Below are 55,354 nucleotides of genomic sequence, written 5' to 3' on the forward strand. Positions count from 1 at the left end.
GGGCCTCGTCGAGATCTTCGGCCGCGAGACCCCGGTCGAGCTTTCGTTCGACCAGATTCAGAAGAACTGAGTCGGTCGTTCGTCGCCCGCGGGCCGGTGGGGCTGTTCGCGCAGTTCCCCGCGCCCCTGAGCAGGTCAGGTCAGGTCGGTCCCGAGCGGGCCTCCTGACCTGGTCGTTTTTTGGCCGCGCATCCATACCCGTTATCGTTGTGCGGTATGCCTGTGTCCGGGGGTGTCCCCGAGCGCGGGCAGGACCCGAACCGAAAGGACCCGGAGAGTAATGCCTCCCAAGAAGAAGAAGGTCACGGGGCTTATCAAGCTCCAGATCAACGCCGGTGCGGCGAACCCGGCCCCGCCGGTCGGCCCCGCGCTCGGTCAGCACGGCGTCAACATCATGGAGTTCTGCAAGGCCTACAACGCCGCGACCGAGTCGCAGCGTGGCTGGGTGATCCCGGTGGAGATCACGGTCTACGAGGACCGCTCCTTCACCTTCGTCACCAAGACCCCGCCGGCCGCGAAGATGATCCTCAAGGCCGCTGGTGTCGAGAAGGGCTCCGGCGAGCCGCACAAGACCAAGGTCGCCAAGATCACCGAGGCGCAGGTCCGCGAGATCGCCCAGACCAAGCTCCCCGACCTCAACGCCAACGACCTGGACGCCGCCGCGAAGATCATCGCCGGTACCGCGCGTTCCATGGGCGTCACGGTCGAGGGCTGACCCCCAGCCCCGTAGCACCTTCGTAGAAAACGCGGCTCCGGCCGCACGTGGCAGGGCCCGCTCGGCCCGGACCACGACTCCTCTTCAGCACACAGGAGCAGTAGTGAGCAAGCGCAGCAAGTCTCTCCGCGCTGCAGACGCCAAGGTCGACCGGGACAAGCTCTACGCCCCGCTCGAGGCCGTCCGTCTCGCCAAGGAGACCTCCACGACCAAGTTCGACGGCACCGTCGAGGTCGCCTTCCGTCTGGGTGTCGACCCGCGCAAGGCCGACCAGATGGTCCGTGGCACCGTGAACCTGCCGCACGGCACCGGCAAGACCGCCCGGGTCCTGGTCTTCGCGACCGGTGACCGTGCTGCGGCCGCGGAGGCCGCGGGCGCCGACATCGTCGGCTCCGACGAACTGATCGACGAGGTCGCCAAGGGCCGCCTGGACTTCGACGCCGTCGTCGCCACCCCGGACCTCATGGGCAAGGTCGGCCGCCTCGGCCGCGTGCTCGGTCCCCGTGGCCTGATGCCGAACCCGAAGACCGGCACCGTCACCCCGGACACGGCCAAGGCCGTGACCGAGATCAAGGGTGGCAAGATCGAGTTCCGCGTCGACAAGCACTCGAACCTGCACTTCATCATCGGCAAGGTGTCGTTCGACGACAGCAAGCTGGTGGAGAACTACGGCGCGGCGCTGGAGGAGATCCTCCGTCTGAAGCCGTCCGCCGCCAAGGGTCGCTACATCAAGAAGGCCGCGATCAGCACCACGATCGGCCCCGGCATCCCGGTCGACCCGAACCGCACCCGCAACCTCCTCACCGAGGAGGACCCGGCCGCGGTCTGAGCCGAGCGCTCACCGAAGTCGGTCACGGGCCCCGCACCTGTCCAGGTGCGGGGCCCGTTCCCGTTCCCCTGCCGGGGTGGCGCGCCCTGGGTTAGCGTGCGGACACGGCGGACGCACAGGGGGGACCGATGAAGTGGACGGCGGGCCGCGGGGGGCTCTCACTGGCGGTGGTGGCCGCACTGGCCGCCGTGACGGCCTGCACCTCCTCCCCACAGCCCCAGGAGGACGCGGACCGGACGGCGGCACCCGCCTCCCGCCCGGCCCTGCTCGCCGCCGAGCGGGCCACCGAACGCGCCGGGTCGGCCGCGGTGCGCTCCTCGGCCGTCATGGGCACCACGCTCTCCCTCGACGCCACCGGCGCCCTCGGCTGGGGCGACGGGCTCACCGGCACCCTCACCATCACGTACACGGGCGGCACGACGGCCGAGACGATGCGTGAGCTCGGCATCACCACCATGGAGGCCCGCTACCTCTCCGACGCCTACTACGCGCGGACCGGCGAGGCCTTCGCCGCCCGGACCGGCGGCAAGCACTGGATCCGGTACGCCTACGCCGACCTCCAGGGACTCGGCGCCGGCGCGAACTTCGCCGACCAGATGCGCAACATCACCCCGGACCGGTCGGTGCGGCTGCTGCTGGACTCCGACGACGTGCACACGGTCGGCGAGGAGACCGTGGACGGGCGGCCCGCCACCCACTACTCGGGCACCGTCGAGATCGCGGACGTGTCCGACAGCGCCCTCAAGGAGCAACTGGAGCAGGCCGGCGTCACCGGCGAGACCGTCGACATCTGGGTCGACGACCGGGACCTGCTGGTCAAGAAGGTCGAGAAGGGCCGCACGACGGCCGGCGAGTACCGCCAGACCGCGCACTACAGCGACTACGGCACCGAGGTCGCCGTCGAGCCCCCTGCGGCGGCCGACACCGCCGACTTCACCGTGCTCCTGGAGGAGCAGGGCGGCGGGTCCACCCCCTGAGGGGCGCCCCGGCGGGGAGCCCCGTACGGGCGGATTTGCTTGACAGCGCCCCGTTCCCGTACGCTCCTGACGAAGCCAAAGACCGCTGGTCGTTGCCGTGCTCTCGGAAGAGGACGCGGTGGCCGAAGGATCCGCTGACATGCGGGCGACCCGCGCAGGTGACTGTGGAAGTGCTCCCGGACGGACTCCGCGCCATGGATTTCGTTTGGTCGAGCTACGCCCCGTGCGCCTGCGCCGGGGCGTTTCGTCTGTCCCGGCCCCTTCCGAGCGGTCGTCATCACCCGGAAGGAGGCCGACGCTCATGGCAAGGCCCGACAAGGCTGCCGCGGTAGCCGAGCTCGCGGAGCAGTTCCGCAGCTCGAACGCCGCCGTGCTGACCGAGTACCGGGGTCTCACCGTGGCGCAGCTCAAGACGCTGCGCCGTTCGCTCGGTGAGAACGCCCAGTACGCCGTGGTGAAGAACACGCTGACCAAGATTGCGGCCAACGAGGCCGGGATCTCGACGCTCGACGACCTGTTCAACGGTCCGACGGCGGTCGCCTTCGTCACCGGTGACCCGGTGGAGTCGGCGAAGGGTCTTCGTGACTTCGCCAAGGACAACCCGAACCTCGTCATCAAGGGCGGTGTCCTTGACGGCAAGGCGCTGTCCGCCGACGAGATCAAGAAGCTCGCGGACCTCGAGTCCCGCGAGGTTCTGCTCGCCAAGCTGGCGGGCGCCTTCAAGGGCAAGCAGACTCAGGCTGCTCAGGTCTTCCAGGCGCTCCCGTCGAAGCTCGTCCGCACCGTGGACGCGCTCCGTGCCAAGCAGGCCGAGCAGGGCGGTGCCGAGTAACTCGGCTCGCGAAATGACCGCGGCCTGAGGCAGCCCGCCCCAGGAAGTGGTCGTAGCGGGCCGCACGTCTACGCAGTCGCCGTAAGGCGCACGCCCGCCAGACATGTACATCCGGCACCAGCCGAATTGATTTGGAAGGAAGCCACCATGGCTCTCACCCAGGACGAACTGCTCGCCGAGTTCGAGGGCATGACCCTCATCCAGCTCTCCGAGTTCGTGAAGGCGTTCGAGGAGAAGTTCGACGTCACCGCCGCCGCCGCGGTCGCCGTCGCCGGTCCGGCCGGTCCGGCCGCCGCCGCCGAGGCCGAGGAGGAGAAGGACGAGTTCGACGTCATCCTCACCGGTGCGGGCGACAAGAAGATCCAGGTCATCAAGGTCGTGCGTGAGCTGACCTCCCTGGGTCTGAAGGAGGCCAAGGACCTCGTGGACGGCGCTCCGAAGCCCGTTCTCGAGAAGGTCGCCAAGGACGCCGCCGAGAAGGCCGCCGAGTCCCTCAAGGGCGCCGGCGCCTCCGTCGAGGTCAAGTAACACCCCGCGGCCGGTGACGGCCGCAGCGACGGCGACAACGGCCCCCGAGGGGCTGTAACGCCCACGCACCGAAGAGCGATCATCCATCCGGGTGGTCGCTCTTCGGCGTTCCCGGAAGCGCGGCCACGGTTGCCTTGCACCCGCGCGCACGGGGGGTATGGTGATCTTCGTCGTGTCTCCGGGAACCCCCGTTCGGGCAAGGGGGCCTTGACGAACCGCACGCAGCGCGCAATTCTCAGGACGCGTCGTCACAAGGATCCGAATCCGAGGCATGGATCGACGACGAAGAGGGCAGTATCAACGTGCGTTGAGGGCAACCGGACCGAGGGCGTTGAGAGCAACGAGGGTCTTGCGAAACCCGCACTGGACATCAGTGTGCCAAGTGGCTACACTGACCCTTTGCGCTGCCTGTTAGCTGTCCCCTGCCCGTCACCAGGGGCATGCCCTCACCCCAGCATCGATGATGGAACATCCCTGACCTGGGATCTCTGTCTCCTTGGGAGGGAGAGGGGCCGGTACGCGCGTAGTGAGTCCGAGCCCTCGGAAGGACCCCCTCTTGGCCGCCTCGCGCAACGCCTCGACCGCGAATACGAACAACGCTGCCAGCACCGCCCCGCTGCGCATCTCCTTTGCAAAGATCAAGGAGCCCCTCGAGGTTCCGAACCTCCTCGCGCTGCAAACCGAGAGCTTCGACTGGCTGCTCGGCAACACCGCGTGGCAGGCTCGCGTCGAGGAGGCTCTGGAGAACGGTCAGGACGTCCCCACCAAGTCCGGCCTCGAGGAGATCTTCGAGGAGATCTCCCCGATCGAGGACTTCTCCGGGTCGATGTCGCTGACCTTCCGCGACCACCGTTTCGAGCCGCCGAAGAACAGCATCGACGAGTGCAAGGACCGTGACTTCACGTACGCGGCCCCGCTCTTCGTGACGGCCGAGTTCACCAACAACGAGACCGGCGAGATCAAGTCCCAGACGGTCTTCATGGGCGACTTCCCGCTCATGACCAACAAGGGCACCTTCGTCATCAACGGCACCGAGCGTGTCGTCGTGTCGCAGCTGGTTCGTTCGCCGGGTGTCTACTTCGACTCCTCCATCGACAAGACGTCCGACAAGGACATCTTCTCCGCCAAGATCATCCCGTCCCGGGGTGCCTGGCTGGAGATGGAGATCGACAAGCGTGACATGGTCGGCGTCCGTATCGACCGCAAGCGCAAGCAGTCGGTGACCGTCCTGCTCAAGGCGCTCGGCTGGACCACCGAGCAGATCCTCGAGGAGTTCGGCGAGTACGAGTCCATGCGCGCCACCCTGGAGAAGGACCACACCCAGGGCCAGGACGACGCGCTGCTCGACATCTACCGCAAGCTGCGTCCGGGCGAGCCCCCCACGCGTGAGGCCGCGCAGACGCTGCTCGAGAACCTCTACTTCAACCCCAAGCGCTACGACCTGGCCAAGGTCGGCCGCTACAAGGTCAACAAGAAGCTGGGTGCGGACGCCCCGCTCGACGCGGGCATCCTGACCGTCGAGGACATCATCTCGACGATCAAGTACCTGGTGAAGCTGCACGCCGGGGAGACCGAGACGGTCGGCGACAGCGGCGACGCGATCGTCGTCGAGACCGACGACATCGACCACTTCGGCAACCGTCGTCTGCGCAGCGTCGGCGAGCTCATCCAGAACCAGGTCCGTACGGGTCTGGCGCGTATGGAGCGCGTCGTGCGCGAGCGCATGACGACCCAGGACGTCGAGGCGATCACGCCGCAGACGCTGATCAACATCCGGCCGGTCGTCGCCTCCATCAAGGAGTTCTTCGGCACCAGCCAGCTGTCGCAGTTCATGGACCAGAACAACCCGCTGTCGGGTCTCACCCACAAGCGCCGCCTGTCGGCCCTCGGCCCGGGTGGTCTCTCCCGTGAGCGGGCCGGCTTCGAGGTCCGCGACGTGCACCCCTCGCACTACGGCCGTATGTGTCCGATCGAGACGCCCGAAGGCCCGAACATCGGTCTGATCGGCTCGCTCGCCTCCTACGGCCGGGTCAACGCGTTCGGTTTCGTCGAGACCCCGTACCGCAAGGTCGTCGAAGGCCAGGTCACCGACGAGGTGGACTACCTGACCGCCGACGAGGAGGACCGCTTCGTCATCGCGCAGGCCAACGCCGGCCTGAACGAGGACATGCGGTTCGCCGAGAACCGCGTCCTGGTCCGCCGCCGTGGCGGCGAGGTCGACTACGTCGCCGGTGACGACGTGGACTACATGGACGTCTCGCCGCGCCAGATGGTGTCGGTCGCGACCGCCATGATCCCGTTCCTCGAGCACGACGACGCCAACCGTGCCCTCATGGGCGCGAACATGATGCGACAGGCCGTCCCGCTCATCAAGAGCGAGTCGCCGCTCGTCGGCACCGGCATGGAGTACCGCTCCGCCGTCGACGCCGGCGACGTGGTCAAGGCCGAGAAGGCGGGTGTGGTCCAGGAGGTCTCCGCGGACTACATCACCACCGCCAACGACGACGGCACGTACATCACGTACCGCCTGGCCAAGTTCGCCCGCTCCAACCAGGGCACCTCGGTCAACCAGAAGGTCATCGTCAACGAGGGCGACCGGATCATCGAGGGCCAGGTCCTGGCCGACGGTCCGGCCACCGAGAACGGCGAGATGGCGCTGGGCAAGAACCTGCTCGTGGCGTTCATGCCGTGGGAGGGTCACAACTACGAGGACGCGATCATCCTGTCGCAGCGCCTCGTGCAGGACGACGTCCTCTCCTCGATCCACATCGAGGAGCACGAGGTCGACGCCCGTGACACCAAGCTCGGCCCCGAGGAGATCACCCGGGACATCCCGAACGTCTCCGAGGAGGTCCTCGCCGACCTCGACGAGCGCGGCATCATCCGCATCGGTGCCGAGGTCGTCGCCGGCGACATCCTGGTCGGCAAGGTCACGCCCAAGGGCGAGACCGAGCTGACCCCGGAGGAGCGCCTGCTGCGCGCCATCTTCGGTGAGAAGGCCCGTGAGGTCCGTGACACCTCGCTGAAGGTGCCGCACGGCGAGATCGGCAAGGTCATCGGCGTCCGCGTCTTCGACCGCGAGGAGGGCGACGAGCTGCCGCCGGGCGTGAACCAGCTGGTCCGCGTCTACGTCGCGCAGAAGCGCAAGATCACCGACGGTGACAAGCTCGCCGGCCGCCACGGCAACAAGGGTGTCATCTCCAAGATCCTGCCCATCGAGGACATGCCGTTCCTCGAGGACGGGACCCCGGTCGACATCATCCTCAACCCGCTCGGCGTCCCGTCCCGAATGAACCCGGGACAGGTCCTGGAGATCCACCTCGGCTGGCTCGCCAGCCGCGGCTGGGACGTCTCCGGTCTCGCCGACGACTGGGCGCAGCGCCTCCAGGTCATCGGCGCCGACCAGGTCGCCCCGGGCACCAACGTCGCCACCCCGGTGTTCGACGGCGCCCGTGAGGACGAGCTCGCGGGTCTGCTCCAGCACACCATCCCGAACCGCGACGGCGAGCGCATGGTGCAGCCGACCGGTAAGGCGAGGCTGTTCGACGGCCGCTCCGGCGAGCCGTTCCCGGACCCGATCTCCATCGGGTACATGTACATCCTCAAGCTGCACCACCTGGTCGACGACAAGCTGCACGCCCGCTCGACCGGTCCGTACTCGATGATCACCCAGCAGCCGCTGGGTGGTAAGGCTCAGTTCGGTGGCCAGCGCTTCGGCGAGATGGAGGTGTGGGCCCTCGAGGCCTACGGCGCCGCGTACGCCCTCCAGGAGCTGCTGACCATCAAGTCCGACGACGTCACCGGCCGCGTGAAGGTCTACGAGGCCATCGTCAAGGGCGAGAACATCCCCGAGCCCGGCATCCCCGAGTCCTTCAAGGTGCTCATCAAGGAGATGCAGTCCCTTTGCCTGAACGTGGAGGTGCTGTCCAGCGACGGTATGTCCATCGAGATGCGTGACACCGACGAGGACGTCTTCCGCGCTGCGGAGGAGCTCGGCATCGACCTGTCCCGGCGCGAGCCGAGCAGCGTCGAAGAGGTCTGACGGGAGTTCGGTGGGGCCTCCGCGGAGGCCCCACCGATCCCGCGACCCCCGTTTCAGACCACAGACTTACAACCCTGAGAGGGATTGACGCATAGTGCTCGACGTCAACTTCTTCGACGAGCTCCGGATCGGCCTGGCCACCGCTGACGACATCCGTCAGTGGAGCCACGGTGAGGTCAAGAAGCCCGAGACCATCAACTACCGCACCCTCAAGCCGGAAAAGGACGGACTCTTCTGCGAGAAGATCTTCGGTCCGACCCGGGACTGGGAGTGCTACTGCGGCAAGTACAAGCGCGTCCGCTTCAAGGGCATCATCTGTGAGCGCTGCGGCGTCGAGGTGACCCGCGCCAAGGTGCGCCGTGAGCGGATGGGTCACATCGAGCTGGCCGCTCCCGTCACGCACATCTGGTACTTCAAGGGCGTTCCGTCGCGGCTGGGCTACCTGCTCGACCTCGCCCCGAAGGACCTGGAGAAGGTCATCTACTTCGCGGCGTACATGATCACGTACGTCGACGAGGAGCGCCGTACGCGTGACCTGCCCTCCCTGGAGGCGCATGTCTCCGTCGAGCGGCAGCAGATCGAGAACCGCCGGGACGCCGACCTGGAGGCCCGCGCCAAGAAGCTCGAGACCGACCTGGCCGAGCTCGAGGCCGAGGGCGCCAAGGCCGATGTGCGCCGCAAGGTGCGCGAAGGCGCCGAGCGCGAGATGAAGCAGCTGCGCGACCGCGCCCAGCGCGAGATCGACCGTCTCGACGAGGTGTGGACCCGCTTCAAGAACCTCAAGGTCCAGGACCTGGAGGGCGACGAGCTGCTCTACCGCGAGCTGCGCGACCGCTTCGGCACGTACTTCGACGGCTCGATGGGTGCCGCGGCGCTCCAGAAGCGCCTGGAGTCCTTCGACCTCGACGAGGAGGCCGAGCGCCTCCGCGAGATCATCCGCACCGGCAAGGGCCAGAAGAAGACCCGTGCGCTCAAGCGCCTCAAGGTCGTCTCCGCGTTCCTCCAGACCAGCAACAGCCCCAAGGGCATGGTGCTCGACTGCGTGCCGGTCATCCCGCCGGACCTGCGTCCGATGGTGCAGCTGGACGGTGGCCGCTTCGCGACCTCCGACCTGAACGACCTGTACCGCCGTGTCATCAACCGGAACAACCGCCTGAAGCGGCTTCTCGACCTCGGCGCGCCCGAGATCATCGTGAACAACGAGAAGCGCATGCTCCAGGAGGCCGTCGACGCGCTGTTCGACAACGGCCGTCGTGGCCGTCCGGTCACCGGCCCCGGCAACCGCCCGCTGAAGTCCCTCAGCGACATGCTGAAGGGCAAGCAGGGTCGTTTCCGTCAGAACCTGCTCGGCAAGCGAGTCGACTACTCGGCGCGTTCCGTGATCGTCGTCGGCCCGCAGCTGAAGCTGCACCAGTGCGGTCTGCCCAAGGCGATGGCGCTGGAGCTCTTCAAGCCGTTCGTGATGAAGCGCCTGGTCGACCTGAACCACGCGCAGAACATCAAGAGCGCCAAGCGCATGGTCGAGCGCGGCCGCACGGTCGTGTACGACGTGCTGGAAGAGGTCATCGCGGAGCACCCGGTTCTGCTGAACCGCGCTCCCACCCTGCACCGCCTCGGCATCCAGGCCTTCGAGCCGCAGCTGGTCGAGGGCAAGGCCATCCAGATCCACCCGCTCGTCTGCACCGCGTTCAACGCGGACTTCGACGGTGACCAGATGGCCGTGCACCTGCCGCTGTCCGCGGAGGCGCAGGCCGAGGCCCGCATCCTGATGCTGTCCTCGAACAACATCCTCAAGCCCGCCGACGGCCGGCCGGTGACGATGCCGACCCAGGACATGGTCCTCGGTCTGTTCTTCCTCACCACCGACGGCGAGATGCGGGACGTCAAGGGCGAGGACCGCTCCTTCTCCTCCGTCGCCGAGGCGATCATGGCCTTCGACGCGGGCGAGCTCTCGCTCCAGTCGAAGATCGACATCCGCTTCCCGGTCGGCACCATCCCGCCGCGCGGCTGGACCCCGCCGGCGCCGGAGGAAGGCGACGAGCAGGTCGGCGAGGGCGAGTGGCAGCAGGGTGACAGCTTCCGGCTGAAGACCACGCTGGGCCGTGCGCTCTTCAACGAGCTGCTCCCCGAGGACTACCCGTTCGTCGACTACGAGGTCGGCAAGAAGCAGCTCTCCGAGATCGTCAACGACCTCGCCGAGCGCTACCCCAAGGTCATCGTGGCGGCGACGCTCGACAACCTGAAGGCGTCCGGCTTCTTCTGGGCCACCCGCTCCGGTGTGACCGTCGCCATCTCCGACGTCGTCGTCCCCGAGGCGAAGAAGGAGATCGTCCGCGGCTACGAGGCGCAGGACGAGAAGGTCCAGAAGCAGTACGAGCGCGGTCTGATCACCAAGGACGAGCGCACGCAGGAGCTCATCGCGATCTGGACCAAGGCGACCAACGAGGTCGCCGAGGCGATGAACGACAACTTCCCGAAGACCAACCCGATCTTCATGATGGTGAACTCGGGTGCACGAGGCAACATGATGCAGATGCGTCAGATCGCCGGTATGCGTGGTCTGGTGTCGAACGCGAAGAACGAGACGATCCCGCGTCCGATCAAGGCGTCGTTCCGTGAGGGTCTGTCCGTGCTGGAGTACTTCATCTCCACGCACGGTGCCCGTAAGGGTCTGGCGGACACCGCGCTGCGGACCGCCGACTCGGGTTACCTCACCCGTCGTCTGGTCGACGTCTCCCAGGACGTCATCATCCGCGAGGAGGACTGCGGCACCGAGCGCGGCCTCAAGCTGGCGATCGCCGAGCGCGGCGACGACGGTGTGCTGCGCAAGACGGGCAACGTCGAGACGTCCGTGTACGCGCGCTGCCTCGCCGAGGACATCGTGGTCGACGGCAAGGTGCTGGCCCCGGCCGGCACCGACCTCGGCGACGTGCTCATCGACGAGCTGGTCAAGCACGGCGTGGAGACGGTCAAGACCCGCTCGGTCCTGACCTGCGAGTCCGCCGTCGGCACCTGCGCCATGTGCTACGGCCGCTCGCTGGCCACCGGCAAGCTGGTCGACATCGGTGAGGCGGTCGGCATCATCGCCGCCCAGTCCATCGGTGAGCCCGGTACCCAGCTGACGATGCGTACCTTCCACACCGGTGGTGTGGCCGGTGACGACATCACCCAGGGTCTGCCGCGTGTCGTCGAGCTCTTCGAGGCCCGTACCCCGAAGGGTGTCGCCCCGATCTCCGAGGCCTCCGGCCGCGTGCGGATCGAGGAGACCGAGAAGACCAAGAAGATCGTCATCACGCCGGACGACGGCAGCGACGAGACGGCGTACCCGATCTCGAAGCGTGCCCGTCTGAAGGTCGAGGAGGGCGAGCACGTCGAGGTGGGCCAGCAGCTCACCGTGGGTACCCAGAACCCGCACGACGTGCTGCGCATCCTGGGCCAGCGTGCCGTCCAGGTCCACCTGGTCGGCGAGGTCCAGCGGGTGTACAACTCGCAGGGTGTGTCGATCCACGACAAGCACATCGAGATCATCATCCGGCAGATGCTGCGCCGTGTGACGATCATCGAGTCCGGCGACGCCGAGCTGCTGCCCGGCGAGCTGGTCGAGCGCTCGAAGTTCGAGACCGAGAACCGTCGTGTGGTGCAGGAGGGCGGTCACCCGGCCTCCGGTCGTCCGCAGCTCATGGGTATCACCAAGGCCTCGCTGGCCACGGAGTCCTGGCTGTCGGCGGCGTCCTTCCAGGAGACGACCAGGGTCCTCACGGACGCGGCGATCAACGCCAAGTCCGACTCCCTGATCGGCCTCAAGGAGAACGTCATCATCGGTAAGCTCATCCCGGCCGGTACGGGTCTGTCCCGCTACCGCAACATCCGGGTCGAGCCGACCGAGGAGGCGAAGGCCGCGATGTACTCGGCCGTCGGCTACGACGACATCGACTACTCGCCGTTCGGCACGGGCTCCGGCCAGGCCGTTCCGCTGGAGGACTACGACTACGGTCCGTACAACCAGTAAGCGGGAATGAGTCGAAGGGCGGTCCCCCCGTACGTCATGTACGGGGGGACCGCCCTTCGGTGTGCGTGCGGGTACTAGCGGCCGGTGAGCTCCCACGCGGCGATGGCCGCCGTCGCCATGGCGGCCAGGGCGCCGATGCTGGCGACCGGCCAGCGGGAGCGTTCCAGGGCGTCGAGGCGCTGCTCGTGGTCGGCCAGCTGCTTGTCGGTCTGGTCGCTGCGCTGGACCAGCAGCGCGAGCTGGCCGTCGGCCCGGGCGAAGCCGGCCTCCACGGTGCCGCGCAGCCGCTCCAGCTCCACGGCGACCGCGGCCGGGTCGGAGAGGGGTTCGTTCACACGTCGCTCTTTTCGCTGTGCGGGGTCTCCGTACGCAGCCACGACGGCAGCAGGGCCTGTACGGCCGGCAGGGCCATGACGCGGGTCACGGCACCGGCCACGGCCAGGGCTCCGGCGACCCAGGGCAGGGTCTCGGGGACGCCCACGGTGTCGACGACCGTCGGCAGCAGGACGCACAGGCCGACGGCGGTTTGCAGGACGGTGCGCAGGGCCCGCTTCGTGGCCACTGACATGGGGGGTACCTCGCTCTGGTGCGGTGATCAGGAGCTGTACGGGACCTTCAGCGCGGCCCAGGACGTCGCGCCGGGCCAGCCGTCGGCGTCGGACCCGCTGTAGCCGAGCTTGCGCTGCCACTTGGCGTAGGACGCGCGGTCGGCCTCGGTCCACTGGGGGCCGGGGCCTTCGGCGTACGCCGAGCAGCCGACCGCGACCAGGCGCTTGCCCATCGCGGTGACGATCGCCGACTTCGGCTTCTTCTTGAACCAGTCGGCGCCCGGGAAGGGCTGGTACGTCGGCTTGGCGGAGCCGGAGCCGGAGCCGGAGGTCGAGCCGGTGGCGGGGGTGGTGGTGGCCTTGGCCAGACGGGCCGCGATGCGGGAGCGCAGGTCGGACATGGCGAAGCCACGCGGGTCGATCTTGGCGCTGGTCCATTCCTTGTGGCCGATGACCGAGCGGGCGCTCCACCCGTGCGCCCGGCACAGGGCGGCCGAGGCCCGCACGATCGCCTCCAGCTGCGCCTCCGGCCACGGGTCCTTGCCGTCGCCGAGGTTGACGCACTCGAAGCCGTAGAAGTGGGTGTTGCCGTCCGTGGTGCGCTGGTTCGGGGCGGGCAGCGTCGCCTTCTCCGCGGCGACCGCGGCGAGGACGTCGGGATCGCCGGCGCCGGCGTGGTTGGCGCGGCCGTTGCCGACGAGGTGGACGGTGCCGTCCTTGGCGATCACGCCGTGGCAGAGCGGGCCGGGCAGGTCGGCGTGGCCGTTGAAGCACAGGCTCACGGTGGAGCTGGTGCCGGTGGTGACGGTGTGGTGGACGACCACACCGTTGACCGGGCCCCAACTGCCCTTGTGATTGCGGTTGTTGGTGCGCCAGCCGTCGTGTTCGACGACGGTGACGCCCTCGGCCCGCAGCGCGGACACGAGGGCGGTGGCGGAGAGGGGGTTGGCCATGGGCGGTGCCTCCCGGAGGGGTGCGGGCATGAGAAGACCCCGGCCGGTGGGGGCGGCTCGGGGTCGGGGGGGTGCGGTGAGCGGGGGCGGCGGGTGTCAGACGGTGGTGTCGGTGGCGTTGTCGGTACCTGTATCGGTACCTGTGTCGGTGTCCGTGCCTGTGTCCGTGGTCGGGTCCGTGCCCGTGGTCGGGTCGGTCTCGCCGCCGGTGTCCGAGCCGCCGTCACCGTCCCCGCTGCCGTTCCCGCTGCCGTCGTCCGGCGTCCATGCCGCGCACAGCGCCACGTACGCCGCCGTGTGGGCCTGGAAGTCGGCCAGTGCCGCGGCGACCGCCCGCTGGACGGCCGTCTGGTCGGGGACGACGGGGTCCGTGCCGACGGGCATGACGGTGACGCGGCCGAAGCCGCGCAGGACGGCGCCCTCCTCTCCGGTCTCGCTGAACTGTGCGGAGACGTTGACGGGGGAGTAGGTGCCGGTGATCGAGTCGGGCGCGATGATGTCGCTGAGGCTGGTGTCGGTGACGTTGACGTAGACCGTGTGGCCCGCCTCGACGAGGGTGGCGCGGCCGGCGAAGTCGATCGCGAGGCCCCAGGGCTGGCTGGTGTCGATGTCCATGGGTGCGGTCCCTTCCTCGGGTGTCAGCTCTGGCGGCCGTACATGAGCACGGGGTTGGCGTAGACGGTTCCGGCCGTGGCGAGTGCCTGGATCTCGACCTTGAGCAGGGTGCCCCAGACCGAGGGGAAGTCGTCGCTGATCAGGCCCATGTAGTCGAAGTTGGAGCCGGCGGTGACGGCGGTGCCCCACGGGTTGCCGTTGACGAGGACCTGCACGGAGCCGGCGCCGCCGGAGCTGGCCTTCGTGTGGACCAGGAGCCGCATCTTCGGCTGCCAGACGACGTTGTACGACATCGCGATGGTCGTGTAGGCGGTCGCCGTGGTCTGCGGCCAGCGGGTGACCGTGCTGTCCTGCGGGGGCAGCATGGGCAGCCAGGGCCGGGCGAGGCCGCCGTTGTTGACGTCGTCGGCGAAGACCTCCCGGCCGCCGTTGTCGAAGATCCGCAGGGGCTGGAGCGAGGTGCTCAAGCCGTCACCGTTGTAGAGGCTCGCCACGAGGGATCCGGTCTGGCGCCGGATCGCCATGCCGTACTCGTCGCCGCCCCACGCCCCGACCCTGAAGACGGCGGGGCCGTTGCCCGGCGGCCGTACGACCAGGGAGCCGCCGTCGGTGATCTCGACCGCGTCACCGGCGATCCTGTTGAGCGCCGGCCGGTTGTTGACGGCCGTCGAGAGCTGTTGGATCCGGCGTTCCATCTGGGTCAGCCGGTCGATGATGTCTTCGGGGAGCTGGGGCATCAGACGGCCTCCTCCAGGTAGAGCTCGGCGGTGTCGGGGCGGCCCCGCTGGGCCGGGCTGACCTTGACGCCGATGATCCGGTAGCGGGCGTCGAGGCCTTCGGTCCACCACTCGTCGGTGATCCGGATCCGGACCGTGCGGCCCAGCAGCGCCGGCGGCACCAGGTCGTCCAGCCGGACGGTGATCTCGGGGATCACCACCGCGCCGGTGCCCGCGGCCAGTTCGGCTCCGGCCAGGGCGTTCAGGGTGGCCTGGTCGGTGATGTCGTTGTGGTCGGAGGACAGGTCGATGCGCGGGTATCCGGCCTTCTCGATCAGGTCCGTGGCGACCGCCACCTCGGAGGTCAGCGGCCGGGATTCCGCGGCCTGGTTGGTGTTGACGGAGGCGCCGCGGGTGCGGGCGGTGGTGCCGCCGCGGGTGGCGTCGCGGGGGAAGGAGTACGACAGGATCGTGCCCGGCCGGTCCATCACCAGGTCGCTGCTGCCGATCTCGATCCGGGGGCTGCCCAGACGCAGCCGGCGCACCCGCGCCCCGGTGGCCGGGTCGCGGTAGACGGCGATGTGGTGTTCGAAGCCGTTCTCCAGGGCGGCGAGCGCGTCGATCGCCTCCAGGTAGACGGTCTCGTCGCCGTCCCGGTAGGTGGCCGTCCGCTTCACCGTGGAGTGCTCGGTGCCGTAGGTGACGCCGATCCCGCCACCGGGCAGAGAGGTCTGGAGGTCGGTCCACAGGCCCCGGACGATGTCCAGCTGGTACTGGTCGGTGAAATCCAGCGTGGTGGCGGGGGCGGTCGTCCGGATGCGGCGGCGCCCCGCGTACGACTCGAAGGTGGCCGCCTGGATGCCGAGGGTGAGGACGCCCCGGTCGTCGCTCTGGAGGGTGGACGTCCAGATGATGCCGCCCCACCACAGGTCGTCGCCGCGCTGGAGGTACACCGAGGTGCGGCCCTCCTCGATGCGGCGGACCCGGGCGGCCATCTCCGCGTCGGGCACGGGGATCGTGCCCGACAGTGAGCCGGCCTTGCCGATGTAGTCGTCGACGGTGACGTCGCGCAGCGGCAGGATGTCGATGGTGCGGTCGGTGAGCAGGTCGCAGAAGATCGCCCGGTAGGGCGTGTTGATCGTCGTCATGAGGCGGCCTCGTAGGTGGCGGTGCCGAGGATGTAGTTCCCGCTCGCCCAGGTCCACGGCGAGAGAGAGTCCACGGCACCGGTGTTGGCCAGCGCTGTGGTGCTGGGCCGCGCCGTAGAGATCACCAGTTCGAATGTGGTCGTGGTGCCGAGCTGCACGCGCGAGACGACCCGGCTGGCGTTGTCCACGCCGAGCTCCGCGAAACCGATGACCGACTGGACCGCCGCGGCCGGCACCGGCAGCGAGAACCGCCAGTTGTCGGACGTGGCGGGGCTCGTGCCGAAATTGGTGGTGCTGCCGAAGGTGATCGCGTAGTTGAGGTGCACGGTCCTGCCGGACTTCACGTACCGGCAGTTCACGGTGGCGTTGCCGAAGGCCGGCTTGGCGAGCCCGCTGCTGGTCGTCCACTCCGGCGTCCAGCTCTGCCAGGTCGGCAGGACCGGGTAGTCGGCCCAGGCGGTGCCGTTCCAGCGCTGGAGCTGGCCGTTGAGGTCCCGGTACTGGCCGGGGTAGGCGCCGTTGGTGGTGTCGGTGGTGACGGGCAGGATGCCGCCGGCCGAGACCGTGGCCGTGCGGCGCCCGGTGAGTGCCGTGGTCCAGGGGATGCCGCCGGTGCCCGCGCTGGTGCCCGCGGGGACCAGCACCTCGTACAGCGGGAGGGAGAGGCCGGGCGCGGTGGGGACCGTCGGCAGGGCGGCGGCCGTGCCCTCGACGATCTCGACGGCGGCCTCGTAGCGGCCTTCGCCGTCGTGGTCGTGGTCGTAGATCCGCAGGACGACCAGGTCGATCCGGCCGTACTGCGGGTTGCCGTCGCTGAAGGTGAGGGGCAGGTACTCGGTCAGGGCGACCGGGTAGGCGCCCCGGGCGTCGGTGCTCTGCACGACGGCCCGGCCGGGGCTGACCGTCGCGCTCATGGCGCCGGTGGTGCCGGTCAGCGTGAAGCCGGAGATGCGGTACTGGCCGTCGGAGGAGCCCGGCAGGATGCCGGAGCGGGTGGCGACGGGGGAGGTCGGGGTGAGGGCACCGAGCGAGACGAGCCGGGTGTCCTCTCGGGACTGGCCGTCGGGGGACAGCCATCCGGAGCGTACGGGCATGTCGACTCCTTTCCGGGAGGACGGTTCAGTTGACCGGGTCGACGCGCAGGAAGATGTTGTCGAACCAGCAGGTCACCGCGGCGTCGCTGGAGCGGTGCAGGGCGGTCATCGTGTAGACCGTGCCGGGTGTGAGCCCGTACAGCCGCCACATGGTCGCGACCGAGCCGGCGACCGGGCCGCCGTAGGAGGCCGCGTACTCGTCGTTCGCCGTGAAGACCACCGTGCTGCCCTGGGTGATCTGCGGGGCCATGTACGCGGTGGCGGTGCTGCTGCTCGCCGTCGACATGCGGGAGCCGAAGTGCAGCAGCACCGCGCCGGTGCTCGGGGCGGTGAAGTTCAGCGTCAGCGCGGTGACCGTCGTCTCGACCAGGGCGGCCGTGTACGTCGTGGACGTGGTGGACCCGGCGTCGAGGGACGAGGTGAACCACGGTGTCGTCACGGCCGGCGCCCACACCGAGCCGTTCCACCGTTGCAGCGTGCCGGTGGACGAGTCCCGGTACTGGCCGGTGTAGGCGCCGGTGCTGACCGCGCCGGCCGGGGCGATGCCGCCGACGGCCTTCGGGTACGGCACCCAGGCCGAGCCGTTCCACCGCTGGAGGACGTCGGCGACCTCCCGGTAGGCGCCGGGGTAGCCGCCGGCCGCCGTGTCGTCGGAGCGGGTCGGCAGGATGCCGCCGACGGCGACGGTGGTGGGGCGCAGGTCGGTGCGGGCGGTGTCCCAGGCGATGCCGCCGGTGCCGGCGCTCAGGCCCGCCGCCACGGCGACGGTGAACAGCGGCAGTGAGGCGTCCGGGGCGTCGGGCGCCACGGGCAGGGCCTTCGCCTCGCCCTGGACGATCTCCACGACGGCCTCGTAGCGGCCCAGGCCGTCGTGGTCGTGGTCGTACACCCGCAGGACGACCAGGTCGATCCGGCCGTACTGCGCGTTGCCGTCGGCGAAGGTGAGCGTGACCGGTTCGGTGACGGCGACCGGGTAGGCGCCGCGGGCGATCGTCGACTGGATCACCGCCCGTCCCACGCTCATGGTGGCGGACATGCTGCCCGCCGTGCCGGCCAGCCACAGGCCGGTGAGCCGGTACTGGCCGCCCTCGGAGCCGGGCAGCACACCGGAGCGTCCCTTGGCGTCGGTGACCGGGGTGACGGCGCCGACCTGGGTGACCCGGGTGTCCCCCCGGGTCTGGCCGTCGGGGGACAGCCAGGCGGAACGTGCGTTCATGTCGATCCCTTCGGGTACGGCCGGGTCAGGAGGCGGATTCGTAGGTGCCGTGGATCGACAGCACGTCGCCGCTCGCCCAGGTGAAGGGGAAGGCCTTGTCCCAGATGTCGATGGCGGTCGCCCGGCTGTCGCGGAGACGGACGAGGCCGACGCCGCTCGTGATGCCGAGCGAACCGTTGCCCGGGTAGGACAGGCTCGCGGAGGTGTCGTACCCGATCGCGTGCATCGACCGGAGGTCCAGCTTCCAGGCCGTGGAGACCGGCACGACCGGCAGGGAGAAGGTCCAGTTGCCGTTGGCGTCCTGGGCCGACAGGTTGGTCGTCGAACCGATCTTTAGGTAGATCCGGACGTGTACGGCCGTGCCCGTCTTCAGGTACGAGCCGGCCAGGGTGCCGTTGCCGATGGCGGGCGCGGTGCCGGTGTCGGCACCCCACTTGGGCGTGTAGTCGGTCCAGGCCGGCACCGGCTGGTACGACACCCACGTCGAGCCGTTCCAGCGCTGGAGCTGTCCGCCGGAGCTGTCGCGGTACTGGCCGGTGTAGCTGGCCGCGGTGACCGTGCCGGCCGGGGCGATCCCGCCCAGCGCGCTCGGGTACGACACCCAGGCCGAGCCGTCCCAGCGCTGGAGCGCGCCGCCGGAGTCCCGGTACTGGCCGGGGTAGGCGCCGTTGCCGGTGTCGCCGACGACCGGCAGGATGCCGCCGACCGCGACGGTGGGCGTGCGCAGGTCCACGGCGTCGTTGTTCCAGTTGATGCCGCCGGCGCCGGCGCTGATCCCGGCCCGGACCCGGACCTGGTAGATCGGCAGCACGATGTCCGGCAGCGCGGGCACCACCGGCTCGGCGGCCGGGGCACCCTGGATGATCTCCACGGCGGCCTTGGTCTCGCCGAGGTCGTCGTACAGGTCGTCGTAGATCCGCAGGACGACCATGTCGTAGCGGTCCTGGGCCTGGCCGTCGGCGAAGGTGAGGGCGAGCGGCTCGGCGAGGGTGACCGGGTAGGCGCCCTGGTTGCCGTCGGCCTGGATGACGGCGCGGCCCTCGTGGACGGTCGCGTTCATGGTGCCCGCGCTGCCCTCCAGCCAGAAGCCCGCGAGGCGGTAGAGGCCGTCGTAGGAGCCGGGCAGGATGCCGGAGCGGACCTCCAGCGGGTTGGCCGGGGTGGTCGCGCCGATCAGGGTCAGGCGGGTGTCCTCGCGGGTCTGGCCGGTCTCGGCCACCCATGAGCTGCGCAGGTTCATCTGCTGGTCTCCTGTGATCTCCGGAAGCGATGGGGAAGGTGAGGGGCCGTCAGGGGTCGCCAGGGGCCGTCAGGTCCTGAGCCATTCGGCCGTGAGGCTGGTGGCGTAGCCGGAGCCGCCGAGGGTGGTGATGGTGGAGCCCGACTGCTGGAGCCCGTAGAGGGCGAGCTTGTCGCCGGCCGCCAGCTTGACCAGGCCGCTGCCGCCGATGCTGGTCGCGCCCGGACCCGCGCCGGTCAGCCAGGTGACCCGCGGGACGCCGGCGCCGTTGACGTAGACGCGCGCGCCGCGGTTGCCGGTGGTGGCCTCCGTGTACCAGGTGATGTTGGCCGACACCCGCCACCAGCCGGACCTGGGCACCGTGTAGGTGTTCGATCCCGACCAGGCGACGGCGTCGTCCACGTCGGTGCTCTGCATGCTCATCTGCGTCCACACGCCGGTGGGCACGGACTGCGCCGTGGTCTGCGAGACGCTGAGCAGCACGGTCGTGCGGCCCTCCGCGTACTGCCAGGCCGAGCCGTTCCAGCGCTGGAGCAGTCCGGCGGCGTCCTCGCGGTACTGGCCGACATGGCTGCCGGTGGTGAGCGCGCCGGACGGTGCGATGCCGCCGAGGGCCCGGGGGTAGGCGACCCAGGCCGTGCCGTCCCAGCGCTCCAGGACGCCCGAGTTGTCCCGGTACTGGCCGGCGTACGCGCCGTTGAAGCCGCTCGCCGGGACGATCCCGCCGAGCGCCACCGTCGGGTAGCGCAGGTTGGTGACGGCACTGGTCCAGTTCACGCCGCCGGAACCGGCCGACGTCCCGACCGGCACCTTGATCAGGTAGAGCGGCAGGGCGCTGCCGTCGGGGGTGTTCGGCGCCACGGGGGTGGCCGAGGGGACGCCCGTGACCAGGCGGACGACGGCCTCCGTGGCGCCGCTGAAGTCGTGGACGTCGTCGCGGACGACGAGTTCGACGAGGTCGATCCGGTCGTACTGGGCGTCGCCGTCGGTCACCGTCAGGGTCTCCGGCTCGGTCACGGCCACCGGGTAGGCGCCCTGGCCGATCCGGGCGCCCTGCACGAAGGCGCGGCCGGGGCCGACGGTGAAGGACATCGCCCCGGTGGTGCCGGTGAGGGCGAAGCCGCCGGGGACGATGCCGCCCCGGGACTTGAGCGGGATGTTCTCCGCCACCGTGCCGTTCGGGGTGAGCAGACCGGACAGCGTGACCCGGGTGTCCTCCCGGGTCTGGCCGGTCTCGGTGAGCCAGGCACTCCGTACGGTCATGTGATCACCACTCCGCAGCGCGCCAGCGCACCGTCATCCGGGCACCGGTGTCGTAGGTGTCGGGGCGGAACGCCAGCTGGGCGCGGCCCGGCTCGAAGGCGAACAGTTCCTCGGGGCTGCTGTCGGCGGCGGCCGTGTTGCGGCGGGAGGCGGTGCCGTTGAGGGTGACCGTCCCGGCCGCGGTGTCGACGGTGAGCTCGTCGCCGGCGGCGAGCGTGATCTGGTAGCGCAGCCGGCGGGACGAGGAGCGGTCCGTCACGGTCGGATTGCCGCACGGCCCGGTGAAGGTGATCACCGGGTGGGTGGGCGCGGAGCCGGAGTTCTCGGCGTTGACGTCACCGGTGGAGGCCGCCTGGCCCCAGTACAGCGGCCAGGTCAGCGGCCAGGTCAGACCGCTCTCCGGCTGCGGGGCGCCGGTGACGGCGGTCTGCTCGGTGACCGAGTAGCGGCGCGGGTCGGTGGCGTACCACTGCACGGACGCCCGGGAGACGCCCTGCGTGGTGTACGTCCGGTCGGCGGCCAGCACCCGCTGGCTGACCCGGGCCCGCACGGCCAGGGTCTCGCCGTGCAGCCGCACGGCCAGCCAGCGCTCGGCGTCGCCCAGCAGGAGGGCCTGGCGCAGGGCGCGGGTGGCGGTGAGCGAGGAGTCGCTGCCGCTGCCCGCCGGCACGGTCCACACCGTGGCACCGACCTTGCGGGGTTTGGCGTAGCGGGCGCCCGGCCAGGCGCCGTGCGCGGTCGGGTGGTCGGCGTCCGAGGAGTCGTACTCGGGCAGGTCCTCCCAGCCGGTCAGGCCGCCGCGGTCGATCTCGTACGGCGTGCCGGGGCCCAGCAGCAGTCCGGCCCACTGCATCTGCCCGTCGCGGGTGATGAGTGAGCCGGGGGCCACGTCGTCTGTGGATGCGGTTGTGGTCGTCTCGGCCATCGGGCCGTCACCTCACTGTCAGGGGCAGGCGTGGGCGGATGCGAGGAAGAGCAGGTCTTCGGCGGTGGAGCGGGCGCCGGCGCCCCGGGTCTCGTGGAACTCCTTGACGCGGTGGGGGGCCTGGGCCGCGGACACGCGCCGCCCGCGCGCGAGGGCGCGCCGGCGTTCCAGGTCGGTCAGCGGCAGCACCCGGCCCGCCCGCGAGGAGGCGCCCGGGAGGGCGACGCCGCCCTCGGCGAGCATCGGGATCCTGTCGATGTCGACGCCGAACTTCTTGCCGAGCAGGCTGAAGCTGAGGCCGTTGAGCTTGTCGATGACCCAGTTGGCGAAGGCGATGAGGCCCTGGACCGGCCCCTTGACCACACCGGCGAACGTCTGGGCGCCCGTGGTGACGAACTGCCCCAGCGCGTTCAGCGTGCGGGAGGTCGCCTCCTTGACCCGGGTGAACATCCGGGGGACGTCCTGGGTGATCCACGTCAGGGCCGGCTTGATCCGGTCCTTGAACCCCCGCCAGACCGACGACACCTTGCCGCTGAGCGCCCGGGTGTCACCAGTGGTCAGCGCCTTCAGCACGGCGAACCCGGTGCCGACGAGGGCGCCGATGACGGTGAGCGCGGTGGTGATCACGCTCAGGTAGGCGGTGACGTACAGGTTCACCGCGCTCGCGACGGCCTTGAGCAGCGGGGTCATGGCGGTCAGGTAGCCCTCGACGTACTTGAGCACGAGCGTGGCGAGCTGCTCCATCAGCCGCTGTCCGGTCTCCGAGTTCAGCGCCAGGTCGATCAGCCATCCGGCGACCGGGAGGAGCAGGCCGGTGACGAAGCCGATGGGGTTGGCGCGGGTGAGGGCGTTGATGATCAGCATGACGCCGGCGCCTATGGTCATGGCGGTGCCGAAGGTGCCCATGAGGTCGCCGACCAGGCTGGCGACGTCGATGAGGCCGGCGACGAGAGCGAACACGCCGCCGAGGGCCGACTTGAGGCGCCCGACGGTCCGGCCCGCACCCTTGGCGCGGGTACCGGCCGACTTGATCCCGGAGGCGGCGGTGGCGGCGCTCTGGCCGGTGCGGGTGACGGTACGGGCGGCGGCGTCGGCGTTCGCCCTGAAGCTCCGCACCGTGGTCGCGCTCTGCGTCGCGGCCGAACGGACGCGGTCGATTCCAGCGGTTGCGTCCTTGATCCGGCCGGTCACCGAACGCAGTGCGGTGCCGCTCTGGTTCACCCGTGACCGGAAGGGAAGCAGGACGGGCGCGACCCCGGCGAACGGGTTGGCCGGCACGTGGCCGGCCGGTATCGCGGCGGCACTCATCCGCGCGCCTTCGCCAGGAACATCAGGGCGTCCGCGGTCCGCTGGGGGCTGGTGTCCTCGGCCGCGTAGTAGTGCTCGATGGTCAGCGCGCCGCCGCTCGACCCGCCGGCTCCGGCGAAGGCCGGGCCCTGGGCGGCGGCCCGCTTCAGCAGCCGGTCCAGCTTGCTCAGCGGCAGGACGGCCTCCGCCTCACCGGCCTCGGCGAGGATCGCCGGGACACCGCCGGAGCGGGGCAGGACGACACCACCGGTGGCCAGCATGGGGATCCTCGGCAGGCTGACGCCGAAGGTCTTGCCGCCGACGCCGGGGACCCAGCCGGGGATCGACACCTTGATGCCGTTGAGGGCGCCGATCGCGCGGTTGATGATGCCGATGACGCCGTTGATCGGGCCCTTCACCGCGCTCTTGATGCCGTCGAAGGCGCGGCCCGCGATGCCCTTCAGGCCGCCCCAGATGCTGGACAGCTTGTCCTTGACGGCGCGGAAGGCGTTCGGGACGGCGGACTTGACCCAGTTGACGACGGGCGAGATGACGGCCTTGATGCCCTTCCAGACGCTGGAGACGACCGTCTTGATCGCGTTCAGCGCGGTGGTGATGACCTTCTTCCAGATGGCGACGTAGGTCTTGATGACGGTGGCGACGGCCTTGACGACCGCCGAGATCGCCGTCTTGATGCCGGTCCAGACCGACTTGATCAGCTTGGCGGCGCTCTTCATGATCGGCCCGATGGCCTTCATCACGGTGCTGATCACGGACTTGATGACGCCGAAGGCGGTCTGGAGGACCTTCTGCATGGTCTTCGACTTGGTCGCCATCTCGACGACCTTCTCGATGAGCGGCATGAGCAGATCCATGAGCATGCCGAAGAAGTTGCCCTTCATCGACTTGTTCATCTTGTCCTGGCCCTTGGCCGCCTTGCTCGCCCCGGACTCGTACTTACCGAGGTTCTTACCGGCGGTGGAGCCGGTCTTGCCGGCCTTGGAAATGGACTTCTCGGCCTGGTCGGAGGCGGTTTTGAGATCTTTCAGCTGCTTGACCGTCTCCTGTGAGGCGGAGCGGAGCTTGCCGATCTCGCCCTTGCCGCTCTGCGCCGCACGACTGAGACTCTGGGTCGCCGTCGCGACCCCGGTGGCCTGGGACTTGAACTGCTGGAGTGAGTTGGCGGCCCGGCTCGCCGCTGAGGACAACGACATGTATGACTCCTTAGAAAGCCGCGGTCAGTTCCAGGAGAGCGCTGCGTAGAACCCTCACGTCGCTGGCGACACCGCGGACTATGGGCCTCGCCACGTCGATTCCCGCATCGGTCCGCATCCTGGGGTTCGAGGTCATCCGTGTGCGCTCCTGGTCCGCGGCCTGGCGGGCGGCCTCGATCCGCTGCTTGAGCTTCTGGACCGTCTGCTCGGTTTCCTTCAGGTTGTCGATGTACTGGTAGTTGTCGTCGATGAGCTTGTCGCGCTTTTCCTTCTTCTCGCGGTCTGTCTTCTGGGTCTGCGACTCGATTTTTTTCTGGAGGTCGTCGATCTTCTTCTTCCAGGGGAATTCCCGGGTTGCGCCGAGGATCGTGATGCCCTTTTCGTCGACCTTGAAGATCGAGAGCCCGACGGTCAGGAGAGTGAGGCTGGCGGCGAGACCGGTGAGACCGTTCGTGTGTGCGGCGATGGAGTTGCTCATCCAGGAGAGGGACGTGGAGATGCCGCTGTGGGTCGTCCGGAGTCCCTTGTAGGACTGCTGGAGCTTGGTGATGTCCGTGGCTTGCTTGCCGAGCTTTGTGTTTATCCCGGCGATATCGGTGGTGTGCGTCCCGAGGGTGGTCTTTATCCCGGAGATGCTGGTTTCGGTATCGGTCTTGAGGGTTGTGAGAGCCTCGTCGACTTCTTTGAGATCTCGTCCCATGATTACCCTCCTGTGGTAGCTTTCCCACATGCCTTCTGATGATGTGCGCGTCGTGCTTGCCGTCCCGACCAGTTGGAATTGGTATTTCGAGCCGAACAGGAAATGTTCGATCGCCTGGTACGCGGAAAGAGCCCTGCAAATCGCGGATGAATTTCATCCGGGGCAAGGCGTGGATGTTTTCCTCTACGGTGAATCGAAGCGACCGGAGGAGTCGAGGGAGGCGGATCGGTCGGACGCCGGCACCGAGGTGATTCGTACCCGGCTGGAGCGGGGCTCGCTGTCCGAGTGGATCGGTGACTGGGCGGTCAGGCCGAACATGGAACGAGGGATCTTCGAGGATGCAGGGCCCGCCAGCAAGGTGGAGGAACGACTCGGTGTCGGGGACTCCCCCTGGTACGGGCTGCCGTTGCCGGCGGTGCGTGCGGTCGGTGAGTGGAATGCCGGGCGTGAGGGCACGACACTCGTGCTCTTCTGGCTGGACAGGATGACCCAGGCCGAGGAGATGGCGCGGTTCATCGGCCGATACGACGCCTCACGCACGTTCTGGCAGTTCTTCGGGGATCCCGATGACGTCCACTACTCGTTCTGGACGAGGCAGGGGATGCATCAGGGCAAGGTGGTGCCCCAGCTCCGGTTCCACTTCGGCCTGCGATGGAGCCGGCGAGCCGTCCTCCGAGGGTTCTCGCGCTGGACGAAGAACGTCTGACCGCACGGGCCGGGCCTCGTGCGGGACCCGGCGGGCGGAGCGACGTGGGTCTGGACGACGCGGGCGGCGGGCTCCGGGCTGCGGACGGTGCGGGCTACGAGCGGCGCCCGCCGCGGGCCCGCCGCGCCTCCGTCAGTGCGTCCGACCAGCCGGCCGCGTAGGCGCGGGACTCCCGGGCGAGCAGTTCCTCGTAGACCCGGTCCACCAGGGCCTCGCGGTCGGGGGCCGTGGTGTGCAGGAGGTGGGCGAGGCGGGTGTAGGTGTCGATCGGCTGCTTCGGGGAGTTGCTCGTGCCAGTCGCCATGTCGGCCTGCTTTCCGGTCTGTCCGCTGGGCTGTGGTACAGGTGGCGCCTCTGGGGCGTTCGAAACGCGCGTTCGAACTAGTGTACGAGTAATCCTGTGGTGCCGTTCCGTGTTTGTCGAGGACTCTCCGTCGCATCGCAGGCCGGACCTGCGGTGATGCGGGGTGCGGTGGAGGTTGTGTCAGGTAGGTGGAGTAGGATCCGGCCGGTTCTTACGTCGGTGAATGGGGAGTGAACGAGCGGGCCCGGCAGTTGATCTGAGGGGCCGTCGGACGACGGTGGACGGCGACGGGGCGGGGCCGTCCTCGCGCGGGGGCGCGCTGGGGCAAGGACGAGAGCAGGGCATCACGGGGTGGACGGCGACGCGAGCAACGCGCGACATGATCATGTGATCGATTGGCTCGAACAGGCCTCGGACCTGCCGCACCTCATCGCCCGCGTGTCCGAACTCGTGCTCCGTCTCGGCCACGACCCGAGCGACCTCGTCGTCCTGCCCCGCGCCGAACTCGACCGACGGGAGATGGCCGCCTACAGCGCGGGCTGGGCCGACGTGGTCGCCGAGCAACTCCCCGCGATCCGGCGCGCGTACGAGGAGCGGATCACCGCCGCCTACCTCCAGGGGCAGGAGGACGCCCGCACCGGCCGCCGGCCGCGCCGGGCCCGCCGGCCCGACGGCGCACCGGGCGGCGAGGTGATCCCGCTGCCGTACGTCCAGCTGCTGCGGCCCCCCAGCGAGGTGACGCGAGTAGAGGCGCGCGGCGAGCGGGAGCGGTCGGTGGCCGACGGGACGCCGGTGCCCGTTCCGCCGGCCCGGACGCCGGCGGAGGACCCTCCGGACGACCGGGGCGGCGACGCCTCGGGTGACTTCCTGCTCTCCGCCCGCGAGGTGCGCGAGAAGCGGCCGACCCCCTCGGAACGGCGCCCGGTGGTCCGCCGCAACGGCCGCCCCAGCGTGCCCCCGCTGGACCGGCCCGCTGAGAACGGGCCGGGGGGCGGACGGGACAGGGGACGGCGGCCGGAACCCGGTGACCGGTCGTCGGTGGAACCGGCCGACCCCACGGGTGTCGGGGGCGACGAACGGCGTCGGCTGTCGGACCGGGCCCGCGCTCTCGCCGACGACCTGGAGGGCCGGGCCGGCGGACGTCGGCGGGACGAGCAGCCGGGGGCGCCGGGTCCGCGCTGAGCCACCGGATGCGGTGGGCCGACGCGCGGCCCGGCCGTTCCGGACCCGCCCTGCCGTGCGCGGACCCTGGCCAACTGTGCGCCGGGGCGGGGCGGTCCGGCTCGCGTGCGGCCCGGAGTCAGCCGAAGAACCGGGTCAGTTGGGCGGCGGACGGCGCCCCGCCCCGCCCGTCGTCCCCGTCGGGGGCCCGGTCTCCCCGCGGGGCGTCCGGGCCGGACGACGTACCGGCGGACACGTCCGCGTCCCCGTCGTCCGTCCCGTCGCCCGGCCGCGGCACCGGCACCGGAGGCTCCGGCTGGTCCCCGTCCTCGGCGGTGTTGACGCAGGCGAACATCCAGTTGGCCGCCGCCAGATGGTCCACGGCAGCGGCCAGCAGATGGTCCGTCACCGACCACTCGGCGGCCTCCCCGTACAGGTCCCGGTTGACGGCACTGTCACGTGGCAGGTGCTTGATGAGCACCGCGAGCCGCCGCGCGGAGAGGCGGTCGCGGTGCCAGTCGAGCAGGTCGATGCCGTAATAGCGGAGCAGGTCCGCTTCGAGGGCCTCGGCGTGTTCGTCGACGAACCCGACGAGGCTCAGCCTTCCCCCAGGCCGAGCCCGGTCTCCTTGCCGTATGCCTCCAGGATGGCGGCGATGTCCTGCATGGTGATCTCGTGCTGGGCGAAGCGGGCGAACTGCTCCTCGCCCATCAGCAGGCCGAGCAGCCCGTCGACGTCGTTGTCGTCGAGCTCGCGCAGGGCGCGGGCGGTGGCGCGGGTCAGCTCGGTGGGCAGCGTGAAGGTGTCGCCGTCGAGCTCGAACGACCAGGTGCGGCCGAGGGCTTCGAGGCGCTGGGCGCGGGCGGCGTTGACGTCGAAACGGGCCATGGTGATGCGTGCTCCTTGGAGTCCGGGAAGCCTGCTGGGAAGCCTGGGGAAAAGAGGGGGTGGGGCCCGGGGCGGGGGGGGGGCGGGGGGGGCCCCCCCCCCCCCCGGGGGTCAGGACGCGGCGTACGAGGCGTCCTTCATCACGAAGCTGGCGAGCGACGAGCCGTCGGTGGCCGCCATCGCCGTGAAGGTGATGCCGAGCTGGGCCGGCGACTTGCGGGCCAGCTTGATGTCGTCCGCCGCCGTGACCTGGCCGCGCGGGATGCCGAAGCGGTAGGTCACACCGGCGTTGTCGCCGGCCCGGACGTCCGTGAACTCCAGGCCGAGGGCGCGCACGTCGGCGTACGGGCGGTCGGCGATGTCGTACTTGTAGACGCCCGTGGAACCGGTGACGGCCTCGACGGCGCCGCCGCCCATGAAGAACGGCAGCGTGTCCTCGTTGAACTGGAGCAGCGAGAACTTCAGGGTCAGGTCGCGGTCCGAGTACACGAAGTGCACCGGGCTGACGGCCTGCCACACGTCGACCGGCTCCAGCTTGTCCTTCTTGCTGAAGGTGACGCCCTCGCCGTTGGTGAAGCCGAGGTCCTTCCAGCCGGTCGCCCAGTCGGTGGACGGGTCGGTGGAGAAGGTCGTCGGGATCTCGGTGTCGGCGGTGGCGACGTAGAGCCGGCCGACTCCGGCGATGCGGATCTCGGAGGAGTTGGTGCCTGCCATGGTGGGTCTCCTTGTAGAGGGATGGTGCCTGGGGGTGGGGTGCCGTCCCGGAGGTCTCCGGGTACGGCGAAGGCCCCGCCGGGTCGGCGGGGCCTTCGGTCCGTGGGGCGGGTCCGCTCGGGCGAGCCGGGCCCGGACGCGTCAGTAGACGTCCAGGTACACCTTGTGCACGCTCACGTAGCGGTTGGCCGCGGAGTAGAGGTAGTCGGGCAGCCAGCGCGGGCCGTCCTCCTCGACCACCTCGGTGATGAGGTTGGTGCCGTAGCGGTTGCCGGCGGCGGCCATCAGCGCGCGGCGGGCCGCGTTGGCCAGGACGTGCGCGGCCTGCTTGGTCGGGCCGTACACCTCCATCTCGATCAGCGGCTGGTCGACGTGGAGTTCGCCGACCCAGGCGCCGCCGCGCCGGTTGACGAGCACGGCGGCGGCCGTGCCGTCGAAGCTCTCGGGCGGTTCCACGGCGACCAGCGCCGTGGACAGGGCCGAGTCGGCCTCCAGGATGTCGACGACCAGGGCCTCGACGTCCGGGAAGGCGCTCGGTGGGGTGGGTGTGGTCATGTGCCGGGTCACCTCGCCGGGAAGAAGGGGAAGGCCGCCGGGCGGGCGCCGCGAGAGGGGCGGGGGAGGACGCGGCGCCTCGGCCCGGCGTACGGCGACGAGTGCGGCCCGCGTCGCGGGCACAGCTCCGCCGCTGCACCAACTGTGACAGACGAGCGTGCGCGCACGCAACTAAATCGGCGTGGCAGTTGCGAAGGGAGGTGCGGGAGGGGCGGAAGTGCGGGTGCCGGAGAGGCGGAAGCGCAGGTGGGGAAGGTGGGGACCGGGGAGTGGGGAGTGGCGGTCGGGGAGGTGGGGCGTGCGGGTGGGGAGGTGGGGAGGTGGGGCGTGCGGGGTGGGGAGGTGGGGAGGTGGGGAGGTGGGGCGTGTGTCGGAGAGCTGGGAGGAAGTCACGCCCGCGTGTTCGGTCGAGGCCGTCGAACGGGCCCCCGTCGGCCCACGGGTGCTCGTCGATCGGACCGTCCGCCGGGTCGGGTCAGTCGGCGGCGGGGGACGTGCCCGTTGCCGCCGTCTCCATCAGCACCCGCCCGTCATGCGCACCGGCCGCGGTCGCGGCAGCGGCCACGGCTCCGGTCGCCGTCCCCGCCTCCGCCTCGGTCTCGCTCGGGAGGAACTGCTCCACGACTCTGACGAACATCTCCCGCCGGTCGGCGGGGACGCCCAGCAGGTCGGCGACCTCCTCCAGGGTCGGCCGCCGCCCGAACTCGGCGCTCGGGGTGGGAGACGCCAAGTAGTCGTGGGGGTCGGCCAGTTCCTCGGCGGTCAGCCGGCCGGAACGGATGAGCATGTCGCGGACCGGCACGCCCAGCACGCGGGCGAGCCGGCGGGTGGTCTCGAGGTCCGGCATGCTCTGGCGCTGCAACAGGCGGGTGACGGCGGCGCGGTGGACGCCCGCCTCGTCCGCGATCCGGGACTTCCCGCCGCCGCGCGGGCTGTCGATGTCGTAGCCGCGGTCGCGCATCAGGTCTTCGACCCAAGCCGCGAACGCGTCCAGATCCTGGCTGGTCATCTGTGTGCTCGCTTCCTTCGGAGGCGACAAAGTTTAGCTTGCTTGCGCGCGCGGAATTACGTGCTCTCGTGCAAGCACTTAGGAAAAGTGGTGCGATTTGCGGAGGTCTGGTGGGGGCGGGTGCGTGGTCGGGCGTGGAGGGGGCGGCTCGGAAGCGGTAGGTGATCCAAAGTTATTGCGAGCGCGCACGCAATCTGTACTCTGGAGGGCGTTGTCCGCAGCACGGCTCGTTCTTCGACCCCGTCAGGGAGGCTCCATGTCCGTTCCCGACTCGTGTCCACCGGCTCGCCCACGTCCGTCCCAGCCCCGTACCCCCGGAACGCGCGTCTCCGACAGCGTGGCCTGGCAGTCCGCGGCGGCCTGCGTCGGACTGCCCCCGCGCGTGGTCTTCTCCAAGAAGGCCAAGGAGGCCGCCCCCGCGCTGCGCGCCTGCGCCGGCTGCACGGTGCGCCGCGCCTGTGAGGAGGCGGTGGCACCGGCGGAGAACGGGTTCGACGGCGTCTGCGGAGGCCGCCTGTGGCGCTCCGGCCGCCCGGTCGCCGTACCGCCCCAGCTCGCGCCTTCGTCCCAGCTCGCGCCTTCGTCCCGGCTCGCGCCGTCGTCCCGGCTCGCGGCTTCGGCCCCTGCCGCCGCGTCCGCACTCAGGGGAGGCCTCCTTGGCTGACAACCGCCCGGCCGCCGGTGGAACGCCCCCGAGGCACCCCGCCGACGCCGACCACGCCAAGGACCACCCGCACGATCCACGCCTCGCGGACTCCCGCCCCGGACTCCCGGATCACTCCTCCGGCCCGGTGGCCCCCCGTTCCGGACTCCCGGATCATTCTTCCGGCCCGGTGGCCTCCCGTTCCGGCCTCCCGGACCCCCGTTCCGGCCTCCCGGCCCCCCGATCCCGCCGCCCGGAACGGCACCCCGCCGACGCCCGCCTCCGCCCGGACCCGCGCTCGGCCGACGCCCGCGGCACTTCCCCGGGCCCGGCCGACGCCCGCGGCACTTCCCCGGGCCCGGCCGACGCCCGCGGCACTTCCCCGGGCCCCACCGACGCCCGCGGTCCCCATCCCCGCCCCGCCGATCCCCACCCCGCGCATCCCCACCCCGCCCATCCCCACCCCACCCCCACCCAGACCGCCACCCCCACCCAGACCGCCCTCTGGATCACCCAGCTCCTCCAGCAACTCCCCGAACTCGCCGCCGAGCTCGTCCCCGGCCGCACCGCCCCCACCCACCGCCCGGCGCCGACGCCCCCCGCCGACCTCGCCGACCGTCTCCGCGCGGAGCGCGAGGAGGCGCTGCTCCTCCAGCAGCAGCACGGACTCGTCGCCCCCGGCCACAGCGCGGCACCCCTCCGGCTGCACATCTCGGACGCCCTCCGCGACATCTCCGACGGCGTGGTGGAACTGGAGGAAGCCGTACGGGACCGCCTCGGCCTGCCCCGCGCGCGCCGCGCACCCGTGCCGGAGCGGCTACGACGGATCGCCGCCCTCCTCGACGGCATCGGCGCCGACCCCGTCCTGGCCGCGCACGTGCGCGACGAGACCCGGCGGATGGCGCGCCGCTGCGCCCGTGCGCTGGGGGACACCGAGACCGTCGTCCGGGTGTCCGGGCGGTGCCCCTGGTGCGACTCGGTGTCGCTGCGGGCCTTCCCCGACCGCGGCGCCGTCCTGTGCGTCAACCCGGCCTGCCGCTGCCCGGAGCCGGACTGCGGCTGTCACGACGATCCCGCCTACCGGCACACCTGGGACGAGAACGAGTGGGAGGCGGCGGCCCGGTGAGCGGCACGCGGAACGAGAATTCTGCACGGTCCGAACAGCCCACCCTCATCCCCGGCCCCCTGGCCGCCCAGGAGGTCGGCGTCGCCCCCGCCACCATCCGCAAGTGGGTGCAGCTGGGCCACCTGAGACCGGCCGGCAAGGCGGGCCGGGCGCAGCTCTTCCGGCTGGAGGACGTCTTCGCCGCCGAACGCGCGGCCCGGGGCACGGCGAGACGCGTGCGGTGAGACGCGTGCGGTGAGAACGCCCGAGTGCCCGCACGCCCGTTCGTGCCGGGGCGGAATCGGTGGTTCGCGCGGGGGAACCATCGCGAGGCCCGGAGCGTAGGGGAATGATGGAGGCATTCAAGCCGTCCGGGGGAGGTGCCCGTGTCGTACCCGTCGCCATGGCAGCCGTGGCAGCAGGCGCAGAGCAGTCCGGTCATGCTCGCGTCCCACGCGGATCGCGAGCGCGCCGTCGACGTGCTCAGAGCGGGATTCGCCGAGGGGCGCCTCCAGCAGGCCGAGTTCGACCGGCGGGTGGCGCGGGCCTACGAGGCACGCACGGTCGGCGAGCTGTCCCAGCTGGTCGCCGACCTTCCGCAGGGTCCGGTGGCGATACAGCCCGCCGCCCCGCCGGTCCAGGCGTACCCGCCGTACCCGGCGGTGCCGCGGACGTTCCTGCCCGCACCGCCCCCGCCCACCAACGGCAAGGCGGTCGGCGCCATGGTCTGCGGTGTCCTCACCACGATGACCATGGGCGTCACCGGCATCCCCGCGGTGATCCTCGGGCACTCCGCCCGCGCCGAGATCCGCCGGACCGGCGAGGGCGGTGACGGCTTCGCCCTGGCCGGCCTCGTCCTGGGCTGGCTGTCGGTCGCGGGCTGGGCGGTGTTCCTGGTGATCCTGTTCCTGGCGGCGGTCACCTCCCCCTGACCGCCGCACACACCCCACGGCCCCGCCGACCCCGTAACCCCGTGGTCCGGCGCCGGACGGCAGGCCGCCCGCCCTACGGAATCCCCAACTCGAACATCACGTAGTGCGCGTACCACCCCGACGCCACCGCCGCCGTCGAGAAGAACACGGCCAGGCTCGGCCACTTCAGCCGGCCCATCGCCGCCGCCGGGGCCAGCAGCAGCGGGAAGCAGGGCAGCAGGTAGCGCGGGGTGTTGCCGAACATCTGCTGGGTGCCCAGCACGGTGACGATGCTCGCCAGCGTGTACGCGACCAGCACCAGCGGCGGCTTCCTGCGCAGCATCAGCGCGACCAGGAAGGGCAGCGCCAGCACCAGCTGTACGGCGATCAGGTCGGGGACGGAGAAGGCGAACAGGTAGTCGTGCCGGCCGACGGCCGTGTCGCCCAGCACGTCGAGCGTGTAGGCGCCGAAGTCGAAGTAGTGCGCCCACCCCTCGCGCTGGAGCGTGAAGTACGCGGTCAGGTCGCCCATGCTCAGGCCGACCCAGGCGACGTAGGTGAGCAGACCGAGCGGCGCGGCGACCATGGCGTACACCGGCCCCACCACCCCGTGCTCGCGTCTGCCCTCCCGCCGGGCCAGCGTCACCAGCGCGGCGAGCCCGACCGCGCCGATGAGCGCGGCGGAGGTGGGCCGGTTCAGGCCGGCGACGAAGGCGAGCAGCCCGGCCGCCACCCAGCGGTGGCGCATCACGCAGTAGCAGCACCAGGCCGCTATCGCCACGAACAGGGACTCCGAGTACACCGCCCACTCGACGCCCGCGCCGGGCACCACGGCCCACAGCCCGGCGGCGATCGTCCCCGCGCGGGCGCCCGCGAGCAGCGAGACGACGGCGTAGATCCCGGCGGCCGCGACGAACGAGGCGAGGACGGAGACCAGGATCCCGGACCCGAACAGGCCGAGCCCCGTCACCTCCGACACCCCCCGTATCAGGCCCGGGTAGAGCGGGAAGAACGCGACGGAGTTCTGCTTGACGGTGAACAGGCCGCCGGGGTCGAGCGGCTCCAGCGGGCGCGGGTCGTAGCCCTTCTCGGCGACCTGGAGGTACCACCAGCCGTCCCAGGTGGAGAGGACGTCCCACCAGTGGGCGCCGCCGCCGAACCGCGGCTCCTTCTTCCGGTAGTCCCCGGCGGCCTCCAGCAGGACCGCGAAGACGGTCAGCCCGACGAGCTTGGTGACGCCGTAAAGGATCAGCGGGGCGAGGTACGGTCGTACACCGGCCGGCAGGGTGGGGCGGCGCACGCTCCGGGGCCGCGTCTTCCGCTCGTCGGGCACGGCGGACTCCGCCGCCGCGCCGCTGGAAGCCGTGCTCATGAGTGTGGACCCCCCTCGGCCCCGATCACCGGACCCCCGAGGAGGGGCGTTGTCCGGATGATCGTGAAGTGTCAGTCATAAGATCGCAACAGACTCGCACATGCGCGCCACAGGTTGGGGGAGGGGCGGTGGCCGAAGCAGTGGATTCCCGGGACACGACGGCCGGACCGACCGTCTTGTCGGTCGTCATACCCGTGTACAACGAGGAAGAGGTCCTTCCCGCACTGGTCAGCCGGTTGCGTCCGGTCCTCGCCGGCCTCGGTGTCGACTACGAGGTGGTCGCCGTCGACGACGGCAGCACCGACCGGACCGCCGAACTGCTCGCGGCCTTCCGGCTCGGCTGGCCGCAACTGCGCGTGATCGGCCTGCGCCGCAACTCCGGCCACCAGGCCGCCCTCACCGCCGGCCTGGACCGTGCGCTCGGCGCGTACGTGGTCAGCCTCGATGCCGACCTCCAGGACCCGCCCGAGAAGATCCCCGACATGCTCGCCCTGGCCCGCGGCGAGGGCCTCGACATCGTCTACGGCATCCGGACCGACCGCACCAGCGACACCGGGTTCAAGCGGTGGACGGCCGGCCTGTACTACCGCCTCGTCCGCCGCCTCGCCGGGCCCTCGGTCCCCGCCCAGGCGGGCGACTTCCGGCTGCTCAGCCGGGGCGCCGTCGACGCGCTGAAGTCCCTGCCGGACCAGCAGCGCGTCTACCGCCTGCTGGTGCCGTGGCTCGGCTTCCCCAGCGGCCGCGTCACCTACGAACGCGCCCCGCGCCCGGCGGGCCGCAGCAAGTACCCCCTGGGCCGGATGGTCCGGCTCGCGCTCGACAGCGTCACCGGCTTCTCGGCGGCCCCCCTGCGCATCGCCACCTGGCTGGGCGGCTTCGCCTTCCTGGTCTGCCTGGGGCTGATGGTCTACACCCTCGGCGCCCACGCCTTCGACCACACCGTCCCCGGCTGGACCTCCCTCTTCACCGGGGTCCTGTTCATCGGCGCCGTCCAGCTGATCTGCGTGGGGCTGCTCGGCGAGTACGTCGGCCGCATCTACACCGCCGTACAGAACCGCCCGACGTACTTCGTGGGCCACGACACGGCGATGCCCTCCGCCACGGAGACGCTGCCGACGCCGACGCCGACGCCGACGCCGATGCTGCCAGCGGCGCAGGCGGCGCAGGCGGCGCAGGCGGCACAGGCGGCACAGGTCGCATCGGTGGCATCGGTGGCACGGGCGCCATCGGTGCCCTCTCCGCCATCGGCGGCACGGGCGGCCGAGGCGGCATCGGGGGCGCATGAAAGCACACTCGGCGGCTGAGAATCCCTCCCGACACGCGTCCGACCCACCACAAGATTTGGCCCGGCGGGCCGGCGGACCTTCCGCCCGCCGGTCCGCGGTGCGCGGGGGCGGTCACCGGCGCCTCCGCGAACCCGCAGCTCACGCGGCCCGCCGGTCACGGTCCACCGGGGGCGCCGCTTTTGTTTTGACCGGAGAGATTGCGCTGGGTACGCTCAGACCTTGTGCCTGGGGTGTGCCCTGGCCCTCGTGCGTGCCTTCGACCGCACCGGGGCCGAGAGCGGCCACCGTGATCCGCGCCTCTTTCTGCCTCGCGGCGGAAGTCCGCGGGATCCGACACACCCGACCGCGTGGGTCGGCGAAGTTCCAGGTTAGCTGTACAAATCGGCACACAGAAACCGGAGAAGTAGTGCCTACGATCCAGCAGCTGGTCCGTAAGGGCCGGCAGGACAAGGTCGAGAAGAACAAGACGCCCGCACTCGAGGGCTCCCCTCAGCGCCGCGGCGTCTGCACGCGTGTGTTCACGACCACCCCGAAGAAGCCGAACTCGGCCCTGCGTAAGGTCGCGCGTGTGCGTCTGACCAGCGGGATCGAGGTCACCGCTTACATTCCGGGTGAGGGACACAACCTGCAGGAGCACTCCATCGTGCTCGTGCGTGGTGGCCGTGTGAAGGACCTGCCGGGTGTTCGCTACAAGATCATCCGCGGTTCGCTTGACACCCAGGGTGTGAAGAACCGCAAGCAGGCCCGCAGCCGCTACGGCGCCAAGAAGGAGAAGTAAGAATGCCTCGTAAGGGCCCCGCCCCGAAGCGCCCGGTCATCATCGACCCGGTCTACGGTTCTCCTCTTGTCACGTCGCTCATCAACAAGGTGCTGCTGAACGGCAAGCGCTCCACCGCCGAGCGCATCGTCTACGGCGCCATGGAGGGCCTGCGCGAGAAGACCGGCAACGACCCGGTCATCACGCTGAAGCGCGCTCTCGAGAACATCAAGCCGACCATCGAGGTCAAGTCCCGCCGTGTCGGTGGCGCGACCTACCAGGTCCCGGTCGAGGTCAAGCCCGGCCGCGCGAGCACCCTGGCGCTGCGCTGGCTCGTCGGCTACTCCCGCGCCCGTCGCGAGAAGACCATGACCGAGCGCCTGCTCAACGAGCTTCTCGACGCGTCCAACGGCCTCGGTGCCGCTGTGAAGAAGCGCGAGGACACGCACAAGATGGCCGAGTCCAACAAGGCCTTCGCGCACTACCGCTGGTAGTCGCTACCCACATCGAGACCGAGAGAAGACTGAAGCCTTATGGCTACCACTTCACTTGACCTGGCCAAGGTCCGCAACATCGGGATCATGGCCCACATCGACGCGGGCAAGACGACCACCACCGAGCGGATCCTGTTCTACACCGGTGTGTCTTACAAGATCGGTGAGGTCCACGACGGCGCTGCCACCATGGACTGGATGGAGCAGGAGCAGGAGCGTGGCATCACGATCACCTCTGCTGCCACCACCTGTCACTGGCCGCTGGCCGACGTCGATCACACGATCAACATCATCGACACCCCGGGGCACGTCGACTTCACCGTCGAGGTGGAGCGTTCCCTGCGTGTGCTCGACGGTGCCGTGACCGTGTTCGACGGCGTGGCCGGCGTCGAGCCCCAGTCCGAGACGGTGTGGCGTCAGGCGGACCGCTACGGCGTCCCGCGCATCTGCTTCGTGAACAAGCTCGACCGCACCGGCGCCGAGTTCCACCGCTGCGTCGACATGATCAGCGACCGCCTGGGCGCGCAGCCGCTCGTCATGCAGCTGCCGATCGGTGCCGAGGCCGACTTCAAGGGCGTCGTCGACCTCGTCACGATGAAGGCGTTCGTCTGGTCCGCCGAGGCGACCAAGGGCGAGATGTACGACATCGTCGACATCCCGGACACCCACACCGAGGCTGCCGAGGAGTACCGCGGCAAGCTGATCGAGGCCGTGGCCGAGAACGACGAAGAGATCATGGAGCTGTACCTGGAGGGCGAGGAGCCCTCCGTGGAGCAGCTGTACGCCGCGATCCGTCGTATCACCATCGCGTCCGGCAAGTCCACGGACACCACGGTCACCCCGGTGTTCTGCGGCACCGCGTTCAAGAACAAGGGCGTCCAGCCCCTGCTCGACGCGGTCGTGCGCTACCTCCCCTCCCCGCTCGACGTCGAGGCCATCGAGGGCCACGACGTCAAGGACCCGGAGACGGTCGTCAAGCGCAAGCCGTCCGACGACGAGCCGCTGTCGGCGCTGGCGTTCAAGATCATGAGCGACCCGCACCTCGGCAAGCTCACCTTCGTCCGCGTGTACTCCGGCCGCCTGGAGTCCGGCACCGCCGTGCTGAACTCCGTGAAGGGCAAGAAGGAGCGCATCGGCAAGATCTACCGCATGCACGCGAACAAGCGTGAGGAGATCGACGCGGTGGGCGCCGGCGACATCGTCGCCGTCATGGGTCTGAAGCAGACCACGACCGGTGAGACGCTGTGCGACGACAAGCAGCCGGTGATCCTGGAGTCCATGGACTTCCCGGCGCCGGTCATCCAGGTCGCCATCGAGCCCAAGTCCAAGGGCGACCAGGAGAAGCTGGGCATCGCGATCCAGCGCCTGGCCGAGGAGGACCCGTCCTTCCAGGTCCACTCGGACGAGGAGACCGGCCAGACCATCATCGGTGGTATGGGCGAGCTGCACCTCGAGGTGCTGGTCGACCGTATGCGCCGTGAGTTCAAGGTCGAGGCCAACGTCGGCAAGCCGCAGGTCGCCTACCGCGAGACCATCCGCAAGGCGGTCGACCGGGTCGACTACACGCACAAGAAGCAGACTGGTGGTACCGGCCAGTTCGCCAAGGTGCAGATCGCGATCGAGCCGATCGAGGGCGGCGACGCCTCGTACGAGTTCGTGAACAAGGTGACCGGTGGCCGCATCCCGAAGGAGTACATCCCTTCGGTGGACGCCGGTGCGCAGGAGGCCATGCAGTTCGGCATCCTCGCCGGTTACGAGATGACCGGCGTGCGCGTCACCCTGCTCGACGGCGCCTACCACGAGGTCGACTCCTCCGAGCTCGCGTTCAAGATCGCCGGTTCGCAGGCCTTCAAGGAGGCCGCGCGCAAGGCCAGCCCCGTGCTGCTCGAGCCGATGATGGCCGTCGAGGTCACCACGCCCGAGGACTACATGGGTGAGGTCATCGGCGACATCAACTCCCGCCGTGGCCAGATCCAGGCCATGGAGGAGCGGGCGGGTGCCCGTGTCGTGAAGGGCCTCGTGCCCCTGTCGGAGATGTTCGGCTACGTCGGCGACCTCCGTAGCAAGACCTCGGGTCGCGCAAGCTACTCGATGCAGTTCGACTCCTACGCCGAGGTTCCGCGGAACGTCGCCGAGGAGATCATCGCGAAGGCCAAGGGCGAGTAACGCACTCCGTGCGCACGCCGTAGGCTTGACACCGGAGCCTCCCGGGCCATTCCTCCGCATTCGTGGCGGGATGGCCCGAGGCCCGGGACCCAACAGCAAAGATCACCTGGCGCCGATGAACCAAGGCGTACAGAACCACTCCACAGGAGGACCCCAGTGGCGAAGGCGAAGTTCGAGCGGACTAAGCCGCACGTCAACATCGGCACCATCGGTCACATCGACCACGGTAAGACGACCCTCACGGCCGCCATTACCAAGGTGCTGCACGACAAGTACCCGGACCTGAACGAGGCCTCGGCCTTCGACCAGATCGACAAGGCTCCTGAGGAGCGTCAGCGCGGTATCACCATCTCCATCGCGCACGTCGAGTACCAGACGGAGGCGCGTCACTACGCCCACGTCGACTGCCCGGGTCACGCGGACTACATCAAGAACATGATCACCGGTGCCGCGCAGATGGACGGCGCGATCCTCGTGGTCGCCGCCACCGACGGCCCGATGCCGCAGACCAAGGAGCACGTGCTCCTGGCCCGCCAGGTCGGCGTTCCGTACATCGTCGTCGCCCTGAACAAGGCCGACATGGTGGACGACGAGGAGATCCTGGAGCTCGTCGAGCTCGAGGTCCGTGAGCTCCTCTCCGAGTACGAGTTCCCGGGCGACGACGTCCCGGTCGTCAAGGTCTCGGCGCTCAAGGCGCTCGAGGGCGACGCCGAGTGGGGCAAGTCCGTCCTGGACCTGATGGACGCCGTCGACTCCGCCATCCCGGAGCCGGAGCGCGACGTCGACAAGCCGTTCCTCATGCCGATCGAGGACGTCTTCACGATCACCGGTCGCGGTACGGTCGTCACCGGCCGTATCGAGCGTGGTGTCCTGAAGGTCAACGAGACCGTCGACATCATCGGCATCAAGACCGAGAAGACCACCACCACGGTCACCGGTATCGAGATGTTCCGCAAGCTGCTCGACGAGGGCCAGGCCGGTGAGAACGTCGGTCTGCTGCTCCGCGGCATCAAGCGCGAGGACGTCGAGCGCGGCCAGGTCATCATCAAGCCGGGCTCGGTCACCCCGCACACCGAGTTCGAGGCGCAGGCCTACATCCTGTCCAAGGACGAGGGTGGCCGCCACACGCCGTTCTTCAACAACTACCGTCCGCAGTTCTACTTCCGTACGACGGACGTGACGGGCGTTGTGACCCTCCCCGAGGGCACCGAGATGGTGATGCCGGGTGACAACACCGAGATGAAGGTGGAGCTCATCCAGCCCATCGCCATGGAAGAGGGCCTGAAGTTCGCCATCCGTGAGGGTGGTCGCACGGTGGGCGCCGGCCAGGTCACCAAGATCAACAAGTAAGTCTGTCGATCTGATCTGGTAGCTCCAGCAGCGAGCTCCTGAGAGGGCCCGTACGACTCCGGTCGTACGGGCCCTTTCGCGTGCCCGCGCAGGACCCCGGTCGACCGGCGCCCGCCGGGCGAAGGCGACCCCTCACTGCTCCTCTCACGCCCCCTGCTCGGCCGCCGTCGGCTGCGGGCCGATCGCCATGCACACGAGGACCACGGCGCGCACGACGAGGCCGCCGAGCAAGGCGCTGAGGAAGCCGTCGACATGGACACCGCTGCCGAGCTCGGAGCTGATCCATGAGGCGAGCAGCCAGACCAGCGTGTCCTGGAGGAAGCCGATCACGGCGAGGATCTCCACCATCGCGAGGGAGGCGCCGGGGCCCCTGACGGCGTTGGGGTAGCTGTAGATCAGCTGGTTCACGACGAGGAACACGGCGCCGGGCAGGAGCAGTTCCCAAGGCGGGTCGTCGAGGACGGGCGTGAGGCCGGGGAGCGCGGCGGTGGCGACGCCGACGCCGAGGAAGGTGCCGAGAACGCGTCTTCGCTTGTACATGGCCACGATCATCAGCCCGCGCCTCCGTCAAGTGAAGCCCCGAGAAACGGACTTGGACGCTCCGGCGAGCGTTGCGGCAACTTCGCCGGGCGCCCGAGGGGAATGTCCCTCTGCGTTCCCTGTGAGGTGGTTGTGACCGCCGTAGTCTCCCCGGGATGACTGGCCTGACCCTCCCCCCTCTCGCCGTACGGCCGGAGCGCCGCCCCGCCCCCGCCCCGCGCCGGGAGCGGGCGCCCCGCCTCCACGTCCTCGACGGCATACGCCTGCTCGCCGCGCTGATGGTCGCGCTCCACCACTACGCCGGCACCTGGCGCGCCGACCGGCCGGGCAATCCGATCTGGGGCCGCCCGGTCTCCGAGATCATGCCGACGGTGTTCCACGTCGCCTCCTACGGCTGGATCGGCGTGGAGGTCTTCTTCGTCGTCAGCGGCTTCGTCATCTGCATGTCCTGCTGGGGCCGCACGCCGAGGCAGTTCTTCGTCTCCCGTGTGATCCGCCTCTACCCCGCCTACTGGTTCGCGGTGCTGTTCACGACGGGCGTGCTGGCGGCGTGGCCGGGCGTGTGGGAGCGCCTGCGCTGGCGTGACGTCCTGCTCAACCTGACGATGCTCCAGTCGGGCTCGGGCGTGCGGAACGTGGACGGCGTGTACTGGACCCTCTGGTCCGAGCTCCGCTTCTACCTGCTCTTCCTGGCCGTGGTCGCCACCGGGCTGACGTACCGCAAGGTCGTGCTGTTCTGCTGTGTGTGGGGTGCGGCGGCGATGCTCGCGCCGGTGGCGGACCTGCCGTTGCTGGAACTGGCCGCCGACCCCGACGGCGCCTGGTACTTCATCGCCGGCCTGGCCCTCTACCTGATGCACCGCTTCGGCCCGGACCTGCTGCTGTGGGGCGTCCTCGGCATGTCGTGGCTGATGGCCCAGCGGGAACTGGGCCTGCGGATCGACGAGGTCGAGCGGGTGTCCGGGTGGCGGGGCGCGGTGCTGATCTACACCGTGTTCCTGGGGGTCATGGTGGCGATCGCCCTCGGCCGGACGGACCGGATCCGCGGGCGGTGGCTGGTGACGGCGGGCAGCCTGACGTATCCCCTGTACCTGACGCACTACGCGGCCGGTACGACGGTGATCAACCGGCTGCGGGACGAGCTGGACGCACGGCTGCTGGTGGCGCTGGTGCTGGCCGGCTTCCTGGTGCTGAGCCTGCTGGTGCACCGGTGCGTGGAGCGCCCGCTGGCGCGGGTGGTGAAGCGGGGGCTGGAGACGTCGTTCGCGCGGGTGCGGGGCGCGGAGTAGGGCCTGCGTGCGGCGGCGGTTGTTAGCCTGCTTCCTTCGCGAGTCGGGCGCCGAGCGGGTGGGGGGAAGGCAGTCATGGCACGACCGGCCGCGCGGCGGCGCCTGTGGGACCGGGTCACCGGCACCACGTATCCCGACCGCGGTGTCGTACCGCTGCCCGCCCCGGAGGTCAGGGCCGCACTGCTCGCGCTCGACGGGCCGGACGTGCCGTTCCGCGTCCGCAACGCCCTCCCCGCCGAGAAGGCGGACCTGGTGGCGGAGTGGCGGGTCCCCGAACTGGACCTGACCCTCAGGACCCGGATGCGCTTCGTCCCCGGTAAGTGTGAGGTCCTCACCCTTGACGAGCGCTGGGACAGGTCGCCCGAGCACGGCGGCAGGCGGTACGGCCGCGGACCGTCGACCGCGGTGTCCCGCCGGTGGACGTACGAGCGGGATCCCGACGGCCGCCGCCGCAGGGTCGAGACGTTCCGCTTCGACTCGCGGGACATGAGGAGGCCCTTGCTGGGGGCGGTGCTCGGCGCGGGGTGGACCTGGCGGGGGGTGCTGGTCAGGTGGTGACCGGGTGGGGCAGGGCCGTGGGACGGGGACCGGTTCGTGCCGTCCGCGGTCCGGAGGGCCGAGCGTGAGCGGGGCCGGGCCGGCGGGCCGGCCCTTCGCGGTCCCGGAGGAGCAGGTGGCGCGCCCGGTGTTCGCGGCGCTCGGCGGGATCGTGGAGATCGGGGCGGTGGTGGCGACCGGCACGTGGAGCGTGGCCGCCGCGTCGGTCGGGGAGCTGGTCGACGGACGCGGTGGCGAGGTGCGGCGGCTGCTGGACCTCGTGCGGGACATCGGCGGGTTCAGCCCGGCGGCGATGGGCCTCGCCGACGCGCTGGGGTATCTGCGGGAACACCCGGTGACGGTGGAGTGGCTGCTGCTCTGGTCCCGGGGGATCGAGGGCGTACCGGACCCGGTCGAGGAGCTGGAGCGGCCGGACACGGTACGGCGGATGTGCCGCGCCGGAGCCGATCTCCAGCTCGCCGATCTGGTGCAGGCACTGGTCACCGCCGCCCTCGTCAAGGCGGGGGGCGCGGCGGACGTACGGCAGGACGCGGAGCGCGTCGCCGAGGCGCTGGCGATCGCCGTGCGGCTCGTGGGACAGAGCACGCCGGCTGCCGCCTTCCGCACCTGGCGGGTGATGTTCCTGCCGGACATCGTCCGGCCCGGCTCGAACGCGCCCGAGGCCGGGAAGTCAGGCTTCCGGGCCTTCGCCCGCGCGCTCGACGACCTGCTGGAACCGGATCAGGCTGCCGGACCGCCGGTGTCGCTCGGGGCGGAAACCGGTTCCGTCACTCCTGTCCGAAGATCGCCTCGGTCGTCGGAGCGGTGATGGCCCGGGACAGCCACGTGCGGAGGGTTTCGGTGTCGTGGCATGAGGTGATGCGGCGGCGGGCGTCGTCGGGGATGCGGAGACCGCGCTGTTCGAGGATGAGCAGGAGGGCGTCCGCTCGGCCTTCGTCTCGGATTTCTTCGGAGAGGTAGGACTTGTAGAAGGAGAGGTCCACGGCCACCAGATGCTCCAAGGGGGTTCGGCCGGGCGGTCGCCCGGCCCATGCGTGGTGAGTCGACGATGGGGCCGGGCGGCCGGTGGCCTGCGGGCGGACCAAGCGGTGATGGGGCCTACTCGTTGCCGAAGACGTCGTCGACGGTCGGGGCAGTGAGGGCTCGGGACAGCCACGTGTGGAGGGTGTCCGTGTCGTGGCATGAGGTGATGCGGCGGCGGGCGTCGTCGGGGATGCGGAGACCGCGCTGTTCGAGGATGAGCAGGAGGGCGTCCGCTCGGCCCTCTGCCTGGCCTTCTGTCCGGCCTTCTGCCCGGCCTTCTGCCCGGCCTTCGTCTCGGATTTCTTCGGAGAGGTAGGACTTGTAGAAGGAGAGGTCCACGGCCACCAGATTCCTCCAGAGGTGCTTGGCCGGGCGGTTGCCCAGCCCCTGTGCGGTGAGTTCGACGATGGGGTCCGCGATGTCTTCGGGCATGTCCCTCAGCGCTGTGGACAGGGCTTTCAGTATGGCACCGATGTCCGGGTCACCGGCGTGTGTGATGGCCGAGAGCGTGGCGAGGGCGAGGTCGGCGCGGGCCTCGTCCGGATCGGTGATCACCGGCATGTTGTGGGGACCGGCGACCACGGGGCGCAGGGTGAGGGTGGGCAGCTGAGCCGGGCCGCTGCTGAACGGCTGCTCGGCCCAGAGTGCTGTGGCCCGGTCCTGGCACACGACCATGAGGGCGGTGGGCAGCCGGTACTTGGTCCAGAGGTAGGAGGTGTAGTACGCCCAGCTCGCGGGCTTGACGGGGTCTTTCTTCCCCTGGGCCTCGATGGCGAGGAGGAAGGCGTCCCGCTCCGCGGACTCCAGCCGCAGCAGCGTGTCCACGCGGCGCTCGACGGGGCTGGTCTCGGTGAGATCGGTGGGCATGACCGTCACCTTGAGGGGAGCTGGGACGGGGAACCCCAGGACCTGCGAGACCCGGCTGAAGAGCCCGGGATCGTGCCGGAAGATGTGGTGCATCGCCTCGTGGGACGAGCTGACCATAGGATTCCTCGCTGTTTCGGACGGTGAAGGCTTCCGCTCGGCGGGCGCGGCAAAGGACAGGCACCGCGTTCGGGCGGGAGGAGCGGCCGCTGGAGAGGGCTCGCCTTCGGGGAAGCGCGGGGCGAGCATAGGGCGGTGAACCGGGCCAAGATCCAGCCGAATTAAGGATGATCACTCTTCCGGGTGATGGGGTCCGCCGGGGAGGAAGGCGGGGCCGGATCGGTGATCGTTCCTTCAGCGCAGGGTCGGGACCTCGCCGCCCTCGGCCCTCGTCAGGGTGACTCCGGTCAGGCCGCGCAGGCGGCGTTCCGCGACGGCCGCGAGGTGGTCGGCGGGTGGTGGGGTGGGGCCCAGGCCGATGGCGTAGCGGGCCGGGGCCGTGGTGAAGGGGCGGGGCCAGGCGTGGCACGCGGGGGCCGTCTCCGCGAGGTCGGTGACCAGGGCCCGCATCCTGCCCCGTACCCGGCCCTCGTCCGCGTCCGGTCCCACGGTCAGGACCGCCCAGGCCGCGTGGCGGCGGTGGAGCGGGGGAGGGGCGAGCAGCTCGGACCAGAGCTCGGGCCGGGGACGGCCCGGGGCTCGGCCCGTGGACGTGTCCAGCACCTCCCAGGCGCGGAACAGCTCCTCGGTGACGAGGTCCCGCATGCCCGGCGTGACCTGGTCCGTGCAGGGGCGCACCGGCGCTGACGGTGTCGTGATGGTGACGGGGAGCGCCGTCCGGGCCGTGCCGCCCACGGGGGTGTGCCAGTCCCAGGCCGCCCACGTCGCGAAGAAGTGCCGCAGCAGCTCGTCCGGGGGCAGGTCGCCGGACTCGCTCGCCGTGCGGGCGGCCAGCACCGACCAGGCCAGGCCCGGCACGCCCCCGAACGGTGCCGAGTCCAGGCCTCGCGCCTTCGCCCACGCCTTGACCTGCCTGGCCAGTCGGGCGAAGGCCGGTCCGTGGGCACCCGCCGCGGCGAGCACCGCGTCGGCGTCGCTCACCGCGCTCAGCGCGACCGCCGCCGACTCGCCCAGCTCGGCCCGGCGGTCCACCGCCTCGGCCGGGTCCATCGGGCCCGTGGCGACGACGACGAGGTCCACGTCAGGGCCGTCCGGCCCGTCCAGCCGCAACCGCAGGCCGGGGACACGGGCCCCGACCACCTCCCGCACGTCCCTCGCATCGGGGAGTGCCTTCATCAACTCCGCCTGTACGGAGGCGAGTTCGACGGCGCCGGGCAGCGCGGCCACCAGGTCCAGGTCCGCACCGGGCAGCGCGCAGCCCATGCGCCGGGAGCCGACGACGTGGACGACACCGCCGGGGAGCGCCTCCGCGATCCGGTCCGCGATCCGGTCGGCCGTCCGGTCGGTGATGCGGTCGGTGATGCGGTCGGCGATCCGGTCGGTGGTCCGGTCGGCCGCGAAGGTGCCGACGGCTCCCGGCCCGTACCCCGGCTCCTCCTCCCTCCAGCTCACCTCCCCCGTCCCCAGCCGCACCGTCCCCCGCACCCGCATCGGCTCGTCCCCGCGCCGGGACAGCAGCGCCAGCTCTCCGACCCTGACCGGCATCGGGGTGAGCCGGGCCGCGCAGGCGGCCGCCAGGGTGTTCGGGTCGGTGGTGCGGCCCAGGCTCAGGTGGGGGGTGAAGCCCGCGTGGCGGCCACGGCAGCGGGGGAAGTGGCGCCGGAGGGTGCGGTGCAGCTCCGTCCACGGCTCCTCGCCTGCGGCCGCCGGGTCGAGCCAGACCGTGGCGTCGTCCCGGTGGCCGAACCAGTGCACGCCCTCCAGCCGGGCGTCGAAGGAGCGGACCGGGGCGGCCGTGACCGCCGTCGCGAGAACGGAGGCCGCCTGCGCGAAGGCGTGCTCCGGGACGAAGCCGAAGAGCAGGTTCACATGCGGGGGCCAGCGGTGGATCTGCGGGTCGTGGTCCCGGCGGATGTCCTGGAGCGGCGGCCACAGCTCCTCGGGCGGGATCCACGCCAGTGCCGTACGGGGCGTCGGCCGGGCGTCGAGACGGTCGAGGGCCCCGGCCGCCGGGGACTCCGGTGCCCGCGTCGTCACCTCGGCCCGCACCCCGTAGTGGTCCGAGAGGTACAGCCCCTCCGCCGTCGGCGCGTCCCCGCACAGTTCCGCCCGCCGCACCCGCAGGCCCTCGCCCCGCAGCAGCACCCGGTCCAGCCGTGACGCCCGGCCGGTCAGGGACGAGACCGCGGCCAGCGGGTTGGTGCCCGGGTCGAAGGTCGGGGTCGCGTCGTCGGCGCCGTGCGCCTCGCTCCACGCGTCCCGCATGCCCAGCGTCAGCTGCGGTGTGTGACCGCCGTCGTTGAAGTCGCCCAGCAGGAGCAGATCGGCGTCCGGGGCGGCCAGTCCCTCGGCGAGGGCGGTCAGTTCGGCGGTGCGCCGGCCGGCGCCGTCGTCGGAGTGGTCGCTGCTCAGATGCGTCGCCGCGACGACGAGGGGACGCGGGCCCGCCTCCACGACCAGGGCCGTCACCGCCTTGTGCGGGCCCAGCGCGTGGAACGCGGCCTCGCGGACGGGCAGCCGGCTCAGGAGCAGCAGACCGTACGCGTCCACGTCCCGCCCCCGCGGGTCCGTCGCCAGCGTCCACCCCGCCCGCACCCACGGCTCGCGCAGCAGCGGGGCGAGCAGCTCCGCCTCGACCTCCTGCAACGCGATCACGTCCACGTCGGCGTCGCGCAGCGCCCGCAGCAGCAGCGGCCTGCGCCGGGCGCTGTCGATGCGCTCGGCGTCGTACCGGTCCCAGAGGGTGTTCCAGGTCAGCACCCGCACATCGCCGGAGCCGGGTGCGGCGGTCCCGCGCGGGCGGGGTACGGGCGTCCAGTCCCCGCCGTCCCACGCGTGGGGCGAGCGGGCCGTGAAGAACGGGGCGCGCAACAGCCGGGCCTCGCGCACCCGGCCGGCCTCGGTCGCGTCGATCCGGTCCACCCCCGTGGCCCGGTCCCACACCAGCTCGCCGTCCGCCTCGAAGAACAGCACCCGGTGCCACGGGATCTCACCGCCCGGGACGAACGCGGGCAGCGGCACGCGCTCGGGGGCGGCTCCGCGCTGGAGCACACCCAGCACGAAGCGGGCCGGGTCGAAACGCGCGTCCCAGCGCACCCGGTGATAGATCTCCTCGCTCGTCCGCACCGTTCCTCGCCCTCTCCCCGTACGTCTTCCTCAAGCCTCCACCGGAGACCTCCGCCCTGAGACCTCTTCTTGCGGTCTCTTCCTCAGACCTCGTCCTCCACGGACCCGCTCGCCCCGACGTACCAGGTGCGGTGCGCGTCTCCCGGATACGGCGGGCCGAAGCGGCGCAGCTGGGCGGCGAGCACGTCCGGCGGCACCGGGTGCGCGCGGCGGGCGTTGCGCCGTACCAGCTCGTCCTCGTCGACCAGGACCACGGCGTGGGTGGTCAGGGCGTCGCGGCGGTGGGCGACCGCGTGCACGAGCGAGCGCTGCTGCCGGTTCAGGGAGGTGGCGTCCCACACGACGGTCCCGCCGGCGGCCAGCGCACCGTCCAGCCGGGCCAGCCCCTCGCGCAGCACGTCCGCGTTGGCCCGCTGGTCGGCGCGCGCCCCGCGTGCCTCGCGCAGGTCGTCCAGACAGACGTACGCGTCCACGCCCGGCAGCCGCCGGGCGAAGGTGCTCTTGCCGCTGCCGGCCGGGCCGGACAGGTGGACCAGCTTCGGGAAGGCGCCGGACCGCAGGCGCCAGGTCGCGGCGACGGCCTCGGCGGGACCGCCGATCCGCCCGTCGGCGTACGCCTCCCGGGCCTCGGCCCGGCACCGGACGGCGACGTCGGCGGGCAGGTCCCGGAACGCCTCCCGCAGCGCGTCCTCGTCCAGGGCGACGACGTCCTCGGCGTGCAGCGCCGACCACTCCGTCTGCTCGCGCGCCTCGTCCGTGTCCGCGGTGGCCCGGGCGACGGCGTGCAGCAGACCGAGGTCGGCGGCGTACGACAGCCGCACCAGGCCGGACCGCCGGTCCTCGTCCGGGTACGGCCGGTGCAGCGCCGGGTGCAGCCCCACGAGGTCGGCGACCCGGCGCGCGAGCGGCATGCCCACCACCCCGGCGAGCCGCGCCGCGATCCGTGCCCGCCGGCCACCGTGCAGCAGGGCGGCCAGGACGCCGGCGAGCCGGTCGTCCCCCGACCGCTGGGCCGGGTCGAAGCGGGCGACGGCGTCCGGATCCCCCTCGCCGGGCAGCCCGACGGCCTCCGCCAGCGCCGCCGGGTCGACGGCCGCGCCCGAGCGCACGGCCCACAGCGCGGACCGCGGGCCGAGCCCGTTGGCGACGACGGCCGTGTGCATCCAGTGGGTGTCCGTCCGCACGTGCCCGGCCCGCACCCACTTGGCCACCCGCGCCCCGAACTCCCGCGCGTCGAACCCGTCCACGACCCGGACGACGTACCCCTCCTGCCGTTCGAGGTCCAGCCGCAGGGCGCGCAGGGCCCGCTCGTCGAACACGCCCCGCCACAGCACCCGCGGCACGGGCACCCCGAGCCCGTCCAGGAAGGCCACCGTCCGGTCCCAGCCCAGGCAGCGGCCGCGGTCGTCCCACACCGAGAAGCCGTAGAAGTAGCCGTCCAGGGCGTCGTACGCGATCGAGTGGCGGGCGTACAGGTTCTCGCCGCACACCCGCCAGCCCTCCGGGACGGCGGGGCCGACGCGGGCCTGGAGCGCCTTGACCCAGGTGCGCGAGGGATGGTGGGCGGAGTCGAGGGAGCGGGCGTGCAGGCCGTCGGCGTACAGGGTGGTGTTCTCGCCGTCGAGCTTCTCGGTGACGACGACCTCGCGGCCGCGCAGGCCGGACAGGTCGGTGACCCGCAGATCGTCGGCACTCGCCCCGGGTGACCAGGGCAGATGCCGGGTCCGCGGATAGTGCGTACGCATGGTGAAACGCTCCCCGTGCCGGCCGACGTACCTGGTCAGGGTAGGAGCGCGGGGCGGGAGCGGGCGAGTGGATTACATGCGCCCTCGTCCCGGCCCTCGTCCCCGGATTCCCCCCGCGATGTGGAGCACGGGCGGCCCGCGACTCGCCCTCGCCTCGGACGCGTGGGCGGACCGCGGGGCGTACGCGGCGCGAGGTTGAACGCCGTTCAGGACACCCTGCGGTCAGCGCGGCGGGAGCGCACCCTCATCGCCTGTGTTCCCGGGTCTGGAGGACCGCCAGGGCGTAGGCGACCCGGACGTCCAGGTGGCGGGCTTCGAAGTGGTAGAGCCCGCTGACGCCCCGGTAGTCCAGGACCGTGCCGGCGCCCTGCGCGCGCCAACAGGTGCGGACCGGTCTCTTGAACGTGTAGTCGTCCGTGGTTCCGTCGAAGAAGGCGTACACGAGCGCGCAGAGCGCGAAGAGGAACCAGAAGGGTGCCGTCACCGCGTAGGTGAGCCAGGCGTACCAGGTGCCCTCCTTGCCCGTGACCGGTCGTGGTGTGTCGAGGAGCCGCGCGGACCAGCGGACGCGGCGGGGCCAGGGCAGGAGCCTGCCCGCACGGCGGCTGATCCTGGCCAGGGGTGTGCCGTCGACGGCGTGGACGTCGTAACCGTCCGGAGCGACCGGGTGGACGGAGCACCACGGCCTGCCGCCCGGTCCGTCGTGGATCCAGAAGGGTGACGGCGCCTCGCGGTTCCCCCCTTGCGCGGATCGCGGTGTGAACACCCTGGCCAGCGGGGCGTCCTCCGGGCGGCGGGCGGTCGACAGCCGGATCGTCGATGTCATCTCGGCGTCGGGCGGCAGGCCCGGTGACCCCGGGTCGGATACCGGAACCGGGTTGTTCGGAGAGATCAGGAACGCGTACGAGTTGTGGTCCACGGTGTCATCCGAACGGGTTGGCGTCGGCCAGGCCGCCGATGACGTCGTCTGCGACCTCGCGGGCGCGGTCGATCTTCTCGTGGACGACCTCCGATCCGTACTGGACCTCTTCGGTCGCGATCCGCACACCCTCCTTGTAGAGGTTCTTCGCGCCGCGCGTCGCCTCGTAACCGCGTGCCGTCCAGGACCGGGGGTCGATGTAGCGGCCGACGGTCTCGCCGGTGTCGTCGATGATCGGCCTGACGGAGTCCGTGAGTGCGGGGATGTGTCTCAGCGGGGTGTTCTCGATCAGCTGGGGCATCGCCTTCTGGAAGGCGATGTCCGTTATCCCGGCACCGGGCCGGTACAGGTTGTAGTCACCGAACTCCTTGACCACGGCGACCTTGAAGCGGTCCGCCAGGGTGTCCGCGGTGATGTGGATCGCATGGGCCTTGCTGCCGAGGGCGCTGACGTTGCGCATCACCCATTCCTCGGCGTCGTCGCCCAGTTTCGCGGTTCCCCCGACGTGCTCGATGATGTCGTCCGCGCGCTTCCAGGCGTCGGAGGCCTTCGCTCCGAAGTCCAGGACGTTCATCGGGATCTTGACGCCCTTGAACATTCCCTTGCCGACCTTACCCAGCCGCAGGAGGTCGCCGAACGGGACGAAACCGACGAGGTCCAGGCCGATGTCCATCCAGTTGCCCTTCTTCGCTCCGGCCGCCCAGCCCACACCGTGGAAGAGGAGGGCACCCCCGTTGAGCACCATGCCGATGCCCTCGAAAACGACGGCGCCGATGATCGTCTCGGAGAAGACGATCGCGAGGACGTCGCAGGCGGCACTGGCGTAGCCGAGCCAGTCACCGATCTCGTAGATCGTGTCCGCATGCTTCTCGATCCAGTCCCAGAGGTCGCCCGCGAGGTCCTTGACGCGGTCGCCCAGGCCCTTGATGGCGTCGGCCAGCATGTCGAGGAGGGACTCGACCGGTGCGGCTTCGGCCGCCCTGCGGATCAACCCCGCGGCGACGCGTGCCGCCGCCTGGTGGTCGTGCAGCAGCTCGCGCGCCTTCTCGACGATCGCGTCCAGATCGTCGCTCGCCTCGTTCACCCGTGTCGTCGCGCGGTCCAGGCGCCGTTGTGCGTTCTGCAGTTCCTCGTCCGTGCCGAACGTCTGGCCCGCCAGCTCCAGGTCCGGGTTGTTCCGTGCTTCTTCCAGCGCCTTCCTGGCCGCCGCGGCTTCTTGTTCGTACTGGCGCGCCAGCACCTGGAAATCCGTCATCCGGGACTCCCAGGTGCGCAGTGCATGCGCGGCGTCGATCAGTGAGTCGTGCCCGGTGGCCAGGTACTTCGGCAGTACGCCGGTCTTCTCCGCGAAGGCGGAGGCCGCTTCGCCCACCCACGCGCCGTCGGCCTTCCCCAGCCGGTTCAGGGTCTCGTGCGCGTCGTGGAGCTGCTTGCCCACTCCACTGAGCGCGGTGACCAGTTGGTGCACCGACGACGGCACACCCGGTGCGGGATCGAAGCCGAGTGCGTCGTACGTCTGTGCCGTCTGCGGATTCATGGGGACGATCTCCTCGACGCGATCAGTAGGAGCCGAAGGGTGAGGGGGGAGGGGGAGGCGGGGCCGTCTCCGGCGGGGCCGCGGGCGCCCTTGCCTCGCCGAAGGCGACGGTGTCGGCGATGTCCGCGAGGACGGCCTGGTAGTGGTAGATGTCCTCGACATCGGCTGTGCTCAAGCAGAGCAGCAGCAACCGGTCCTCGGTGGGGAACGGGACCCAGACCTCGATCCGTACGAAGAAGCGTTCCTGTCTGTCCTCCGCCTCCGGCAGGGCCCACACGGCACGGGACCCGGCGACGTGGACGACCGCGGGGCCGGCGGGAAGGGAGACGAGCTGGACCTCGCCGCCGTCGCCCGCCTTGTCCAGCGCCTCCGCGATGCCCGCGGCGGTGAAACCCGGGTCGGGGTTGTCCAGACGGCGCACGCTCACGGTGAGCGTGGCGCGGCTGATGCGCTCGGGAAGTTCGGAACCGTCCGCGCTGCCGCCGATGGGGAAGACGCCGAGCGCGTTGTAGACGGTGCCGCCCTCGACGAGAGTCTGGGCGTTCGCCGTGTACATGGCCGTGGTGAGCTTGCGCAGGGGCTCCAGGTCCTCACGCTCGCCCCAGTAGTCGCCCGCGAACTGCCGCATCCGCGTGGCGGAGACGTCCTCGTCGTCACCCACGGGCAGGGGGACGGCGTGGAACTCCTGCTGCACCTGGAACCGGAACGCCGGTGGTGCGGTGCCGGAGTCCGCCGCCGTCGACGCGGCCCTGGCGGTGGGATCGGGGATCACTGGCCGGCAGCCTCCGTGGAGCTGTCGGCCACCTTCACGGACTGCACGAGTCCGGTGACCTCGTCCTCCAACTGCTGGTAGAGCCGGCCCGACAGCGCGACCTTCTCCGTGATGCCGCCCGTGGCGTCGGCGATCAACTCGATGCCGTAGCCCCACTTCTCCTGGAAGTCGTCGCAGGCTTCCTCGAGCTCGGCGGAGCCCGCGCCCTTCGGGCCGATGTCCCTCAGCTTCCTCATCGCGGACCGCATGCCGTCCGCGCATTCGGCGAGGTCGACGACGAGCCGCGCGAGCGCGTCGAACTCGACCTTGTAGTGACCGGTCATCCCTGGTGAGCCCCCACGCATCTCATCGTCCGACGATCATCGCAGGGAACGCGCGCGCCGGAAGGGGGACCGATCCGTCGGCGCGAGTGTGCGCAGAAGCTCTCCGAGTCCTTCACGCGGGCCCCGGAATCCCGGACGAGCCCCGAACGGTTTGACCTACATCACCTTCGGGGTATTCTCTCCGGCTCGATTGGCGGAGCCCCTGCCCCATATGGCAGACTGTCCGAGTTGCTCGGTCGAGTGTTGATGCTGCGCGCCTCCCGCCGGGAGGACCGGAAGCGAGTCCCACAGTACTCGTCGCCCTAACTGCCACACGGCAGCGCTGGGGCGGACGTACGGGAATCTTCCGGGAAGTGTGAGTGCGGCACCGGCCAGGCACCCGGTGGGCCTTCCGCCCCCGGTCTGCGGTTCCGGTAGGGCCGTGTGCATTCCCCGCAGGGATGTTCGAACGAGGGACATCCGTGTCAGCGGGAGCGCGACACGCCCGACCGCGTGGGTCGGAGGATCGGGTAGGGGAACACCAGGTTCCAGAGCGTTAGAAGAGACAGGACCACTGAGTAGCCATGGCGGGACAGAAGATCCGCATCCGGCTCAAGGCCTACGACCACGAGGTCATCGACTCCTCGGCGAAGAAGATCGTCGAGACGGTGACCCGCACTGGTGCGTCGGTCGCGGGCCCGGTGCCGCTGCCCACTGAGAAGAACGTGTACTGCGTCATCAAGTCGCCGCACAAGTACAAGGACTCGCGCGAGCACTTCGAGATGCGCACGCACAAGCGCCTGATCGACATCCTCGACCCGACCCCCAAGACCGTTGACTCTCTGATGCGACTCGACCTCCCGGCCGGTGTCGACATCGAGATCAAGCTCTGAGGCCGGTGATCTGAGAGATGGCAAAGCAGATCAAGGGCATCCTGGGCGAGAAGCTCGGCATGACGCAGGTGTGGGACGAGAACAACCGTGTTGTTCCGGTCACCGTCGTCAAGGCCGGCCCGAACGTCGTGACCCAGGTCCGTACGAACGACAGTGACGGCTACGAGTCGGTCCAGATCGCCTTCGGCGAGATCGACCCGCGCAAGGTGAACAAGCCCCTCAAGGGCCACTTCGCCAAGGCCGACGTCACCCCCCGTCGCCACCTCGTCGAGATCCGCACCGCGGACGCCTCCGAGTACACGCTCGGCCAGGAGATCACCGCTGAGGTGTTCGAGGCCGGCGTGAAGGTCGACGTGACCGGCAAGAGCAAGGGCAAGGGCTTCGCCGGTGTCATGAAGCGTCACAACTTCAAGGGCCTCGGCGCCGGTCACGGCACCCAGCGCAAGCACCGCTCGCCCGGTTCCATCGGTGGCTGCGCCACCCCGGGCCGCGTGTTCAAGGGCCTCCGCATGGCGGGTCGCATGGGCAACGAGCGGGTCACCACCCAGAACCTGACCGTCCACGCCGTTGACGCGGAGAAGGGTCTGCTGCTCATCAAGGGCGCGGTTCCTGGTCCGAACGGCGGCCTCGTCCTGGTCCGCACCGCGGCCAAGGGGGCCTGAGGTAACCGATGAGCACTGTTGACATCCTTTCGCCTGCCGGCGAGAAGACCGGTAGCGTCGAACTCCCCGCGGAGATCTTCGGCGTGGAGAAGGTCAGCATCCCGCTGATCCACCAGGTCGTCGTCGCGCAGAACGCGGCTGCCCGCCAGGGCACGCACAAGACCAAGACCCGCGGTGAAGTCCGTGGTGGCGGCAAGAAGCCGTACCGCCAGAAGGGCACCGGCCGCGCCCGTCAGGGCTCGACCCGCGCGCCGCAGTTCGCCGGTGGTGGCGTCGTGCACGGTCCCGTGCCGCGCGACTACTCGCAGCGGACCCCGAAGAAGATGAAGGCCGCGGCCCTGCGCCACGCCCTCACCGACCGGGCCCGCCACAACCGCATCCACGTCGTCACCGGCGTGATCGAGGGCGAGACCCCCTCCACGAAGGCCGCTCGCACGCTGTTCGGCAAGATCTCGGAGCGCAAGAACCTGCTCCTGGTCGTCGACCGCGCCGACGAGGCCGCGTGGCTGTCCGCCCGCAACCTGCCCCAGGTCCACATCCTGGAGCCGGGCCAGCTGAACACGTACGACGTGATCGTCTCGGACGACGTGGTCTTCACCCAGGCCGCTCTCGAGTCCTTCGTCGCCGGCCCGAAGGCCAACGACACCGAAGGGAGCGAGGCCTGATGGCTACGCGTCACCCGAGCATCGCCTCCAAGGCGGCCAAGGCCGCCAAGGCCGCGCGCGTCGCCAA

56 protein-coding genes (2 of these 56 only partly in view) are annotated in these 55,354 nt (G+C 70.5%); 26 read left to right on the top strand and 30 right to left on the bottom strand.

Going from position 1 to position 55,354, the window contains the following annotated elements; all coding sequences use genetic code 11:
• The 8 genes from nusG to ACFYWQ_RS05930 all read left to right on the top strand — a co-directional run.
• Positions 1-70, top strand: partial view of a transcription termination/antitermination protein NusG gene (nusG, locus tag ACFYWQ_RS05895; protein ID WP_389513230.1) — the 3' end only. Its footprint begins 782 nt before the window's first position; 70 of the gene's 852 nt are visible here — the last part of the coding sequence; the start codon falls outside the window, past its left edge; the stop codon is at positions 68-70.
• A gap of 210 nt (positions 71-280) precedes the next feature.
• Positions 281-715 (top strand): 50S ribosomal protein L11, encoded by a 435-nt coding sequence (gene rplK, locus ACFYWQ_RS05900; RefSeq protein WP_311696792.1) that lies wholly within the window; start codon positions 281-283, stop codon positions 713-715.
• Between the two features lie 103 nt (positions 716-818).
• Entirely contained in the window at positions 819-1,544 is a 726-nt protein-coding gene (gene rplA, locus ACFYWQ_RS05905) for a 50S ribosomal protein L1 (protein ID WP_389513232.1), read from the top strand.
• Between the two features lie 128 nt (positions 1,545-1,672).
• Entirely contained in the window at positions 1,673-2,521 is an 849-nt protein-coding gene (locus tag ACFYWQ_RS05910; RefSeq protein ID WP_389513234.1) for a hypothetical protein, read from the top strand.
• 301 nt (positions 2,522-2,822) lie between these two features.
• The gene (gene rplJ / locus ACFYWQ_RS05915) at positions 2,823-3,353 is read left to right on the top strand and encodes a 50S ribosomal protein L10 (RefSeq protein WP_037680489.1); all 531 of its coding nucleotides are present in this window, start codon (positions 2,823-2,825) and stop codon (positions 3,351-3,353) included.
• A 147-nt stretch (positions 3,354-3,500) separates the two neighbouring features.
• Positions 3,501-3,881 carry a 50S ribosomal protein L7/L12 gene (rplL, locus tag ACFYWQ_RS05920; protein ID WP_389513236.1) on the top strand — a complete coding sequence of 127 codons (381 nt, stop codon included), beginning with the start codon at positions 3,501-3,503 and terminating at the stop codon, positions 3,879-3,881.
• Positions 3,882-4,437: 556 nt separating this feature from the next.
• Positions 4,438-7,923 (top strand): DNA-directed RNA polymerase subunit beta, encoded by a 3,486-nt coding sequence (gene rpoB, locus ACFYWQ_RS05925; protein WP_385066606.1) that lies wholly within the window; start codon positions 4,438-4,440, stop codon positions 7,921-7,923.
• A 94-nt stretch (positions 7,924-8,017) separates the two neighbouring features.
• Positions 8,018-11,932, top strand: a complete 3,915-nt coding sequence (locus ACFYWQ_RS05930; protein ID WP_389513238.1) for a DNA-directed RNA polymerase subunit beta' — start codon at positions 8,018-8,020, stop codon at positions 11,930-11,932.
• Positions 11,933-12,006: 74 nt separating this feature from the next.
• Here ACFYWQ_RS05930 and ACFYWQ_RS05935 read toward each other — a convergent pair whose 3' ends face one another.
• The 14 genes from ACFYWQ_RS05935 to ACFYWQ_RS06000 all read right to left on the bottom strand — a co-directional run bounded on the left by ACFYWQ_RS05935 (position 12,007) and on the right by ACFYWQ_RS06000 (position 24,851).
• Complete coding sequence (locus ACFYWQ_RS05935) at positions 12,007-12,267, bottom strand: hypothetical protein (protein WP_389513240.1); 261 nt, start codon at positions 12,265-12,267, stop codon at positions 12,007-12,009.
• The gene (locus tag ACFYWQ_RS05940) at positions 12,264-12,500 is read right to left on the bottom strand and encodes a hypothetical protein (RefSeq protein WP_385066614.1); all 237 of its coding nucleotides are present in this window, start codon (positions 12,498-12,500) and stop codon (positions 12,264-12,266) included. The genes ACFYWQ_RS05935 and ACFYWQ_RS05940 overlap by 4 nt, the downstream gene beginning before the upstream one ends.
• A 27-nt stretch (positions 12,501-12,527) precedes the next feature.
• Complete coding sequence (locus ACFYWQ_RS05945) at positions 12,528-13,433, bottom strand: peptidoglycan-binding protein (RefSeq protein ID WP_389514350.1); 906 nt, start codon at positions 13,431-13,433, stop codon at positions 12,528-12,530.
• A 96-nt stretch (positions 13,434-13,529) separates the two neighbouring features.
• On the bottom strand, positions 13,530-14,048 hold the full coding sequence (locus ACFYWQ_RS05950; RefSeq protein ID WP_389513242.1) for a hypothetical protein: 519 nt from the start codon (positions 14,046-14,048) through the stop codon (positions 13,530-13,532).
• A gap of 23 nt (positions 14,049-14,071) precedes the next feature.
• Entirely contained in the window at positions 14,072-14,785 is a 714-nt protein-coding gene (locus ACFYWQ_RS05955; RefSeq protein WP_389513243.1) for a hypothetical protein, read from the bottom strand.
• Complete coding sequence (locus tag ACFYWQ_RS05960; protein WP_389513245.1) at positions 14,785-15,912, bottom strand: hypothetical protein; 1,128 nt, start codon at positions 15,910-15,912, stop codon at positions 14,785-14,787. The genes ACFYWQ_RS05955 and ACFYWQ_RS05960 overlap by 1 nt, the downstream gene beginning before the upstream one ends.
• Complete coding sequence (locus tag ACFYWQ_RS05965; protein WP_389513247.1) at positions 15,909-17,006, bottom strand: hypothetical protein; 1,098 nt, start codon at positions 17,004-17,006, stop codon at positions 15,909-15,911. The genes ACFYWQ_RS05960 and ACFYWQ_RS05965 overlap by 4 nt, the downstream gene beginning before the upstream one ends.
• A 25-nt stretch (positions 17,007-17,031) precedes the next feature.
• Positions 17,032-18,222 (bottom strand): hypothetical protein, encoded by a 1,191-nt coding sequence (locus ACFYWQ_RS05970; RefSeq protein ID WP_389513249.1) that lies wholly within the window; start codon positions 18,220-18,222, stop codon positions 17,032-17,034.
• Between the two features lie 25 nt (positions 18,223-18,247).
• Complete coding sequence (locus ACFYWQ_RS05975; RefSeq protein ID WP_389513251.1) at positions 18,248-19,462, bottom strand: hypothetical protein; 1,215 nt, start codon at positions 19,460-19,462, stop codon at positions 18,248-18,250.
• A 69-nt stretch (positions 19,463-19,531) separates the two neighbouring features.
• Positions 19,532-20,725 carry a hypothetical protein gene (locus ACFYWQ_RS05980; protein WP_389513253.1) on the bottom strand — a complete coding sequence of 398 codons (1,194 nt, stop codon included), beginning with the start codon at positions 20,723-20,725 and terminating at the stop codon, positions 19,532-19,534.
• 4 nt (positions 20,726-20,729) lie between these two features.
• A complete protein-coding gene (locus ACFYWQ_RS05985; protein WP_389513254.1) occupies positions 20,730-21,650 on the bottom strand; it encodes a phage distal tail protein in 921 nt (306 codons plus the stop codon).
• Between the two features lie 18 nt (positions 21,651-21,668).
• Complete coding sequence (locus tag ACFYWQ_RS05990; protein WP_389513256.1) at positions 21,669-22,958, bottom strand: tape-measure protein; 1,290 nt, start codon at positions 22,956-22,958, stop codon at positions 21,669-21,671.
• A complete protein-coding gene (locus ACFYWQ_RS05995; protein WP_389513258.1) occupies positions 22,955-24,151 on the bottom strand; it encodes a phage tail protein in 1,197 nt (398 codons plus the stop codon). The genes ACFYWQ_RS05990 and ACFYWQ_RS05995 overlap by 4 nt, the downstream gene beginning before the upstream one ends.
• Positions 24,152-24,161: 10 nt before the next feature.
• Positions 24,162-24,851 (bottom strand): hypothetical protein, encoded by a 690-nt coding sequence (locus tag ACFYWQ_RS06000; RefSeq protein ID WP_389513260.1) that lies wholly within the window; start codon positions 24,849-24,851, stop codon positions 24,162-24,164.
• Positions 24,852-24,879: 28 nt separating this feature from the next.
• Between ACFYWQ_RS06000 and ACFYWQ_RS06005 the strand changes: the two genes are divergently transcribed.
• Positions 24,880-25,557: a hypothetical protein gene (locus tag ACFYWQ_RS06005; protein ID WP_389513263.1), complete on the top strand. Its 678-nt coding sequence runs from the start codon at positions 24,880-24,882 to the stop codon at positions 25,555-25,557.
• Between the two features lie 94 nt (positions 25,558-25,651).
• Here ACFYWQ_RS06005 and ACFYWQ_RS06010 read toward each other — a convergent pair whose 3' ends face one another.
• Positions 25,652-25,861, bottom strand: a complete 210-nt coding sequence (locus tag ACFYWQ_RS06010; RefSeq protein ID WP_389513265.1) for a hypothetical protein — start codon at positions 25,859-25,861, stop codon at positions 25,652-25,654.
• Positions 25,862-26,248: 387 nt separating this feature from the next.
• On the opposite strand from ACFYWQ_RS06010, the gene ACFYWQ_RS06015 reads away from it, so the two are divergent.
• Entirely contained in the window at positions 26,249-27,043 is a 795-nt protein-coding gene (locus ACFYWQ_RS06015) for a hypothetical protein (RefSeq protein ID WP_389513267.1), read from the top strand.
• A gap of 118 nt (positions 27,044-27,161) precedes the next feature.
• Here the strand turns inward: ACFYWQ_RS06015 and ACFYWQ_RS06020 are convergent, their stop codons facing one another.
• The 5 genes from ACFYWQ_RS06020 to ACFYWQ_RS06040 form a co-directional block, all read right to left on the bottom strand.
• A complete protein-coding gene (locus ACFYWQ_RS06020) occupies positions 27,162-27,554 on the bottom strand; it encodes a hypothetical protein (protein ID WP_389514352.1) in 393 nt (130 codons plus the stop codon).
• Positions 27,555-27,619: 65 nt separating this feature from the next.
• On the bottom strand, positions 27,620-27,910 hold the full coding sequence (locus ACFYWQ_RS06025; protein WP_385066649.1) for a hypothetical protein: 291 nt from the start codon (positions 27,908-27,910) through the stop codon (positions 27,620-27,622).
• 111 nt (positions 27,911-28,021) lie between these two features.
• Positions 28,022-28,624: a phage tail protein gene (locus ACFYWQ_RS06030; RefSeq protein WP_389513269.1), complete on the bottom strand. Its 603-nt coding sequence runs from the start codon at positions 28,622-28,624 to the stop codon at positions 28,022-28,024.
• 141 nt (positions 28,625-28,765) lie between these two features.
• On the bottom strand, positions 28,766-29,179 hold the full coding sequence (locus ACFYWQ_RS06035; protein ID WP_389513271.1) for a hypothetical protein: 414 nt from the start codon (positions 29,177-29,179) through the stop codon (positions 28,766-28,768).
• Positions 29,180-29,654: 475 nt separating this feature from the next.
• The gene (locus ACFYWQ_RS06040) at positions 29,655-30,188 is read right to left on the bottom strand and encodes a helix-turn-helix domain-containing protein (protein WP_389513273.1); all 534 of its coding nucleotides are present in this window, start codon (positions 30,186-30,188) and stop codon (positions 29,655-29,657) included.
• 337 nt (positions 30,189-30,525) lie between these two features.
• Here ACFYWQ_RS06040 and ACFYWQ_RS06045 point away from each other — a divergent pair, with 337 nt between their 5' ends.
• The 4 genes from ACFYWQ_RS06045 to ACFYWQ_RS06060 all read left to right on the top strand — a co-directional run bounded on the left by ACFYWQ_RS06045 (position 30,526) and on the right by ACFYWQ_RS06060 (position 32,868).
• The gene (locus ACFYWQ_RS06045; RefSeq protein ID WP_389513275.1) at positions 30,526-30,852 is read left to right on the top strand and encodes a WhiB family transcriptional regulator; all 327 of its coding nucleotides are present in this window, start codon (positions 30,526-30,528) and stop codon (positions 30,850-30,852) included.
• Positions 30,845-31,957, top strand: coding sequence for a hypothetical protein (locus tag ACFYWQ_RS06050; protein WP_389513277.1), 1,113 nt, complete (start codon positions 30,845-30,847; stop codon positions 31,955-31,957). Before ACFYWQ_RS06045 ends, ACFYWQ_RS06050 begins: the two co-directional genes overlap by 8 nt.
• Positions 31,954-32,181: a hypothetical protein gene (locus ACFYWQ_RS06055; protein ID WP_389513279.1), complete on the top strand. Its 228-nt coding sequence runs from the start codon at positions 31,954-31,956 to the stop codon at positions 32,179-32,181. The genes ACFYWQ_RS06050 and ACFYWQ_RS06055 overlap by 4 nt, the downstream gene beginning before the upstream one ends.
• A 195-nt stretch (positions 32,182-32,376) precedes the next feature.
• Positions 32,377-32,868, top strand: a complete 492-nt coding sequence (locus tag ACFYWQ_RS06060) for a DUF1707 and DUF4190 domain-containing protein (RefSeq protein WP_389514354.1) — start codon at positions 32,377-32,379, stop codon at positions 32,866-32,868.
• Positions 32,869-32,941: 73 nt separating this feature from the next.
• On the opposite strand, the gene ACFYWQ_RS06065 is transcribed toward ACFYWQ_RS06060, so the two are convergent.
• Complete coding sequence (locus ACFYWQ_RS06065) at positions 32,942-34,219, bottom strand: hypothetical protein (protein ID WP_389513281.1); 1,278 nt, start codon at positions 34,217-34,219, stop codon at positions 32,942-32,944.
• Positions 34,220-34,347: 128 nt separating this feature from the next.
• Here ACFYWQ_RS06065 and ACFYWQ_RS06070 point away from each other — a divergent pair, with 128 nt between their 5' ends.
• From ACFYWQ_RS06070 to tuf, 5 genes are all read left to right on the top strand, one after another.
• Positions 34,348-35,523: a glycosyltransferase family 2 protein gene (locus tag ACFYWQ_RS06070; protein WP_389513283.1), complete on the top strand. Its 1,176-nt coding sequence runs from the start codon at positions 34,348-34,350 to the stop codon at positions 35,521-35,523.
• A gap of 388 nt (positions 35,524-35,911) precedes the next feature.
• Positions 35,912-36,283: a 30S ribosomal protein S12 gene (rpsL, locus tag ACFYWQ_RS06075; RefSeq protein ID WP_003948652.1), complete on the top strand. Its 372-nt coding sequence runs from the start codon at positions 35,912-35,914 to the stop codon at positions 36,281-36,283.
• A gap of 2 nt (positions 36,284-36,285) precedes the next feature.
• Positions 36,286-36,756, top strand: a complete 471-nt coding sequence (gene rpsG / locus ACFYWQ_RS06080) for a 30S ribosomal protein S7 (protein ID WP_030788318.1) — start codon at positions 36,286-36,288, stop codon at positions 36,754-36,756.
• 39 nt (positions 36,757-36,795) lie between these two features.
• Positions 36,796-38,922, top strand: coding sequence for an elongation factor G (gene fusA, locus ACFYWQ_RS06085; RefSeq protein WP_385066672.1), 2,127 nt, complete (start codon positions 36,796-36,798; stop codon positions 38,920-38,922).
• 156 nt (positions 38,923-39,078) lie between these two features.
• Positions 39,079-40,272 (top strand): elongation factor Tu, encoded by a 1,194-nt coding sequence (gene tuf, locus ACFYWQ_RS06090; protein ID WP_389513285.1) that lies wholly within the window; start codon positions 39,079-39,081, stop codon positions 40,270-40,272.
• Positions 40,273-40,416: 144 nt separating this feature from the next.
• On the opposite strand, the gene ACFYWQ_RS06095 is transcribed toward tuf, so the two are convergent.
• The gene (locus tag ACFYWQ_RS06095) at positions 40,417-40,812 is read right to left on the bottom strand and encodes a hypothetical protein (protein ID WP_389513287.1); all 396 of its coding nucleotides are present in this window, start codon (positions 40,810-40,812) and stop codon (positions 40,417-40,419) included.
• Positions 40,813-40,967: 155 nt separating this feature from the next.
• Here ACFYWQ_RS06095 and ACFYWQ_RS06100 point away from each other — a divergent pair, with 155 nt between their 5' ends.
• From ACFYWQ_RS06100 to ACFYWQ_RS06110, 3 genes are all read left to right on the top strand, one after another.
• Positions 40,968-42,101, top strand: a complete 1,134-nt coding sequence (locus ACFYWQ_RS06100) for an acyltransferase family protein (protein WP_389513289.1) — start codon at positions 40,968-40,970, stop codon at positions 42,099-42,101.
• A 75-nt stretch (positions 42,102-42,176) separates the two neighbouring features.
• Positions 42,177-42,659: a hypothetical protein gene (locus tag ACFYWQ_RS06105; RefSeq protein WP_389513290.1), complete on the top strand. Its 483-nt coding sequence runs from the start codon at positions 42,177-42,179 to the stop codon at positions 42,657-42,659.
• A gap of 64 nt (positions 42,660-42,723) precedes the next feature.
• Positions 42,724-43,467, top strand: a complete 744-nt coding sequence (locus ACFYWQ_RS06110) for a hypothetical protein (protein ID WP_389513291.1) — start codon at positions 42,724-42,726, stop codon at positions 43,465-43,467.
• On the opposite strand, the gene ACFYWQ_RS06115 is transcribed toward ACFYWQ_RS06110, so the two are convergent.
• The 8 genes from ACFYWQ_RS06115 to ACFYWQ_RS06150 all read right to left on the bottom strand — a co-directional run bounded on the left by ACFYWQ_RS06115 (position 43,427) and on the right by ACFYWQ_RS06150 (position 53,088).
• Positions 43,427-43,648, bottom strand: coding sequence for a hypothetical protein (locus tag ACFYWQ_RS06115; protein ID WP_389513292.1), 222 nt, complete (start codon positions 43,646-43,648; stop codon positions 43,427-43,429). The two genes, ACFYWQ_RS06110 and ACFYWQ_RS06115, sit on opposite strands and share 41 nt — an antisense overlap.
• 109 nt (positions 43,649-43,757) lie before the next feature.
• Positions 43,758-44,666 carry a hypothetical protein gene (locus tag ACFYWQ_RS06120; protein ID WP_389513294.1) on the bottom strand — a complete coding sequence of 303 codons (909 nt, stop codon included), beginning with the start codon at positions 44,664-44,666 and terminating at the stop codon, positions 43,758-43,760.
• A 234-nt stretch (positions 44,667-44,900) separates the two neighbouring features.
• Complete coding sequence (locus ACFYWQ_RS06125; protein ID WP_389513296.1) at positions 44,901-47,792, bottom strand: poly(A) polymerase; 2,892 nt, start codon at positions 47,790-47,792, stop codon at positions 44,901-44,903.
• A gap of 83 nt (positions 47,793-47,875) precedes the next feature.
• The gene (locus tag ACFYWQ_RS06130; protein WP_389513297.1) at positions 47,876-49,537 is read right to left on the bottom strand and encodes an RNA ligase family protein; all 1,662 of its coding nucleotides are present in this window, start codon (positions 49,535-49,537) and stop codon (positions 47,876-47,878) included.
• Positions 49,538-49,781: 244 nt separating this feature from the next.
• Positions 49,782-50,456: a hypothetical protein gene (locus ACFYWQ_RS06135; RefSeq protein ID WP_389513298.1), complete on the bottom strand. Its 675-nt coding sequence runs from the start codon at positions 50,454-50,456 to the stop codon at positions 49,782-49,784.
• Positions 50,457-50,460: 4 nt separating this feature from the next.
• On the bottom strand, positions 50,461-51,993 hold the full coding sequence (locus ACFYWQ_RS06140) for a putative T7SS-secreted protein (protein ID WP_389513300.1): 1,533 nt from the start codon (positions 51,991-51,993) through the stop codon (positions 50,461-50,463).
• 22 nt (positions 51,994-52,015) lie between these two features.
• The gene (locus ACFYWQ_RS06145) at positions 52,016-52,765 is read right to left on the bottom strand and encodes a hypothetical protein (protein ID WP_389513302.1); all 750 of its coding nucleotides are present in this window, start codon (positions 52,763-52,765) and stop codon (positions 52,016-52,018) included.
• Complete coding sequence (locus ACFYWQ_RS06150; RefSeq protein ID WP_389513304.1) at positions 52,762-53,088, bottom strand: hypothetical protein; 327 nt, start codon at positions 53,086-53,088, stop codon at positions 52,762-52,764. Before ACFYWQ_RS06150 ends, ACFYWQ_RS06145 begins: the two co-directional genes overlap by 4 nt.
• Positions 53,089-53,651: 563 nt before the next feature.
• Here ACFYWQ_RS06150 and rpsJ point away from each other — a divergent pair.
• The 4 genes in view from rpsJ to rplW are tightly spaced (at most 17 nt apart) and all read left to right on the top strand, a layout consistent with a single transcriptional unit that may run on beyond the window.
• A complete protein-coding gene (gene rpsJ / locus ACFYWQ_RS06155; RefSeq protein ID WP_003948644.1) occupies positions 53,652-53,960 on the top strand; it encodes a 30S ribosomal protein S10 in 309 nt (102 codons plus the stop codon).
• 17 nt (positions 53,961-53,977) lie between these two features.
• Positions 53,978-54,622 (top strand): 50S ribosomal protein L3, encoded by a 645-nt coding sequence (gene rplC / locus ACFYWQ_RS06160; protein ID WP_356249902.1) that lies wholly within the window; start codon positions 53,978-53,980, stop codon positions 54,620-54,622.
• Between the two features lie 8 nt (positions 54,623-54,630).
• Positions 54,631-55,287 carry a 50S ribosomal protein L4 gene (gene rplD, locus ACFYWQ_RS06165; protein WP_389513306.1) on the top strand — a complete coding sequence of 219 codons (657 nt, stop codon included), beginning with the start codon at positions 54,631-54,633 and terminating at the stop codon, positions 55,285-55,287.
• A protein-coding gene (gene rplW / locus ACFYWQ_RS06170) for a 50S ribosomal protein L23 (protein WP_385066698.1) crosses the window boundary here: on the top strand, positions 55,287-55,354 show its start. It continues 352 nt past the right edge of the window; only the first 68 of its 420 coding nucleotides appear in the window; it begins with the start codon at positions 55,287-55,289; its stop codon lies off the right edge, out of view. Before rplD ends, rplW begins: the two co-directional genes overlap by 1 nt.

The organism is Streptomyces sp. NPDC003247 (assembly GCF_042888135.1).
GTDB lineage: Bacteria > Actinomycetota > Actinomycetes > Streptomycetales > Streptomycetaceae > Streptomyces.

What these genes read in the sequence shown, in the direction of transcription:
- rplK (WP_311696792.1), top strand. Translation starts at nt 281, where the DNA reads ATGCCTCCCAAGAAGAAGAAGGTCACGGGGCTTATCAAGCTCCAGATC.
- ACFYWQ_RS06130 (WP_389513297.1), bottom strand. Translation starts at nt 49,537, where the DNA reads ATGCGTACGCACTATCCGCGGACCCGGCATCTGCCCTGGTCACCCGGG.
- ACFYWQ_RS05975 (WP_389513251.1), bottom strand. Translation starts at nt 19,462, where the DNA reads ATGAACCTGCGCAGCTCATGGGTGGCCGAGACCGGCCAGACCCGCGAG.
- ACFYWQ_RS06025 (WP_385066649.1), bottom strand. Translation starts at nt 27,910, where the DNA reads ATGGCCCGTTTCGACGTCAACGCCGCCCGCGCCCAGCGCCTCGAAGCC.
- ACFYWQ_RS05970 (WP_389513249.1), bottom strand. Translation starts at nt 18,222, where the DNA reads ATGAACGCACGTTCCGCCTGGCTGTCCCCCGACGGCCAGACCCGGGGG.
- ACFYWQ_RS05955 (WP_389513243.1), bottom strand. Translation starts at nt 14,785, where the DNA reads ATGCCCCAGCTCCCCGAAGACATCATCGACCGGCTGACCCAGATGGAA.
- rpsJ (WP_003948644.1), top strand. Translation starts at nt 53,652, where the DNA reads ATGGCGGGACAGAAGATCCGCATCCGGCTCAAGGCCTACGACCACGAG.
- rplL (WP_389513236.1), top strand. Translation starts at nt 3,501, where the DNA reads ATGGCTCTCACCCAGGACGAACTGCTCGCCGAGTTCGAGGGCATGACC.
- ACFYWQ_RS06030 (WP_389513269.1), bottom strand. Translation starts at nt 28,624, where the DNA reads ATGGCAGGCACCAACTCCTCCGAGATCCGCATCGCCGGAGTCGGCCGG.
- ACFYWQ_RS06010 (WP_389513265.1), bottom strand. Translation starts at nt 25,861, where the DNA reads ATGGCGACTGGCACGAGCAACTCCCCGAAGCAGCCGATCGACACCTAC.
- ACFYWQ_RS05995 (WP_389513258.1), bottom strand. Translation starts at nt 24,151, where the DNA reads ATGTCGTTGTCCTCAGCGGCGAGCCGGGCCGCCAACTCACTCCAGCAG.
- ACFYWQ_RS06140 (WP_389513300.1), bottom strand. Translation starts at nt 51,993, where the DNA reads ATGAATCCGCAGACGGCACAGACGTACGACGCACTCGGCTTCGATCCC.
- ACFYWQ_RS05910 (WP_389513234.1), top strand. Translation starts at nt 1,673, where the DNA reads ATGAAGTGGACGGCGGGCCGCGGGGGGCTCTCACTGGCGGTGGTGGCC.
- ACFYWQ_RS05945 (WP_389514350.1), bottom strand. Translation starts at nt 13,433, where the DNA reads ATGGCCAACCCCCTCTCCGCCACCGCCCTCGTGTCCGCGCTGCGGGCC.
- ACFYWQ_RS06095 (WP_389513287.1), bottom strand. Translation starts at nt 40,812, where the DNA reads ATGTACAAGCGAAGACGCGTTCTCGGCACCTTCCTCGGCGTCGGCGTC.
- rplJ (WP_037680489.1), top strand. Translation starts at nt 2,823, where the DNA reads ATGGCAAGGCCCGACAAGGCTGCCGCGGTAGCCGAGCTCGCGGAGCAG.
- ACFYWQ_RS06100 (WP_389513289.1), top strand. Translation starts at nt 40,968, where the DNA reads ATGACTGGCCTGACCCTCCCCCCTCTCGCCGTACGGCCGGAGCGCCGC.
- ACFYWQ_RS05990 (WP_389513256.1), bottom strand. Translation starts at nt 22,958, where the DNA reads ATGAGTGCCGCCGCGATACCGGCCGGCCACGTGCCGGCCAACCCGTTC.
- ACFYWQ_RS06040 (WP_389513273.1), bottom strand. Translation starts at nt 30,188, where the DNA reads ATGACCAGCCAGGATCTGGACGCGTTCGCGGCTTGGGTCGAAGACCTG.
- ACFYWQ_RS05985 (WP_389513254.1), bottom strand. Translation starts at nt 21,650, where the DNA reads ATGGCCGAGACGACCACAACCGCATCCACAGACGACGTGGCCCCCGGC.
- rpsG (WP_030788318.1), top strand. Translation starts at nt 36,286, where the DNA reads ATGCCTCGTAAGGGCCCCGCCCCGAAGCGCCCGGTCATCATCGACCCG.
- ACFYWQ_RS06000 (WP_389513260.1), bottom strand. Translation starts at nt 24,851, where the DNA reads ATGGGACGAGATCTCAAAGAAGTCGACGAGGCTCTCACAACCCTCAAG.
- ACFYWQ_RS05950 (WP_389513242.1), bottom strand. Translation starts at nt 14,048, where the DNA reads ATGGACATCGACACCAGCCAGCCCTGGGGCCTCGCGATCGACTTCGCC.
- rplC (WP_356249902.1), top strand. Translation starts at nt 53,978, where the DNA reads ATGGCAAAGCAGATCAAGGGCATCCTGGGCGAGAAGCTCGGCATGACG.
- ACFYWQ_RS06065 (WP_389513281.1), bottom strand. Translation starts at nt 34,219, where the DNA reads ATGAGCACGGCTTCCAGCGGCGCGGCGGCGGAGTCCGCCGTGCCCGAC.
- ACFYWQ_RS05965 (WP_389513247.1), bottom strand. Translation starts at nt 17,006, where the DNA reads ATGCCCGTACGCTCCGGATGGCTGTCCCCCGACGGCCAGTCCCGAGAG.
- ACFYWQ_RS06060 (WP_389514354.1), top strand. Translation starts at nt 32,377, where the DNA reads ATGCTCGCGTCCCACGCGGATCGCGAGCGCGCCGTCGACGTGCTCAGA.
- rplD (WP_389513306.1), top strand. Translation starts at nt 54,631, where the DNA reads ATGAGCACTGTTGACATCCTTTCGCCTGCCGGCGAGAAGACCGGTAGC.
- ACFYWQ_RS05960 (WP_389513245.1), bottom strand. Translation starts at nt 15,912, where the DNA reads ATGACGACGATCAACACGCCCTACCGGGCGATCTTCTGCGACCTGCTC.
- fusA (WP_385066672.1), top strand. Translation starts at nt 36,796, where the DNA reads ATGGCTACCACTTCACTTGACCTGGCCAAGGTCCGCAACATCGGGATC.
- ACFYWQ_RS06120 (WP_389513294.1), bottom strand. Translation starts at nt 44,666, where the DNA reads ATGGTCAGCTCGTCCCACGAGGCGATGCACCACATCTTCCGGCACGAT.
- ACFYWQ_RS06035 (WP_389513271.1), bottom strand. Translation starts at nt 29,179, where the DNA reads ATGACCACACCCACCCCACCGAGCGCCTTCCCGGACGTCGAGGCCCTG.
- ACFYWQ_RS05980 (WP_389513253.1), bottom strand. Translation starts at nt 20,725, where the DNA reads ATGACCGTACGGAGTGCCTGGCTCACCGAGACCGGCCAGACCCGGGAG.
- ACFYWQ_RS05940 (WP_385066614.1), bottom strand. Translation starts at nt 12,500, where the DNA reads ATGTCAGTGGCCACGAAGCGGGCCCTGCGCACCGTCCTGCAAACCGCC.
- ACFYWQ_RS06005 (WP_389513263.1), top strand. Translation starts at nt 24,880, where the DNA reads ATGCCTTCTGATGATGTGCGCGTCGTGCTTGCCGTCCCGACCAGTTGG.
- ACFYWQ_RS06150 (WP_389513304.1), bottom strand. Translation starts at nt 53,088, where the DNA reads ATGACCGGTCACTACAAGGTCGAGTTCGACGCGCTCGCGCGGCTCGTC.
- ACFYWQ_RS06105 (WP_389513290.1), top strand. Translation starts at nt 42,177, where the DNA reads ATGGCACGACCGGCCGCGCGGCGGCGCCTGTGGGACCGGGTCACCGGC.